Below are 57671 nucleotides of genomic sequence, written 5' to 3' on the forward strand. Positions count from 1 at the left end.
GCTGGCTTCCCGAACATTAAGTATCAGCCACTACAAACCGCTGGCTTCCCGAACATTAAGTATCAGCCACTACAAACCGCTGGCTTCCCGAACATTAAGTATCAGCCACTACAAACTGCTGGTTTCCCGAATATTAAGTATGAGCCTCTGCAAACCGCTGGCTTCCCTAATATTAAATATATCAACCAAGCAACGGCTTAATAGAGGATATGACTATGTTTGACTCAATTAAGAAAGTCCTAGGTTTTGAAAAGCCTGCTCGTAAAAAAGTTAAGCTTCCAGAAGGCTTGAATCATTTACAAGTTATCCCAGCTAAAGTCTGGTGGAATTAAGAACACCAAAGATTGAGGAGTATGATTATGTTTAATTCATTAATGATAGTACTTGGATTAGCTAAACCTGCTCGTAAGAAGGTTCAGTTGCCAGATGGCCTAAATCATCTAGAAGTTATCCCAGCCAAAGGTTGGTGGAACTAAGCTAAAGCTTAAGTTCAAATAACAAAAAAGGAGCCTATGCTCCTTTTTTGTTATCTCCATAAAAATCATTGTTGCACGACTTATAGAATGATGGAGATCCCCTGCTTTCCCATTGCCCTACGGTAAGCAAGCTGTTTATGGGAGTTAAACAAAGGATATGCAGCGGGGCCTACTAGCGTGCCCGCAATAACCCAGCGCTTTACAGGCAAGCCCGCTTTAAACGCTGAATGACCTAAAGAGTAACCTGAATACATTAATATCAACGCGATAGCGAATAACACTTATCTACACCCCACTTCAAATAAGTTAGCCTTTGTAGGCAGCAGCTAAATCAGCTGGGCATTATATAGCCAAAAACCAACAAAAGAGAGTGTTTTTTAGGCAAAAAGTCCCCCGCCAGCAAAAGAAAAGCGGCATTATGCTGCCGCTTTGTTAAGTCCAGTTAGATTCGGTTGAGTTAACTCAATTTATTCTCCACCATCAACATAGAGAATAAACTATTGCCTTCTTGGCTTAGCTAAAGAAACGAGTACCATCGCTAGCCATCTGCTTGAGTGTATCTGCTGGCTCAAATCGACTACCATAACGAGCTTGATAACCCTCTAACATTTTCACCAAGTTATCGGCTCCTAGCGTGTCAATATAATGGAAAGGACCACCGAGGAACGGCGGGAAACCAATACCAAAAATTGCACCAATATCTCCATCTCTAGGACATGCAATTATCTTCTCTTCAAGACAGCGCACCGCTTCGTTTAGCATCTGTATTACACAGCGCTGAGCCACTTCTGATGCTTCAGTATCGACACCTGGCTTAAGTCCTAGCACGTTATAGACAGTTTGATCGACCTCTTTGGTCTTTTTCTTACCGCCATACAAATAAAACCCTTTGCCATTCTTACGGCCCTTTCTATCATCGGCTAAAAGCTTATCGAAAGCAGCAGGAGCCTTAAAACGATCCCCTAATTCAGACTCTAAGATAGGTGAAATCTTGGCGCCGACATCAATACCCACTTCATCGAGTAACGTCATTGGCCCGACAGGGAAACCAAACTTAACTAAAGCCTTATCAAGATGTTCAACGCTCTGGCCTTCAAGCAGTAGCTGTGCCGCCTCATTCATATACAGAGCTAAGATTCGGTTAACATAAAACCCAGCGCCATCTTGCACAACGATAGGCGTTTTGCCCTGCTTCTTAGCGAATGCCACTGTAGTTGCAATGGTTTCAGCCGATGTTTTAGCATGAGCAATCACTTCGACTAGCGGCATCTTCTCTACTGGAGAGAAATAGTGCAGACCAATGACATTTTCTGGTCGACTTGCCGCCTCGGCGATCTGCCCAATGGGTAAAGAAGAAGTGTTTGAAGCAAAAATAGTATGCTCTCCGCACTCACGCTCTACATCTTTGACCATCTGATGTTTTAGAGCCAAATCTTCAAATACAGCCTCGACCACCATATCGGCATCTTTAATGCCTTTATACTCTGTGGTTGTGGTCATCAGTGACATTAAGTTGTCACGCACTGCAGGGGTCATATGACGGCGTTTAACACCTTTATCTAGAAGCTTATAAGCATAAGACAAGGCATTGCTTAAACCTGTTTCGCTAATATCTTTAACCCGCGCAGGAATCTTAGCCTTAGTCGTGGTAACTGAAGCGATGCCGCCCCCCATTAAGCCGCCACCTAATACCATAACCTTATTCACTTTACGCGGCTTCACATCACCGGCGCCGGTTTCTTTCTTCATCTCAGTGGTGGCAAAGAAGATACTGCGCAATGACTCAGACTCTTTAGACATTACCAGATCGGCAAAATGGCTCGCTTCCACCTCAAGCCCTTTTACCATGCCTTTGGTCATGCCTTGACGCACACAATCGATGATCTTAGTGGGGGCGGGATAGTTGCCTTGGGTCTTTTTCGCAACTTGCTTGCCTGCCTGATCGAAAATAATGTTACGGCCTGCACTCGTGCCTTCAAGCATTTTGTTGATAAAAGACTGTTTCTTTTTCTTCGCTGGTCGCTTACCTGCTAATGCCATCTCAACCGCTGTGCGCAGTAGAATTGACTCAGGCACCGCATCATCGACTAAGCCCATCTTTAACGCCTGCTTAGGACGAAGCTGTTTACCAGTAAGCATCATGTCTAGCGCAGTGGTCACACCCACTAAGCGAGGTAGACGTTGAGTACCACCGCCACCCGGCAATAAACCAAGCTGCACCTCAGGTACACCCATCATGGTTTTTGGATTAAGTGAGCATACTCGCTGATGACAGGCCAGAGCCAGCTCCAGCCCGCCACCTAAACAAGCACCGTTAATCGCGGCAACCACTGGAATGGATAAACTTTCCAACTCGTTAAATACCACATGCCCCTGCTGAGATAACAGCTTGGCATCGGCAGCCGTTTCACAGGCATCAAGCATTGAAATATCCGCGCCAGCAACAAAAGAATCTTTTTTCCCAGAAACTAGCACCAAACCTTTAATGCTCGTATCGGCCTTGATTTCGGCTAACACTTCACTGATCTCAGGTCCAAACTCACTGCGGAGCGTATTCATGGTCTCGCCAGGTACGTCCATCGTTAATACGGCAATACCATCATCACGGCGAGATAAATTAAATGTCTTTTCCATAAGAGTTACTCCACTTCCACAATCATTGCTGCACCTAGACCACCCGCAGCACATGCTGTTGCGAGACCAGTACCACCACCGCGACGTTTAAGTTCATGACACACCTGAGTGACTAAACGCGTACCCGTTGCGGCAAATGGGTGACCATAGGCCAAAGAGCCACCAAGCACATTAAACTTACTCATGTCGATTTCACCGATAGCGCGATTACGGCCAAGTTTCTCTTCGGCAAACTTTTTCGAACCAAACATCTGCATGTTTGCCAACGTTTGTGCGGCAAAGGCTTCATGCATCTCAATCAAGGTCAAGTCTTCCAACTCCATTCCTGCACGCTTAAGTGCCAAAGGTGTCGCATAAGATGGCCCCATCAACATATCTTCCCAGACATCGATGGCGGTGAAGGCGTAACTCTTAATGTAACCAATAGGCGTGTAACCTAGGGCTTTAGCACGCCCTTCACTCATCAAGAGTACAGCCGATGCACCATCGGTTAATGGCGTGCTGTTTGCAGCAGTGACCGAGCCATGCTTACGATCGAAAGCCGGACGCAGTTTTGCGTAAGACTCAAGTTTAGAGTTCTCACGAATGTTGTTGTCACGGTCAATAAAGGCTTTATAAGGCGGAACATGAGCAACCATCACCTCTTCGGCCAGCTTGCCCGCATTCCAAGTTTCTGTGGCTAACGTGTGTGAACGGTGCGCTAAGGCATCTTGATCGGCGCGGCTAATGTTGTAGGTCTTAGCCATCTGCTCGGCTGTTTGCCCCATAGATAAACCGGTTGAGTACTCGGCGACAGCGGGTGGAACAGGTAATAAGTCTTTCAGGCCTAAGCGACGGAAAATAGAAAGCCTTTGCCCAAGGCTTCGGGCTTTATTAAGATCAACTAAGGCGTGAGCTAATTTCTTAGAAACACCGATAGGTAAAACTGACGAAGAGTCTGCGCCGCCCGCGATACCGATATCGAGGTTCCCCGTCATGATAGACTCAGCAACATTCACCGTAGACTGAAAGCTTGTCGCACAAGCGCGGGTCACACTGTAAGCGTCAGTGCTGACATTCATGCCAGTACCCAATACAATTTCCCGTGCGATGTTAGGTGCAGCAGGCATCTGTACCACTTGCCCATAAACAAGCTGTTCAATCTCTTTAGGATCCAACTCTGAGCGAGAAAGCAGTTCATTTACAACCATCTTACCCATATCTAATGCCGACACCCCGTGAAAAGCAGTGGCTTGCTTGGCAAATGGTGTACGTAATCCCGAAACAATAGCGATCCGCTCGCCCCTCGCATTCATCACCTGTTGTCTATCACTCATTTTTCGCCCTCTTATTCTGCACGCCTGAAGTTGCACGCTTTCTTATATCCTTGGGAAACCAATTTTTCTTTAATTAGACAGGTCTGACCATTAAAGTGTGATCTGATTCTAACTTCTTAGTGAAAAGTTTTAAACACTTGTTTGTTTTTTTGTCGTTAATATATAAAAAAAACCTTCATTAACAAATGTTAATGAAGCATATTTCTATTTCCGTTGTCTATGAACTTACTCACTAATCAATGTCATTAACCACAAGGTTAATCTTGAGCTGCACTTTCATCCCTTCTTTAGGCTGATTTATCTGCATAAAGAATAATTGGCACTAGCCAAACCCTAAGGGAATTTTTTACTATGTCGCAGGTCTATATCTAACTAACTTTAAATAAACCGAGTAGCATCATGCCTTTGAGTCGATTTCACGCGTTACGCGAATACTTAAATACTGTCATTTTAGGGCAGCCTATTCTCACCGAGAATCTACTAATCGCATTAATTGCCGACGGGCATTTATTGGTAGAAGGCCCTCCAGGTCTTGCTAAGACTCGCGCTGTAAAAGCTTTGTGTGATGGAGTAGAGGGAGATTTTCATCGTATTCAATTTACGCCAGATCTACTACCTGCCGACTTAACCGGTACCGATATTTATCGCGCGCAAACAGCGACCTTCGAATTTGAGGCAGGTCCTATTTTCCATAATCTTATCTTGGCCGATGAGATTAACCGCGCCCCCGCCAAGGTCCAGTCGGCTTTATTAGAAGCGATGGCCGAAGGACAGGTCACGGTTGGTAAACATAGCTATCAGTTACCTGAACTGTTTTTGGTCATGGCGACACAAAACCCATTAGAGAATGAAGGGACCTACCCGTTACCAGAGGCGCAGTTAGATAGATTCTTGATGCACCTTAACCTTGACTATCCAAGCGCTGAAACTGAGTTTGAGATCATGAGAATGTCTCGAAATGAAGCACTTAAGCAAGAGCTCCCCCATGTTGAACCTATTATTCAAGGGGATATTTTTGCCGCCAGAGAGCACGCGCTGCAAATTTACCTTGCAGAACCATTAGAGAAATACATCGTGGATATCATCATGGCGACCCGTAAGCCACAGGCTTATAGCCAAGAGTTAGCGAGTTGGCTTGAATACGGCGTCAGTCCACGTGCCACCCTGTCGCTTGAACGCTGTGCTCGTGCGCGCGCCTACTTATATGAGCGTGATTTTGTCTCTCCAGAAGATATTCAAGCTGTTGCGCCCAACGTGCTGCGTCACCGTTTACTGTTGAGCTATCAGGCACAGGCCGACGGTGTCAGTGCAGATGACGTGATCAACCATATTCTTTCTCAAGTTGCGGTACCTTAATGGTCAACTCTGAACTGCCGTTGTTTAGCGATGGCATTAATATTACCGAAAAAGAGTTACTGGCCTGTCAGAGTCTCGCAAAAGCCTTGCCTGAAAAACGGGCCAAGGCCAAAGCGAGCCTTGCGGGCCATAGAGCGAGCTTAATCAAAGGTCGAGGCATGGAGTTTGCTGAGGTGCGTCATTATCAAAGTGGTGACGACGTACGTACTATCGACTGGCGAGTTACGGCTAGAACAGGTAAGGCCCATACTAAGCTGTTTGTCGAAGAGCGTGAACGTCCTGTGTTACTGCTACTGGATCTCAGTCATAGCCTCTACTTTGGCTCAAGCTTGATGTTACAGTCAGTGCAAGCGGCTCATCTTGCAACTACCCTTGGCTGGAGCGCTATTTTGCATGGTGACCGTCTAGGAGCGTTAATCGCTACCGAGCAAGAACATATTGAGCTTAAGCCGAGAAGTCGCCAACAAGGGATTTTGCAGGTGATCTCTGCGATTAAAAACTTGCATGCCAGACAACTACAAAATATCGCCAACCAGACTCCTGAGCCAGAGCATATGCTAAAGGCCTGTCAACGCCTGCGCCGACTGGCTAAGCCCGGTTCACTCATCTGGATTGTCTCCGATGGTAGTAACTTCACTCCTAGTTGCTTGGCGGCACTGTCAGACTTGAAGCGTCACTGCGACTTGGGCGCCTTTTTGATCACCGACCCCCTTCGTCAAGGGCTGCTAGATCTGCCCAAGCATTTTCAGCTTCCTGTAAGAGAAGGCAGCAAAGAGTTGCTCCTCGACAGAAACAGTTACGAGCAGTGGCTTGCTAATCAGCAACATCAACAAGATAAATTTATTGAAATGATGCAAAAACTTAACGTTGAAACCCGCGTTCTCGATGCAGGGCTCCGACTCAATCAACAGTTAGGGACACTGCGATAGATGAACAATCCGGTCAATCCTGCGCTTGCAAGCATGCAAGACATTCAAACACCTGCCGAAATCGGTTTGTGGCCGCTAGCTTACGGCTATTGGTTTAGTCTCGTTATCATCATAGTCGTTAGCAGTTTACTCATCATCTGGATTAGAAAGCGTCGGCAAGTCGGTGCAGCACAGCGCGTAGCACTGACGGAGCTTGCGGCACTAGATCAAAACAGTCCGCAATTTGCCGTTGAAGTGAGTAGCCTACTTAAGCGCGCGGCCATGAGTTACACCAGCCGCGAACAAGTCGCCCAGCTCAGTGGCGATAATTGGTACAAATGGTTAAATGCACAGGTTAATAACCCGCAAGATGAGCTATGTCAGCTGCTAGCCCTGCGCTTTCAAAAAGCTCAGCTTAGCGAAGATGAAAAAGTGGCACTGAGGCAACATGCTCAAAGCTGGCTTAAAACAGCGCTGCCGTTGACTAATACACAGGCGAGTGCAAAAGCTAATGCCAAAACTAATGCCATCAGTAATACAGCTAGTGAGGCCAAACAATGCTAACCCTCGCCTGGCCATTTCTATTACTGCTACTGCCTTTGCCACTGATATTTAGAAAGAGACAGCAGAAACAACCTCAAGGCGGACATTTACTGTTACCCGGGGCCAGCTTACCCGGTCAAGTCACTGTCACCGAGAAAAGCTTACAGAGCAGAAAACGCTACTGGTTAGTTTGGTGCTTACTGGTTGTGGCCTGCGCTCGCCCACTATGGGTCGGTGAAGCGATTGAACTGCCCAGTAAAGGTCGTGACCTTATGCTATCGGTCGATCTCTCAGGCAGTATGCAAATTGAGGACATGGTGATAAATGGTAAGGTGGTAGACCGCTTTACCTTGATCCAACATGTCATTAGCGACTTTATTGAGCGCAGAAAAGGCGATCGTATCGGTCTAATTCTGTTTGCCGATCACGCCTATCTACAATCTCCATTGACCCAAGATCGCCGCTCTGTAGCGCAATATCTAAAAGAAGCTCAAATCGGTCTGGTTGGTAAACAAACTGCCATTGGCGAAGCTATTGCCCTTAGTGTTAAACGTTTCGATAAAGTCGAACAGAGTAATCGTGTGTTAATTCTACTCACCGACGGTTCTAACAATGCAGGCTTGATATCACCAGAGCAAGCTAGCCAGATTGCCGCTCAAAGAGGGATCACCATCTATACCGTTGGCGTTGGCGCCGATGTCATGGAACGCAGAACCCTATTTGGCAAAGAAAGGGTGAACCCATCCATGGATCTCGACGAATCCCAACTGCAAGAGATTGCCAAAGCCACTGGTGGCCAATATTTCAGAGCTCGCAATACCGAGGAGCTAGAACAGATCTATCAGGTAATCGATACTTTAGAACCTGTCAGCCGTGATCAACTCAGTTACCGTCCTCAGTCAGAGCTATTTTACTGGCCACTAGCCTTAGCCCTACTGTCATCGATGATGAGTGCCTTAACCCAAGTGACATTCTTTAAAGCTAGATTTAAATCCAATTTAAAAGAGAAAGCCAAATTAGCAAAAGGAGGACGTTAACTATGCATTTTCTACGTCCCGAATGGTTCTTAGCCCTTATTCCATTAGCTATACTGCTATTGTTTTTATTTAAGAGCAAAGCCGCAAGCTCAAACTGGAACCGCTATATCGCCCCCCACTTAGCCAAGGTGCTTGTAGGTGGCTCAATGAAAAAGAAACATAACAACATCGCCTACCTAGCCTTAGCTTGGTTTATCGCTGTATTTGCCCTATCTGGTCCTGCATTTGAGAAAAGAGCACTACCTGTCTACGAGTCGGCTCAAGGACGTGTCATCGTCATGGATATGTCTTTGTCTATGTATGCCAATGATTTAGTGCCGAATCGTTTAACTCAGGCAAAATTTAGAGCCAAAGATCTTATCGATGGCCTCTCGGAAGGTGAAACAGGACTGATAGCCTATGCAGGCGATGCGTTTACTATTAGCCCGCTCACTCGAGATAAAGCAACGCTGTTAAACCTACTGCCAACTCTAACACCGAGCATTATGCCGGTTAAAGGCTCGAATCTTGAGGCGGCAATCATCCAAGCAAAGTCTCTACTTAGCCAAGGTGGTCATGTTCGCGGGGACATCATTTTGTTCACCGACGGCATATCCTCGACTCAATTTAAACGCGCTCAATCTGTGCTAAGCGACAGTCAATATCGACTGGCAATTATTGCCTTCGGTAGTCAACAAGGTTCGCCAATTAAGCTACCCGATGGTCAGCTATTACGTGATAACGCCAATCAAGTTGTCATCGCTAAAACCGATTACAGCTTACTAGGGGAACTCGCTACTGAGGCCAATGGTATTTTAGTGCCAACTCGTGCTGACGGTGGAGGTATCACTCAAATTAAGCATTGGCTAGCCAATACTCAAGATACTAAGGCAAGCGATCTAGAAGGAGAAACTTGGCAAGATATAGGCCCCTACTTTGCGCTACTTCTACTGCTACCTGCTCTGTTGAGCTTTAGGAACGGCATGATGGCAGGACTTGCACTTTTAGTCTTGTTTCAGCCTAGCGGCCAAGTCTACGCAAATACTTGGGACAACCTATGGCAGACCCAAGAGCAACAAGCTATGCAGGCTTATCAAGCGCAAGACTATCAAGGTGCAGCGAATCAATTCGAGAGTCCACAGTGGCAAGCAAGTGCACTTTACAAAGCTGGTAGTTATGAAGAGGCGCTTAGTGCCTTTGAAAAAGATGACTCGGCAAACGGACTATACAACCAAGGCAATACTTTAATGCAACTTGGTCAATATGCTGAGGCGCAAAAGCGTTATCAATCTGCCGTTGCAAAGGATCCGCAATTTAATGCAGCTAAGAGTAATCTTGAGCTGGCTAAAAAATTGCTAGAACAAGAGCAGCAGAGTTCTGACCAAAATTCAGATAAGAACTCTGATAACAATTCAGATCAAGACTCAGATAAAAACCAGAACGATGATCAATCAAAAGGTTCTGACTCAAAAGACTCTCAATCACAGAACTCTGAATCCGATGGATCTCAATCCCCAAGCCCCGAGTCTGATGACTCTCAACCGAAAGACAGTCAGCAAAACAGTGATCAACAAGACCCTGCTCAGCAGGAAAAGCAAGATGATGGTCAATCTAACGACAGCCAATCTGAACAGCAGCAGGCCAATAATGAAGCTGAAATGCAAGCTAACCCTGATAACAAAAAGGCTGAAGAAAACAAGGCTGAAGGAGCTCTAGCCAACACTCAGCCTGCTCAAGAGGCTCAGGAAGAGCTAAACAATCAGCAAGCGCAATCAGCAGCAAACGCTGAGGCTGATAAGCAGAATCAAGCAGCAGAACAAAGAGAGCAAGTCGCCGCCAGTGCCATCCCAACGGATGAGCCACTACCACCAGAAATGGAGCGGGCACTAAGAGCCGTTGCAGATGATCCACAGGTGTTACTGCGAAATAAAATGCAACTTGAGTATCAGAAACGTCGCCAACAAGGCATCAATTCTAAGGAAAACGAACAGTGGTAGTACGGCATATTTTTATACTCGCGATTATCGCCCTCACAGCCGCCTTTCCAGCTAGCGCGCTAACGATGCTTCAGGCTTCTGTAGACCGTAACCCTGTTATGGAAGGTGAGTCTTTAATCCTTACGGTCACTGCCGATGACGATCTAAACAGCGGTAAACTAGATACTTCCTCGCTGTTGAAAGACTTTATCGTTGGCCGAACCAGTATCAGCCGAAGCAAGCAGATAATGAATTTTGACGCCAGTAACGAGACCCGCTGGCAAGTACTGTTATCGCCTAGAAATATCGGCACAATCACGATTCCAGCTTTTACTATCGATGGCGTCAGCTCTAAGCCGATCCCTTTATCTGTTTTAAAAACTGGTTCACAGCCTCAACAGATGCAAGATATCTTTATGCGCGCCAACCTATCGAGTGAGCAGGCCTATGTAGGTCAAATGCTCACATACAAGGTGAAGCTCTATTTAGCGCTAGAGTTACAGCGCGGTGTATTGAATGCACCAAACTTGGAAGGCGCCCAGATAAAGCAGCTTGGAGAGGACAAGGACAGTACTGATGTCGTCAATGGCCGTCGATATCGCGTCATTGAACGTAACTATGCAATTATCGCTGATCAACCAGGAGAACTCACCATTGACGGCGCTAGCTTCGCCGGCGATGTTGTGGTGCAGTCAAGACGCAACGGAGCCATGTTCTCTTTCAATGAAAGTAGACCTACACAGACTCAAGCGCCAAAAATGACGGTATCAATCAAGCCTATTCCAGCGGACTACCAAGGACAGTGGCTAGTCGCCGACTTGGTCGTGTTAAAAGAGGATTGGCCTGAAACGCAAAACGAATTTAAAGTGGGCGACCCTATTACTCGTACGATTAATTTGCTGGCATCCAACGCGGATGAAACGAGTCTGCCAGAAATTGTGATTAAGGCACCAAGTGCACTTAAAGTCTACCCAGAAAAACCACAACGTAACACTTTTCTACGCGACAACCAGATGGTGTCTCAACTGACTCAGACAACGGCCATTGTCGCGACCCAAGCTGGCACGTATACCTTACCTGAAATCAAGGTCCCTTGGTGGAATCCACATCTTAACAAGCAGCAATTTGCGACTTTACCTGCGCGTACAATTACAGTAACAGCTGGCGCTGCCATTGAGCCTTTACAGCCGCAAGTCACGACACACTCAAGCAATAGCGACTCAGGTTTTTGGCCTTGGTTATCTTTGGTACTTGGCTGTTTATGGGTTATCACTTTGCTGCTTTGGCAAAAAGAGCGTAGAAACAAGCAAGCAGCGCCCAATATTGAATCGAGTGCAAAGGCAACTAAGCCGCATTCAGGGCTCACTAATCTGCAAACTGCTTGTCATGCAAAAGATCCCACAGGGGTGCTAAACGCGTTGACTCGTTATTATAGCGAGCTATATCAAGCCCCTATGACCCTGAGTCAAATTGCGGCAACAGATAGCCGTTTAAGCGATTGTATAGGTCAGCTACAGCAAAGCGCGTACGGCTCAAACCAGCAAGCTAGCAATGTTGATTTTGCAACGATCCTATCGATTGCCAAAATGGCTAATACTGATATAAAGCAAGCTAAGGCTTCTGTACTGACAAAGCTTAATCCTAGCTAACAAAGCTAGATAGCTAGTTTAGATAGCAGTTATCGTCAATTCATGACGATAACTGCTTTTAGTTTTTAAAACAGGGTATCAATTAATAAATAACCAGATTCAATCACTCATTTTAATCGCCTGCTCACGCCTTACAACCTCAGTCGGATACATTCCCCTGCACTAAATCCAACAATTGGAATTAACCGTTCAACCAGAGTAAGCTGTGGTTTATTGATCCCATTAGAAAAATTAAAAATGTTTGATAGTTGGCGCAATAAAAAGTCAAAGTCCACGGTCTCTTCAGACATGGTTAGCAAACAACGACGATACGATAGCCTTGTCAGGGCGCTTCACGCTGATATTTACCGTTTCGCCTATTGGCTTTGCGGTGACAAACACGTCGCTGAAGACATCACTCAAGAAACATTTTTACGTGCTTGGCGCTCGCTTGACTCATTAAAAGATGAGAAAGCCGCAAAAGCTTGGTTAATCACTATTTTGCGCCGCGAAAATGCCAGACGCTTTGAGCGTAAACAATTTAACTACTCAGATGTTGAACAAGAATATATTGAAGATACGCTTTCTGGCAGTACCGAAGAGCTCGCTGAGCAACACTTAATACGCAGACAGATTTACAACTTGGAGCTAGAGTATCGAGAGCCGCTACTACTGCAAGTCATTGGAGGCTTTAGCGGTGATGAGATAGCAAAAATTCTCGATTTAAATCGCAATACCGTTATGACACGTTTATTTAGAGCAAGAAACCAACTGAAAGATCAACTCGAGCAACCACAGATCAGGGGGCAGTCCAATGGATGAACTTAAGTTTCGCCGTCAGGCCTACAGCGAACCCAACAGTCAAGAACCTGATTTTCTCGATGCTGCTATGGAGTCTGCTGAAAGAGAGGCTTTCTTAAACGATCTTAAAAGCTTAGATACTAAGATAGAAAGAGCACTCAAAATCGACGTACCAGACGATCTTGCAGCCAAATTGTTACTTCGCCAACAGTTGCAGCACCATCATTCACAGCGCCGTAAAACAGGGTTTGCTTTTGCCTTGGTTGCGTCAGTGGCATTTCTAGCTGGAATAGCACTGACTCTGCTAAGAATGGGACCTGTCGACTTGGGCCAGCATGCTCTAGCCCATGTCTATCATGAAGATAAAGCGCTACATATCGACCAGAATGTAGCTTATCAAAATGTGAACTTTCAACTTGCTTCCCTCGATAGCCATATGAAGTTTACCGAGCAGCCCGGTAAGGTGTTTTATAGCACCTATTGTGATTTTCAAGGTGTACAAAGCCTACACTTAGTGATGCAAGGCGAGCAAGATAAGGTCACATTGTTTATCGTACCACTCGAAGATCGTATGGTACTTGAAGAAGCTTTTGCCGATAACAAATACCAAGGCATGGGCTTTGAAACCGATAACGCCTACATGTTACTCGTTGGTGAAAAAAGACAAGATCTCAATTACGTTAGGAACGAAATTGAGCATACATTCATCTAATCCCTTCACAACCAATGGTGTTTAACGAGCACCATTGGTTAGATCTTCATCGCATTTCACTCCTTTATTGGGCTCAAGCTCATAGATCTGCTAGCATAGCGCCCCACATAAATAGAAAAGATAAAGAAGCGTGAATCACACATGACAATTGAATTACCAGTTTTAATTACTTTTATCGCCTATCTCTCTTTAATGATGGGGATTGGCCTATGGGCTTATAAAGCCACAGACTCAGTAGACGATTATATTCTTGGTGGCCGGGGAATGGGACCTGCGGTGACAGCATTAAGTGTTGGCGCATCAGACATGTCTGGTTGGCTACTTTTAGGCTTGCCTGGAGCTGTTTATCTAGGCGGACTAGGCGAAGCATGGATTGGCATAGGTCTAGTGTTCGGCGCTTGGCTAAACTGGCTATTTGTCGCTAAACGTTTACGTGTTTACACCCAGTTTACCGATAACGCTCTCACGCTACCTGACTTCTTCGAAAAACGTTTTGAAGATAATAAAGGCATACTAAAGCTAGTTTCAGCTGTGACTATCTTAGTATTCTTCACCTTCTACGCATCCTCTGGCATGGTAGGTGGGGCAATTTTATTTGAAAAAGTGTTCGGGCTAGATTACACCTTGGCCTTGATCATTGGCTCTACCATTATCGTAGCCTATACCTTCGTTGGCGGTTTCTTTGCCGTGAGTTGGACCGACTTTTTCCAAGGCTGCCTGATGCTTGTTGCACTGCTAATTGTTCCTGTGGCTATTTTTAGTCAGCCAGAGACACAAGCAGGCTTGGAAAACATCGACCCCGCAATGCTGTCTATGTTCAATGAAAACACCACCTTTATTGGCTTCATATCGCTATTAGCATGGGGACTGGGCTATTTTGGTCAGCCGCATATTCTATCCCGTTTTATGGCTATCGCCTCACCAGACGATATTCCGGTTTCACGCCGTATCGCCATGAGTTGGATGCTACTAGCTCTTGCTGGAGCGCTGGCTACAGGTATTGCGGGTAGCTTGTACTTTGCAGCAGAGCCCTTAACAAACCCTGAAACCGTGTTTATCCACCTAGCCCACGCAGCATTTAATCCTTGGATTGGCGGTTTACTTATCGCAGCTATCTTGTCAGCAATTATGAGTACCATCGATTCACAACTTTTAGTGTGTTCGAGTGTCATCACCGAAGATTTCTATAAGAAGTGGTTACGTCCACAGGCGACAAGTAAAGAATTGATGCTTGTCGGCCGTATTGGCGTACTGGCAATTGCCATCATTGCGGGTATTGTTGCCCTAAACCCGGAAAGCAGCGTACTAGGTCTAGTCAGCTATGCTTGGGCAGGCTTTGGCGCGGCTTTCGGTCCTGTGGTGTTGTTGTCTCTATTTTGGCGCGGTTACAGCCGCAACGGTGCAGTGGCGACTATTATTGTTGGTGCACTAACGGTTGTGATTTGGAAGCAACTTTCTGGTCATATTTTTGATATCTATGAAATCCTTCCAGGCTTTATTCTAGCCACCCTAACTGGTGTCATTGTTAGTAAATTGCAAAGCCCGTCAGAAACGATTAAACAGCAATTCGATAGCTTCGAAGCTAAGCTATAGCTGCAATAGAGAGCAGAACAGGTAAAAAGCGTACACTTGTACGCTTTTTTTATGTTTATCAATTGCCTCCTCAATCTTCCGTTATTTACATCCCATTAACCCACAATCAAACCCGCTTCAGGCTCCAAGCCTGTGCTGGCTATACTTTCTATTGCCCAATTTAATTGCTCACTCGATTACCAGAAAAAAAAACACGCTACAATTAACTAATAATTAACAAAAAACCGTTTCTGGTCGGAGTTGTTAGCTTGCTCACATCTCCCTACTATGCACTGGTCTAATAAGTGGATCTTGCCGCTAATCATGAAATTAGCCCTAACATAAGCAAGACCAAAAATATAATAGAGATGATAATAATGAAGATTTTCAACAAGACTCTTATTGCTGTATCAGTAGCTCTAGTAAGCACACAAACAATGGCTGCAGGCTTCCAAATCAACGCCCAATCGGCAACCGGTATTGGCCGTGCATTTGCAGGTGACGCCGTTATCGCTGACAACGCATCAGTTCTTTCACGTAACCCAGCAGCAATGGCATTGTTTGACGAAAAACAACTTTCAATGGGCTTAACCTATGCAGACGTACAAGTTGAAGTACAAGATGTTGCCCTAGGTCAAGTACATTACGGTAGCGTTGATGATGCAGCTGAAGCAAAAGTTATCCCTAACTTTTACTATGTTAGTCCAGTAAACGAAAAGTTCGCCTACGGTGTAGCTATGTTCAGTAACTTCGGTACTGGCACAGATACAACCGATCTATCCAGCAATATTGTAGGTGGTATCCTCCCTCCTCCAATCGACTTACTAGGTAAAACCGAAGTTACCACAATTAACTTCAACCTAAGCGCTTCATACCGTTTTAATGACCACTTCAGTGTTGGTGCTGGTGTTGATGTTATCTATGGTTCTGGCACGCTAACACGCGGTGGTTCAATGCCTTCGATGGAAGGCCCTGTGCATACAGAGCTTGCTGATGTCGATGCTGATGGTATTGCTTTTGGTGGTATTGTGGGTGCGGTTTATGAAATTAATGCTGATCACCGCTTTGGTGTAAGCTACCGTTTCAGCCCAGAGTTCACCGCTGACGGTACAGTGAATTACCTAGGCACTGACTTTGAAGAGATCAACATTCCTCTTCCGGATATCTTCCAAGTTGCTGGCTTCCACCAGCTAACAGATACCTTTGCTCTACACTACACGGCGCAAATGACAACTTGGGGTGATTTCCACGAAATTACAGTAACAGATCCTGCTGAAGCACAGTTAAAGAAATACGCGTGGGATGATTCATGGTTATTCAGCGTAGGTGGTACTTACACCTTAAATGATAGCTGGACACTACGTGCAGGCTATATGTTTGACCAAGGTGTTGTAGGCGAAGTAAGCTCTATTTCAATCCCAGATTCAGATCGTCAATGGTACACAATGGGCGCAACTTACAACCTGTCTAAGCACACTAGCCTAGACTTCGGTCTTGCGTTTGTTCGCGGCGAAGAGACTCACCTAACTGAACAAAGTGTAATTGGTTTAATTGACGCAACGACAACGTCAAATGCAACTTACTACTCGATCCAATACAACTACAAGTTCTAAGCTAAACGCCTAAACAAAAGTTGTATTTCGATAAAAAGCCGCATCTCTATGCGGCTTTTTGTTGCTCATTATTGTCATCTCAAAGCTATTCTTGCTAACGTTAATCTAACATTAATTGGACTGAGCATGACATGTCGAAAAACAACGCCCTTCCCGCCCTTATTCTTGGTGCCTTCCTTTGCTTTGGCCTGGTAATGTCAGCCAGTACTGTTGGCGATAAGCTTATTAAGATGAAATTCATGGAGCGGACAGTCACGGTCAAAGGTTTAGCTGAAAAAGAGGTTCGAGCTAATATTGCCATTTGGCCTATTCGATTCAGCGAAGTCGATAACGACCTTAATACCCTTTACCAAACCGTACAGACTAAAACCGATAGAGTAGTCGATTTTTTAAAGCAGCAAGGCTTTGGCGAAGATGAAATTACCGTGGCACTACCCGCTATTGAAGATAGGCAAGCACAGGGTTATGTCGACCCTAATGTGAAGTATCGCTATGCTGCTAAAATTTCCATTTCACTGTATACGCACAAAGTTGAACTACTGCTTACGACTCGCGCTAATATGCTCAGCCTCGCTAAAGATGGCATTGCAATTTCAGATCAAGACTACAATAGTAAAGCCCAATTTTTATTTACCGAGTTAAACAAGGTCAAGCCTGAGATGATTCAATCTGCGACGCAAAATGCCCGTCAAGTTGCAGATAAATTTGCTAAAGACTCTGACTCTAAGTTAGGGAAAATTAAGCAAGCATCCCAAGGGCAATTTAGTATCAATGACAGAGACAGCAATACACCTTATATAAAGAAAGTGCGTATTGTTTCAACGTTGACTTACTACCTTAATGACTAACCCCTCACCGCTTCATCCACTAAAGAAAAAGGCTTAACCTAGATTAAGCCTTTTTTTAATTTTAAACATGCCCCACTTTAAATACCACATTACCTATACAAATAAATATCAATATAAACAGCAAGATAAATTACAGCCCCACATCCATCGCATTTTACTAATAAATAATTATTGCAGATAAAAAGCACTTCCATTAGAATTGTTGCATGGAATGATTTTGATAAAACAATTATATGACAAATACCTTGAAAAACACTGCTCTACTTGGCTACCTATTAATAAGCTCTCTGTCTTTTTTGAGTCTATCTGCATCGGCTGAATCTAGATCTTCTACTGAACATGAGCATTTAGAATCAATAAAGGTAAGCTCAAAGCCCTACCCTAACTGGATACAGCTAGACGCAGTCGTTGAGCCAACAAAATCCGCTACCGTATCGGCTCAAACCTCGGGGCGCATTATCAAGCTCAATTACGATATCAACGATATAGTTACGGCTGGTGCTGCGTTACTTGAGATCACCAGTAAGGAGCAAGGCGCCCAACTCGCCGCCGCAGAAGCCGATTACGCCAAGGCGCGCGCCGTCAATGTAGAGGCGCAGCAACAGCTTAAACGCTATCAAACGCTATTTCCTAAGGGGGCAATTTCCAAAGGCTCAATGGATGAAGCCGAAGCTAACGCCAAATCAACACAACAAGCGGTTAGCGCTGCTAAGGCTAGAATTACACAGGCAAACGAGTCATTAAAATATACCCTTGTCAGTGCGCCATTTGCAGGTGTTGTCACCCAAAGACATGTTGAAGAGGGCGAAACAGTGAGTCCAGGGCAAGCCTTATACTCAGGTTACTCCCTAAGCCAGATGCGCGCGGTCACTCAGATCCCGCAGCGCTATATCGAAGCCTTAAAACAGCAACCTAATTTCAAGTTAACCCTTGCTAACGGAAAGCAAATTAACAGTGATGAATTAAACCTCTTCACCTTTGTTGATCCTAAGAGCCACAGCTATAAAGTACGCATCAACCTGCCTGAGAACGTCGAGGGAGTGATCCCTGGCAGTCTGATAAAAGCGCAGTTTATCAGTGGTAGTCGCCGCGCCATATTTGTCCCCGAATCGTCATTACTCTCCATGAATGAACTCAGCGCTGTCTATATTCAACAAAATGATACATGGGTATTAAATCAAGTCAGAACCGGACTTAGTGATAACGGAAAAGTCGAGATCCTAGCTGGGCTGTCAGAAGGAGATGTGGTGGCCAAAGATGCCTATCATGCCCTGTTAATGCTTAAGCAAAGCAATAAACCATAAAACCTAATCGAATCTAGCTTTAAGGAAGACCTGTCATGCAAACTCAAAATAAATTAGGTATTTCTGGACGTATTGCTAGCGCTTTTCAATCCAGTGCTATCACCCCCTTATTGGCACTCTTGGGCTTACTCTTCGGCTTATTTGCGATAATCGTGACGCCTAAAGAGGAAGAGCCGCAAATCGACGTCACCTTTGCCGATGTGTTTGTCCCCTTCCCTGGCGCGACCCCGCGCGAAGTTGAAAGCTTGGTGACCTTACCAACTGAGCAGATTATCTCGGAAATTAAAGGCATCGACACCCTCTACTCATTCTCACAGCCAGATGGGGCACTGTTTATCGTAGTGTTTGAGGTGGGAATAGCGCGCAACGAGGCCATAGTTAAACTCTACAATCAGCTCTACTCTAACCAGTATAAACTGCCGCTCGAAGCGGGTGTGGGAGAGCCGCAAATTAAACCTCGCGGCATAGATGACGTTCCCATTGTGAGCCTAACCCTATGGTCAAAAGACCCGTCAGTTTCCCCAGAGATGCTCACTCACGTGGCTAACGGCTTAGAGACTGAGATAAAAAGGATCCCGGGCACTAGAGAGATCAGCTCCGTAGGCGATCAACAACTTAGCCTCAATGTTAGAATCGATCCGATTAAAATGAATTATTTCGGCGTCTCCTTCGATGAAATAAATCAAAGCCTAATGAGCAACAATCATATCTCAATGCCAAGCTCTCTGGTTCAAGGCAATCAAGAGATAAAAGTACAAGCGGGTCAATTCCTGAAAAATATTGAAGATGTGAAGCAACTTGTCGTCACGGTAAAACAAGACAGCGACGGCCATGCAGCCCCCATTTATCTCGCAGACTTTGCCGACATCACGCTTAAAGCTGACTTACCGACTCAAAGTGCATGGCATGGCGACAAGCAAGATATCTATCCGGCTGTCACTATCGCCATTGGCAAGCAACCAGGTAAGAATGCCGTCGATGTCGCGAACGCTATCATGGATAGAGTCGCTAAAGTCCAAAATGTACTGATCCCTGACGGCATCGAAGTCAGCATCTCTAGAAACTATGGTGAGACCGCAGGAGACAAGGCAAATACTCTGATTTTAAAGTTAGCATTCGCCTCTGCTGCTGTGGTTATCTTAGTTTTAATTACAATGGGATTCAGAGAGGCTGTGGTAGTCGGCATTGCCATCGTCATCACCTTAGCCTTCACCCTGTTTGCCTCTTGGGCTTGGGGCTTCACCCTCAACCGAATATCCCTATTCGCACTGATTTTCTCCATCGGGATCTTGGTTGATGACGCCATCGTGGTGGTTGAAAACATTCACCGACATATGGCAATGGGCAAACGCTCGTTCTCAGAGTTAATTCCTATCGCCGTTGATGAAGTGGGCGGACCCACTATTTTAGCAACCTTTACGGTTATCGCGGCCTTGTTACCTATGGCATTTGTATCAGGTCTCATGGGCCCCTATATGAGTCCCATTCCAATCAATGCCAGCATGGGAATGCTAATCTCACTTGCAGTGGCATTTATGATCACCCCTTGGCTAAGTCGAAAATTTCTTAAGCATCCATCACCGCATAATCATGTGAGTCATGATGATGAAAAGGCTCAGGATAATAGAGAGTGTCATGGAAAAGACCAAGGTATGATGTTTACTTTATTCAATCGCCTAATTGGCCCCTTCGTGCAGGGAAGAAATGCCAGAAAAGCTAGGCTAGGTTTGGCCGCAGGTATTTTCATCCTAATTGCTGGGGCTGTAGCACTGCCTATGGCAAAATTGGTCGTACTGAAAATGCTGCCCTTCGATAATAAGTCTGAGTTTCAAGTGATGGTCGACCTCCCCGAAGGCACACCTGTAGAACAGACTCAAAAAGCGTTGAAGGAATTAGGCCGCTACCTTAATCAAGTAGAGGAAGTCCAAAGTTACCAACTCTATGCTGGCACCAGTGCTCCCATCAACTTTAATGGTCTAGTACGCCACTACTTCCTGCGTCAAACACAGGAGCTTGGCGATATCCAAGTTAACTTAGTCGATAAAAAGCATCGAGATCGCGACAGTCACAGCATCGCACTATCGGTTAGAGCACCACTACAGGCCATTGGTCAAAAATATAATGCCAATGTTAAAGTCGTAGAGGTACCGCCTGGCCCACCCGTTTGGTCGCCAATCCTTGCTGAAGTTTATGGCCCTAGCGAAGCCATTCGTGAGCAGGCTGCTAATCAGCTACTAGGGTTATTTAAAGAGACCAAAGATGTGGTCGATATCGACATCTATTTGCCCGAGTCGGCAGCAAAATGGCAGGTTATCATAGACCGAAGTAAAGCGAGCTTACTAGGCGTGCCTTATAGCCAGATAGTCGATTTAGTTGCAACTTCAGTCGGCGGCAAGAACATCAGCTATCTACATAAAGATAATCAAAAACATGCCGTGCCAATCAAAATCCAACTGCAAGAAGGCGCGAAAGTCGATTTAGAGCAAGTGCTAAACCTGACGCTGCGTGGCAGTAATGGCCAAGCGGTTGCAGTCTCTGAATTAGTCAGAATTGATAAAGGTAATATCGATGCCCCTATCATTCATAAAAACATGATCCCGATGATCATGGTAGTTGCCGATATGGCAGGTCCCCTAGACAGCCCGCTCTATGGCATGTTCGATATGGTCGGCAAGATAAATGATATGCACGGCTCTGATGCAAGCCTAGATTTTGAACAGCACTACGTCAGCCAACCTAATGGCCTAGATAGCGTTGCAGTGCTCTGGGACGGTGAGTGGAAAGTGACCTATGAGACCTTCAGAGACATGGGGATTGCCTATGCCGTCGGTATGATCGCCATTTATCTATTGGTTGTAGCACAGTTTAGATCCTATTTGGTTCCACTGATTATTATGGCCCCTATTCCTTTGACTATTATCGGTGTGATGCCAGGCCATGCGCTACTCGGTGCGCAGTTTACCGCCACCTCCATGATAGGCATGATTGCACTGGCGGGGATCATAGTGCGTAACTCGATTCTATTAGTCGACTTCATTCATCAAGAAACGGCAGCAGGCGTGCCATTTCAACAGGCAGTTATTCATTCTGGAGCCGTTCGGGCCAAGCCGATTATGCTAACCGCATTAGCTGCCATGATAGGTGCGCTGTTTATCATAGATGATCCGATTTTTAATGGACTTGCCATCAGTCTAATCTTCGGCATCTTGATCTCAACATTGCTAACCCTAGTGGTCATTCCCGTGCTTTATTACGCGGCGATGAAAAAGCGATACCAGTAATCAATCTCTATTTATGGCGGTAACTGCCGCCATAATCACTTTCCATTAAAAGGAGTTCCCATGTCAATTGAACGCGCCATCATGGCATTTGCAGGCTTTATGGTTTTATTATCAATAATCCTAACTGTCTGGATTAACGATAATTTTATCTGGCTCACTGTTTTTGTGGGAGCTAATTTATTACAAAGCGCCTATACTGGATTTTGTCCGGCAGCCATAATTTTGCGTAAGCTAGGCTTTAAGTCAGAAGCACAGCTCGCGACTGCCAATCAAAAATAAATAACGACAAATAAAGGTATATTGATGAGTAACGTTTTTAATTTACAGCATAAACTACCAAAAAATATAATTTGGTTGCTAGGGCTGAGTGTTTTACTAATGATGGTTAGCACATTGGCTACTGCCGCCGATCAAGACGCTAAAGTTGCTTGGCAAAAGATTGAAGCAGGCGCATTAGTCGTAGACGTACGCACAGCAGAAGAATTTGCTCAGGGCCACCTACCAAACGCTATCAATATTCCTTATGAGCAAATTAATAACGTATTTAGCAAGAAGCAGATAGCAAAAGATCGCTCTGTGGTTGTCTACTGTCGTAGCGGCAACCGTAGCGGTATCGCTAATAAAATGTTGGTCAGTGAAGGTTACACCAACGTCTATAATGGCGGCGGCTATCAAATGTTGATGAGTCAACAGCACTAATACCAATCAGTATCAGTACTAGAACAATTAGAGTGAAAGGCCGCTGATTGCGGCCTTTCTATTAGCCAAAATTAATGACCAAGATCTGTCACAAATAAGCTGATATAATGCTTACATACAAGTCAGTACCAACAAGACGATTGCAACAACATTATGACTCAAGCAAACAACCCATTGCACGGCATTAAGCTCGAAGATTTATTAACCGATCTAGTCGACCATTACGGCTGGGAAGAGCTAGGTAGCCGCATTGATATCCGCTGCTTTAACCATGATCCTAGTATTAAATCTAGCCTAAAGTTTTTGCGTAAAACACCATGGGCAAGAGATAAGGTAGAATACCTTTATTTAAAAATGAACAAGCTACCTTTGCCAGCGCCTAAAGCATACAGCGATGAGCACACTACAGCTAAGCCAGTGAAGCCAAGAAAACAGCTGCCGGCTGCGAACGCAAAGATCTGGGGCAATAGATAATCGCCACTAAAGATTAACGCGAATAGGTTGGTTTATCAGTCAAACCAACCTATTACTAATTCACATCATTAGCTCAAGCCAGATTGCGCTAAATAGGGAACTCAAATATTAAGCGCCATACCTCTACGCCATCTCCCTTTCGATAACTTAAGCCAAATCGTTCAATATTAACTAAGTCCCAGCCAACTGGCTTTGAAAAAGCGAAAGTCATACCCACTTCATAGCTGTTTGATACCAACACATCTTCTTCAAATGGTGTGGTAAACTTTAGCCTGTCAAAGTACCAATAACCAGCAACAAAAAACCTCGGCTCAATCTCTACCCCTTTCACTTGAAAGTAAAAATTGGTACCAATATCAACACCAGACTGTACCGCAGAATAAGTTTCGCTGCTGTTATCATTTAGTGTGGTATAACCGGCAAAGAAGACTCGATTAACCCAAATAGGTGAAGTCTCACCAAGCTCAAAATCAAGCAGACTCGACATTCCCGCCGAGTAAATAGCGACGTCATTGCCATTAGTAAAATTGGTGCCAAAACCGAGATCGGCGTAAGTTTGAAACTCATGGTTCTCGGAGGTTTTTACTCGGTATTCCAGTCCTGGCGTCACCGTCAAAGTGCCGACACTGGAAGGAAACTCCCCTTCAGGTAGATCGCTCCAAGTAAAATTAAAAAATCCCATAGAGACAGGTGTATTTAAGACCAAAGACTCGTCTTCGGAGCGCTTGAGATCGAAGCTAATGGGAATATTTGCAACCGTCGCGTTTTGGCCTGATGTACGATAAATACCGCTACCTAGGTAATTAGCAAATGCATAGTGGCTGTAGTCGACTTCAGTCTCAGCCATAGCGGATAGAGAAAATAAGGGTAGCAATAAGGCGAGGTAACGCAAACGATTCATAAATCGACTTTAAACTTAATTAAACTCTAATAGATAGCCCGAATATAGCGTTATAGCACGGGAAAAGCCAAAGAAATTAAGGCTTTTCCCGTAGGAGATTAGTCTTTATCAGCCTCGGTGAAGTGATGCTCAGACATCATATGTCCAAGCTGGGTCGACTTAGTCTTAAGGTAACCTTCGTTATAGCGATTTTTACCCACTTGCAGTGGTACACGCTCGACAACTTCTAATCCAAAGCTTTGCATCGCTTTCACCTTACGGGGATTATTCGTCATTAAACGCACTTTATCGACACCAATCTTCTCCATCATAGGGATGATCATATCGTATTTGCGCATATCGGCTTCAAAACCTAAGCGTTCGTTAGCTTCTACCGTATTCGCACCTTGGTCTTGTAGCTCGTAAGCTCGGATCTTGTTAAGCAGTCCTATACCACGGCCCTCTTGGCGCAAATAAAGAATAAAGCCTTGACCCTCTTCAGCAATATTCTGCATCGCTGTTTGCAGTTGAAAACCACAGTCACAGCGCAAACTAAACAGAGCATCACCGGTTAAACATTCTGAATGGATACGCCCAAGGATTGGCGTATCAGGGGGAAATGTGCCAAAGGTAAGCGCTACATGCTCTTTACCCGTCTCACTATCTTCAAAACCATGCATTTCGAAAACACCCCAAGGGGTTGGTAATTTTGAAGACGCGATGTATTTAATCGACATGAAAAAACCTTAACGACAACTCTCACTCCTTGAGACTGCAAACATCCTGATAAAGAAAATAAATTGCTTGAGACGATACTCTTGCTAGCTTATGACTCAATGTGCTATGCCTTAAAGAAATCTTTAAAGGCCATAAACGGTCATTGAGTCAGCATAAGCTTAGTATCTAGCGATAACCTTGAAGCGGCTCACTAAATGAATAACTAAAAGTGCTTAAAACTCTTTTGGAGCGAAGCCTGTGACTTGCTTAATACCCATTTCACGGCCTAATGCCGTCATTGGGTGCACAACAACCAAGCCTTTAACAGACTTTTTCAATTTCCCCATGTCAGCCTGCTCGGCTTTAGTCAATACACGGCTAAACTTAAGGCCTGCAACTGTGCCACCTTGCTTGCTTAATTCGCGTGTTTGTTGACCTTTAACACTGCTGATCCGCTTTGTTATTGCAGCAATTTCCTGCTTAAACTGGATGACTACAGTTGGATCGCTGCGCTTTTCAGCTGCTGCTAGCTTACGACGAAATTTGTCTAACTTATCGTTGAGCGTTTGCAGCTCCTGCTTTAAATTCATTTACAGACCTTAAATTCAAATCTAATTAACACGTTTAGAAACAAAAACAGCATCAGTGAACTGACGCTGTTTTGTCATTATTGCCATATTATAACAGTATACAAGATCATTTTGCCTAGGTTTATAGCTAAACAAACTACAAGTTACTGCAGTTATACGCTTACCTTATCTCAAGTAGTGGATTTCTTGGTTGCTACTGCCTCTAAATACCAAACTTGGATCGGCCAGAGACTGCTCAAACTTTCCATCAACGACTACATTGACTAAATCGACTATCTCTTGCTGCGCCGCACTCAAATTGCCTAAGGTATAGCCCGTCCACAACCAAATATCTTTACCAGGGCACTGCTCTTTGACTTGCTTAACTAAAGATAAAATAGCCTCTAGATTGGCTGGAAATAACGGGTCGCCACCAGACAGTGATAAGCCGCGACGCTTAATACGTTTATCGTTCAAATCATCAATAATTCTTTGCTGCATCTGCTCATCAAATTCATGACCCGAACATGGATTCCAGGTTGATTGGTTGTAACAACCACGGCACTGATGCTCACATCCCGACACAAATAGAGTGGCTCGAGTACCAGGGCCATTAATCACATCAGTTTGATAGTATTGATGATAATTCATAATAAACTCATTTCAGTTAGAATTTTGCTTTAACTAGAAAACAAAAAGGTGCTGAACACAGCACCTTTTATGTATACAAACCCAATATCTACAGGCTTAACCATTTGCATGCTAAGCCCCTAGTATTTTTATTACAGATGCTTAACGCGGCGCTTCACTTCTTCCTGCTTGCCATAGTTAAATGGTCTCGCATCAGGGCTACCTAAGTAACCACATACGCGACGAGTTACCGACACACGGCTTGGCTCATGGTTACCACACTTTGGACAAGTAAAGCCTTTGCTCGTACAGCTAAACTCACCGGTATAACCACAGTCATAACACTCATCGATTGGAGTGTTAGTGCCATAGTAAGGCACTCGGCTATAACTGTAATCCCACACATCTTCTAACGCTTCCACGTTATTTTGCATGTTAGGGAATTCGCCGTAACAGATGAAACCGCCGTTAGCTAACTCTGGGTATGGTTGTTCAAAATCAATCTTATCGTACGGGTTAACTTGCTTCTCTACATCCAAGTGGAAGCTGTTTGTGTAGTAACCTTTAGCCGTTACACCATTTACAACACCGAATACTTTCGTGTCTAGGGCGCAGAAACGGCTACACAAGTTTTCACTTGGCGTGCTGTACAAGCTAAATGCGTAACCAGATTCACTCTTCCAAGTTTCAGTCGCTTGCTTCATGTACTTAATGACTTCAATCGCTTTTTCACGCAGCATTTCACTGTCGTAAACATGCTCTTCCGTGCCATAAAGTGCATTGATAGTTTCATGAAGGCCAATATAACCTAGCGAAATTGACGCACGGCCATTCTTAAAGATCTCCGAAATGTCATCATCGGCACGCAGACGCACACCACAAGCCCCTTCCATATAAAGGATTGGCGCCACGCGAGCTTTAACACCTTCTAGGCGAGCGATACGTGTATCTAATCCCTTACGAGCGATAAGCAGACGTTGATCTAAGATGCGGTAGAATTCAGCTTCATCACCTTTCGCTTCTAATGCGATACGTGGCAAGTTAAGACTCACAACACCTAAGTTGTTACGGCCTTCATGTATTAGCTCACCGTCCTGCTCGAAAGTACCTAAGAAACTACGGCAACCCATAGGGGTCTTAAATGAGCCAGTGACTCTTTCTACCTGCTCGTAGTTAAGAATGTCTGGATACATACGAGTCGTCGCGCACTTAAGTGCCAACTGCTTAATATCGTAATTGCAATCACCAGTCTTATGGTTGATACCATCACGGATAGCAAATACTAATTTAGGGAATACCGCGGTTTTACGATTTTTACCAAGACCAGCGATACGCACCTTCATCATTGACTGTTGAATTAAGCGCGACTCCCAAGAGGTGCCTAAACCAAAACCAAATGTCACAAATGGTGTTTGACCGTTCGCAGTATGTAGCGTGTTCACTTCATACTCTAGTGACTGGAATGCATCGTGACACTCTTTCTCTGTTTGTGCTGTCGCGAAGGCTTTCGCATCGGTAATGCCCCAAGTCAGTGCGACTTGGTAATGCTTGTCGTAACTCTTAGCCACAAATGGCGCTAAGACTTCATCGATACGGTTGATTGTGGTGCCGCCATAGATGTGGCTCGCCACTTGAGCAATAATCTGCGCTGTCACTGCCGTCGCTGTAGAGATTGACTTAGGTGTTTCAATCTCGGCATTACCCATCTTAAAACCTTGGGTCAACATGCCGCTCAAGTCGATAAGCATACAGTTAAACATTGGGAAGAATGGCGCATAATCCAAGTCATGGTAATGGATTTCACCAGACTCGTGAGCAGCAACGACATCTTTTGGTAAGATGTGACACTTAGCGTAATGCTTAGCCACGATGCCCGCTAACAGATCTCGCTGAGTCGGAATCACTTTAGAGTCCTTGTTGGCGTTCTCGTTCAACAAAGCCGCGTTGCTTTGCTCAACCAGCCCACGGATCTCTTGGTTTAAACGGCTGCTGACTTCACGCTTAATATCACGGTCATGGCGATATTCAATATAAACACGCGCCAACGATTTATGTGGACCTTCCATCAGAAGATTTTCAACTGAATCTTGTAGATCGTGAATGTTCACTTCATCTAATTGCGATACAGTTTGCTTTACTTCTTCTGCAACCTGTAATGCATATTCAGCGCACTCAATACCGACCGAGTTAGCGGCTGCTATCACGGCATCTTTAATCCTTGTTTCGTCAAAAGGCGTACGGTAACCATCCCGTTTAATAACCACTGGCATTGTTTAATTCCTCTTCAGCTCGCTCATCAAAGTAACACTATATATAGTGCTACTTTTTCAATAAATCACAATATGTGGCGCATTAAGCTATAAAATAAGAATGATAACATTGATCCAGATCATGATTTTAAAAGAGGAAGACAATAAGAAAACAGTTCTGTCTACAAAGCCACTGATCTCAAATTATGCCCTTGACGGAGACATAGAAGCGGGCTAGTGAAAGGATAATAGAGGTATAAATTGTGGATAAAAATGGGGAACGAATAAGCTTGTGGAATTGCTTGTGCCGCAACTTATTGCCGGCTTTGAAAAAGGGGCAGCGAAATGCTCCAACTAAGCAAGCTTTTACAGAGCATTTTAACCAAAAATTGATTTATTAAAGCTAAAAGAACAAATGCTAAAAGACAAAAATTGCTAATGCCTTTTCGCCAGAGCGAGGTAACTATTAAGCTGACCATTTTCCTGTTGATGTTCACCCGTCATAGAGGTCAGTTGCATCAAAGCTTTAATCCCTTTGTACTGATCCACTTGCGCTTCGCTCAGCGGTTTATCCGAGTTTAGCAGCTCAGTTATCTGGCTAGATACGCGGTTAGCTTTCTGCGCAACTAATGGTGACTGAGAAAAGTCCATTGCCCCCATCACCCACTTCGCCTCATCTAGCATCTCTGCTAACTTCTTATCTTCCTCACTATCACCAAGACCTGTGCGTTGCTCGTCAATAAAGTCAGCTAAAGATTGTTCGTCGGCTGGAGGGATTTCAAATCCACTATTTGATAAGCGATTGAGTTGCCCTTCGGAAAGAATGCCATCTTGATATAGTCTTTGAATAAGTGAAGGCAGCTTGGCAGAGGTAAACTGGCCGCCCTTGAAGAAGTCATTTGCCATCGCTTCGATTTTCTGAGCCCTCTCCGCGCGGCCTGATAACACTAAGGTATTGTCACTCTTAGTCAGCTCAGTCGCAGCTAGCGTCTGTTTTCCGCTGTTTGCTGCAATATTTTCGCCATTGGCAACATTCGACTGTTCCCTATTAACCCCATAGGCGTCAGATAGCGTATTATTATTGACTGCATTGTTGATACTGCTAAGTAGGTTCATCGTCAAAAAGCCGGCGTTAACTGAATATAACCTCGTTAAAGCATTTAGCGTGCCGACTTATCAAGTTGAAATTCAACTGCTTATTTTTTCTTCAACTCTTGAGTTAACTCAGAAGTTAAAGACAGACACAAAGTTCGCAGAGACTCCACTTGCTCGTCAGACATATTGACCTTATCCAGCAAAGTTTGCTTCAACGCCAAGGCTTCTAACTTAAGCTTGTAACCAGCTTCAGTTAGTACAATGACCTTCTTACGCTCATCACTTTCATCGGCTAGACGCTGCAAAAAACCTTTTGCTTCGAGCCGTTTAACAATAGGCGTTAAAGTGCCCATATCGAGTCGTGTGGATTTAGATATTTGCGTCAGACTCACCCTGTCTTGTAACCATAAAGACTGCATAACTAAGTATTGCGGGTACGTTAACTCATACCGTTCTAATAACGGCCTGTAGGCTCGCATCAAGGCGTTTGCCGCTGTATAAAGTGCAAAACAGACATTATCAGCAAGGCAAGGATCGGCAGTATTGTTTGGGTCGTTATTGGTCACAGCTACTAAGCTTAGGCAAGTCGAGAATGCCGATAATATTAACTTACATCCAAATTTAAAACTAGCTTGAACACAAGTGGTTTGTACACAGCTATTTTGCGCGCAAAGTATTTGCAAATTCAATTTTACCTGCCTATGATACTGACAATTACTTTGCGCACAAAACAAATTAAGGAATGACATGAATATCCAAGAAATTCAATTGAAGTCTCGTCCAGAAGGCATGCCTAGCGCCGATAACTTTGCCCTAGCAGAAGGGTCACTCTCCCCGATTAAACAAGGCGAGTTCTTGGTCAAAAATCTGTGGATGTCTGTCGACCCTTATATGAGGGGCCGTATGATTGACAGAAAAAGTTACATTGCACCTTTCGAGATAGGTAAAGTGTTAGAAGGCGGCGCTGTTGGTGAAGTCGTTGAATCACTCAACCCTGACTTTCCAGTTGGCAGTAAAGTCAGCAGTATGCTTGGCTGGCGCAGTCACTTTGTGAGTGACGGCGCAGAGATCACTGTTTTACCTGATGCCCCCATTTCTGAATCGCATTTCCTTGGGGTCCTCGGTATGCCTGGCATGACGGCTTGGACCGGACTTAACCGTATTGCACAATTAAAATCCGGTGAAACCCTGTTTGTCTCTGCTGCATCTGGTGCTGTTGGCAGCGTAGTAGCACAGATAGGTAAGCTGATGGGCGCGCGGGTTGTAGCCTCAGTCGGCTCAGATCAAAAAGCTCAATACCTGACCTCACTGGGTGTCGATGCCGTAATTAACTACAAGACTTGTGGCGATTTAGATGCCGCGCTGGGTCTCGCCGCCCCTGAAGGAATTGACGTCTACTTTGAAAACGTCGGCGGTGAGCATCTCGCCGCTGCGCTTAACCATATGAAAGATCACGGCCGAATTGCCGTTTGCGGCATGATAGCCCAGTACAACGACACAGCCCCGACTCCAGGACCGAGTAATCTTGCCCAGATCATTATCAAAAAACTAAAAATTGAGGGTTTTATCGTATTTGAACATTGGGATCACTATCCCCAATTTGCGGCGCAGATGGGACAATGGCTGGCTGAAGGTAAGGTGCAAGCAGAGCAAACTATCTATGAGGGTTTAGAAAACGCTCCCGATGCCTTTATTGGGCTATTTGAGGGCAAGAACCGCGGCAAGATGGTGGTTAAACTTGCTTAAAATAATCTAGAGATCTATAGACATAGAAAAGGCGCAAAAAGCGCCTTTTCATGTCAAAATTTAGCTCTAACTGTATATGCTTTTACACACATTGGACTCGCTCTGGCTTACTGAAAACTAACTAAGAAAGCAGAGATTATACTGATTACGATTAAGCTCTCTCAGCCGAATGCTGCGCCAGAGCCGCCTCAATCAGATGCGCGACTTGTTCAACCGCGGCTTCACCTGCAGCAATCGCTTCTTCTGCCCGATGAAACTCCATGGTTCCGATATCGCCCAGATCAGGCACAATACAGATATCCGGTGGATCTCCCATCAAACGCGCTCTCTTATGGCGCTGCTCTAAAATATCCATCGACTGTGACATCACCGCCAGCATGCCAGGATTTGGGTTTTGCGGCGTGCCTGTTTTATGCCCCAAAGAAAATTTATCCGTTAAGCCTGTAATATAATCTCGTCCCCTCGCCAACAAGTCGGTAAAGCCTTTATCTTGGTGCTGCTCCGCTTCTTGAACCTCTTGCATCGTTGGCTTATGACTCTTCATACTAACGGGCAGTACTTGCATGCGACCACGACGTAGTCCATGTAAATCAACTGCTATGACTAAATCTACTCCCATAGCACGGCTAACAGAGACGGGAACAGGGTTCACTACCGCACCGTCGACCAACCAACGCTCTCCCACTTTCACCGGCGGCAAAATACCCGGCATGGAGCAAGACGCGCGCACAGCATGACGTAAATCCCCTTCCCTGAACCAAATTTCCTGGCCCGAATAAAGGTCGGTAGCAACGGCAGCAAACGGCTTTTTCAATTCTTCTATCTGCAGATCGCCAATGCGCTTCTGTAGGACATCGAACACTCGCTCACCGCCAATTAACCCGCCGCGTCCCCAGCTTAAATCCATCAGCCCCAGTACATCCCAACTACTAAAACTGCGAACCCAACTCTCTAATTCTTCTAAGTGATCATTAGCGTAAGCTGCGCCAACTAATGCGCCAATAGAGCAGCCTGCAATTTTATCGGGATAGATCCCCATTTTGGCAAGACCATTTAATACACCAATATGCGCCCAACCTTTTGCAGCTCCGCTACCTAACGCTAGGCCTATTCGCACTGAATGTTTATTTGTGGACACGCTAAAATAACTCCATAGGTCGGCTTTAAAATAGACTCTTTATCATTTACAACCAAAAAGCCTTATATCAATTCTTAAAAAAATCCATTCGTATTAGTAAGGTAAGTGGATCTTTAAAGACACTAGACGAAGGCTCTCTTAAGAAAGTGGTGCATTTTAGCAGATATATCGCCGTTTGAAGAACAAAGTTGATGGGTATTCGTAGCGCATTACTAAATCTGTAGGTTATAATACGCGGTCGTATCATTTATGGAGTACACCTTTGCAATTTACCGATTTCGCACTGGATCAACGTCTGTTACAGAGCCTTAAGCACATGGGCATTGACACCCCAACAGAGATCCAGGAGCAAGCCATTCCTGTTGCCTTAGCAGGCAAAGACCTAATGGCGTCTTCTAAAACAGGCTCAGGTAAAACATTAGCCTTTTTATTGCCTGCGATGCAAAGACTGATTTCGTGTAAAGCATTGAGTAAACGCGATCCGCGCGTGGTCATTCTATTACCGACCCGCGAATTAGCGACTCAAGTGTACAGCCAACTTCGACTTTTAGTTGCCAACACTCAATTCAAGGCAACCAAAATTCTCGGTGGTGAGAACTTTAATGATCAAGCCAAAGCCTTAGCTCGGGACCCACATTTTGTTGTGGCGACACCTGGCCGCTTAGCTGACCACCTAAAACAGCATCATCTGCACCTTAATGGCCTTGAACTGCTGATCTTAGATGAAGCAGACCGCATGCTAGATCTTGGCTTTGCCGAGCAGCTGAAGATGATTAACGCAGCTGCGGATCATAAGCGCCGTCAAACTTTGATGTTCTCAGCGACCTTAGATCATGGTGATGTAAACGATATCGCTAACGAACTACTAAAATTTCCTGAACATGTGGCTATTGGTGCGGGTAACTTAGAGCATAAAGACATTACTCAGCGTATCTTCTTATGTGATCATTTAGACCATAAAGAAGCGCTACTAACCCGTATTCTTAAAGAAGAGCAGCAAAAGCAGATCATCATCTTTACCGCTACGAGACAAGATACCGATCGCTTAGCCAAGAAACTGGCTGATGAAGGCTTTAAAACCGCCTCCTTAAGTGGCGAGCTAAAACAAAACGCTCGTAACCAGATCATGGATGAATTTAGCCGTGGTTTGCAGCAAATCCTCGTGACTACAGACGTTGCCTCTCGCGGACTCGATCTGTTAAATGTGTCATTGGTTATTAACTTTGATATGCCTAAATTTGCTGAAGAATATGTACACCGTATTGGCCGTACAGGCCGTGCTGGTGCAAAAGGCGATGCTATTTCACTAGTTGGTCCTAAAGACTGGATTAACTTTACCCAAGTACAGACCTTCTTGAATAAGACGTTTAGTTTCAGTGAGCTTGAAGGCCTTAAAGCCAAGTTCAAAGGCTTAAAGCCTAAAGCGCCGACTAAGAATAAAGCCAAACCAGCTGCAACTGCGAAAAAGAAAGCCGCAACCGCTAAGAAGAAGTCAGCGGCAAAAGCTGCAGCGAATCGCGATAAGCGTTTTGCTACCGGCGTCGATGTAGGTGATGCGCCAATGCTTAGAAAGCCTAAGTCTAAGCTGCAAGATACACCAGAAGATTAAGTGCTAAACGCTCGTTAATCTAATAGTCCCAAATATTAAAAGCCGCTATGAGTAACCTCATAGCGGTTTTTTTGTGGTGATGAGAAACGAAAGGCTAATAATACCAATCAGTATAAGAAGTTGATCTACTCAGAACGTTTTTTGGCAACTAATTCAAGGCAAATAACTGAAAGAATGGTTATTCCCTTGTGAAGCTATTTAACGCAGAAGTAGGCAGCCAAAAACGCTCCAGGATGGCGAGTTTTAGCGGCTCAGCTGCTGTGTTAACGAGCTAAACCGTAGAACAACTATGCTCTTCACTCGTTGCCTTGCATCAGAACCGCTAAACTCTCGCTGAGCGACCAAATCTTTATACTGATTGGTATAAGGCCCCCACTTTTAGCAGGCTAAATACACTCAATTCGATAGTCGCGCTATCAACACAGAAAAAAGTTATTTGAATAGCACCAGAAAGCACATTAAAACGCTGACCGTTTCAGGAAATAACGCTACAATACACGCAATATTGATTTTTTTAAGGTTTATCATGAGAGTTTGTGGCGTAGAGTTAAAAGGTGGCGAAGCCATCATCAGTTTATTAAGTTATGAAGGCGAAACCTATAACGTGCCGGATTGCCGTCAAAAGTCGTTCGCGATTTCAAACTCTGAAAGCACTGAAACCATGCGTGATTTTCACTTTGCATTTGGCAAGTTGATTGAAGACTACAGAGTCGATGAAATCGTGATTATCGAGCGTGAGCAAAAAGGTAAAGGCGCAGGTAGTGTTACCAGCTTTAAACTAGAAGCGTTGATTCAAATACTTCCAGTCAACGTGACATTGGTATCACCGGTTGCTATCAAAGAGCAATTAAAGCGTAATCCACCTCAGGTTGATTTTGAAGGTCTAGAGCTTAAGCGTTTCCAAAAGAGTGCATTTGAAGCGGCTTTTGCCTTCCATAACATGACTATCTACAAGACTGACGAAGCCTAGGCTTATCAGCTAACAAAGTAGAGACTAATGGGCGCAATCTGAGCGCCCTTTTTATATCCTCAAAAAGCGATTTGAAGCTATAGCTAAAAGCCAATAACTAACACAATACCTTAAAGCCGATAGCTTAAAACGAATTCCTGAAAACAAGTACAGCATGCAAACACTCAAATACCTCGCTGGCTACTCAGCCGACATCCAAGACCAAGTACAAAGTCTAATAGATCAAGACAAGCTCGGGCAATTTCTGCTGAAGCGTCATCCACAGATCCATGCCGTACGCACCGACAAAGCGCTTTACGACTACACCATAGAGATTAAGAATCAATATTTACGCAAATCTCAGCCGCTGTCGAAAGTGATTTTTGATGACAAGATCTCATTGAGCCATCAAGCATTAGGCCTACACTCGTATGTTGCCCGTAAACAAGGGGCGAAAATAAAAGCTAAGAATGAAATCCGCATCTCGTCACGGCTTAAAAAAGTACCAGAAGGCTTACTGCGAATGGTGGTCGTGCACGAACTCGCCCATTTAAAAGAGAAAGATCATAACAAAGCCTTTTATCAGCTCTGCTGCCATATGGACGGTGATTACCACCAGCTGGAATTTGAATTAAGGTTACTACTGACCCTAATCGACGCGGGTAAGAATCCCTATAGTTAATTTGAATAGCCAAAATAGATAATCAGCTAACGCTGCCCGCACTTAAAATCTAAACACCCCACAAAATGCTAACGATAATGATTTTCATTAACCTTAATTTAGATTACACTCTAAGCCATTGAACAAATAGGCACTAGCGTAACTTTCGAGTATTCGATGATGAGTGAAGACTAATGAGCGAAGAGTTAACTAAGAAGCAGCAAAAATGTCGCCGTAAGCTGGCCAAATATCAGCAAAAGCTTAATCATTACACTCAGCTAGAAGAGTGCGAGATATCTCTGAAAAAACGTGCAGCTAAGCTTTATAAATACCGTTTAAAGATCATCAAGCGTCAATTAAAGCTCAAGCGCATTAAAGCGCAAATTACTCTATTCGGTGCCTACACTAAACTTATACCTGCAAATGATGCCGTCGCAAATGCGTCTATCTTTACCCAGCACAGCGTCACCCCTCTTGCTCAAGCAAACTTGTATCGCCCCCATAAGAGTAAGCCCTGTAGAAGCTGCCCAGCACTGCGTGGGAAGGCTTGTTTATGTGCGATGAAAAACGAGCAGCGTAAACAGGGTTAGCCTTCGAATGAAGGCTTTTTACATTTTTGTTTTAGTTTAGTGTTACCAAGTAGCCTGTTCTGGATTGTCGCTTCATCGTTATCAATCGCCTCCAGCGGGTGCTGAACAGGATGTCAGAATGTAGTGATCACATGGTCAATGATGTTCCCAACATCATACTGACATTTCCCATATCGCTATGGGTCAGATGTGAAGGAACGACCTTATGTGCAGACACTGCTGAAGCTCGCCGCTAGTACGTCTGACCTCCAAGGATGGTAGAAATGCCAAATTCAGTATGGAACTGAATTGGCCTTGTAGGCTCAACGAAAACATCCTTGTTTTCGACGACTTCAGCCGTATCTGCACTGGATAATGTTCTTCTTCTATTTAGGCTGAAGAGTTAGATTTCTAACTTGGAAATGCCCCAATGCTGGTTAGCCTTGGAATGAAGGCTGATTACATTTTTTGGGGGCTAGCGCTATCTGATAGCGAATTATGAGTTGCACCTTCATTGCTATCAATCGCCTCCAGCGGGGTATGTGCAGACACTGCTGAAGCACGCCTCAAGTACGTCCGTGTAGGCTCAACGAAAACAAACAACATCCTTGTCAAAATGCCAGTTCGGTCTCCATACCTCTCGTTCAAGAGCATGATAACTTCGTTATCTTTCACCCAGTTTTCGACGGCTTCAGCCGTATCTACACAGGGTAGTTGGTGCTTACGTTTAGGCTGTAATTGTTCGATTTCTAACTTGGAAATGTCCAGATACGTGTCAGAGGAATGCAAAAGAGATTGGTCTGCCATTTCTTTTGTGGCTTAGCCCTCCCACCTTTACACAAAGAAAATCCCACTGTTTACGATGCAAAGTGTGCTCATAAAACTCTAGACATAATATGTCTCAACGCTATTGACATAATATGTCTCAAACCTCTAGTATAAAATACAATCAACTAGGGATAGAGAGGCATCATGGAACTTTGGGCTAATTTCACAGACTTGCTAGTACAGGCAATTGGTTTTCTAACAACGGAGGTAGGTGTAAGCCAAGGCGTTGCTATCATTCTGCTTACCCTTATAGTGCGTTTACTATTAAGTCCGCTCAGTAGCTCGGCAATAATTAACAGCTATAAAAACAGAAAGGCGATAGCGGCGATAAAACCTGAGTTAGATAAGCTAAAGTCTGTCTATAAAAACAAACCAAACGAAATGGCTAAACAAACAATGGCGCTGTATCAAAAGCACGATATAAAATTTGTTAGCAAAACCCTTGTAGCTAACATTTCCAGCCAAGCTATATTCGGGTTTGGAATGTATCAGGTACTTCAAAAGGTTATTTTTAGCAGTAAATTCGCATGGATTTCCAATATCGCTAAGCCAGATATCTTATTAGCAATGCTTGTAGGTGCGCTGACCTATGTATCTATGATCATGATGCCTGGCAGTGCGGAGCAAGCCAGTGCTATGTTTTTGCTGATCCCGACAATGGTCAGTGTGGCTGTTTTGATTAGCGCTCCTTCTGCCTTAGGTTTATATTGGGCGACTTCGAGTGCATTTACTGCTCTGCAATCGGTGGTTATGCAAAAGTATTTTGAAAAACAGCAATGCAATTTGACCCAGACTCAGGGTTAAATGGCTGCGATGAAAATAGTCTTCTAAGCGCCACCAAAAACACAAAGGTTAAGCTAGCCGCTTTCCCCAAAAACGGCTTAGACTCCAAAATAAAAAAGCCATCATTCGATGGCTTTTTCTATTTCAGGACTAATCATAGAACCAGTCACAGGATGTGATGCCCTTTGCTGGACTTAACTTACCCAAAATTGCGATTAAGCAATGCCCATCATCATCTTTCTGACTTTGACTATCTGGCTAAACTCGCTCATCTCTTTAGAAGAAAGTTTACTCGCCATTGGGATTTTGGCTTTCATTGAGTCCACTGGGCGGCCATTAATATGGAATTCGTAATGCAGGTGCGGGCCTGTAACACGCCCCGTATTACCCGATAGCGCAATCACTTGGCCACGAGACACTCGCTGGCCTTTATGCACTAACGCTTTTGATAGGTGCAAATAACGAGTGCGGTACTTGTTACCGTGATCGATGACGATGTACTTACCTGCAAAACGGTGATCGGTAACCAAAGACACGATACCGTCTCCTGGTGCGACGATTTTAGTGCCTATTGGTAAGGCAAAATCAGTACCGTTGTGAGGAGAGTTTCTGCCCGTAACAGGGTGATGACGATTAGGGTTGAATCGAGAACTAATACGGTAATTCTTGGATAGCGGAATGCGCTGAAACGCCCTAGCTAAACTCAGCCCTTTCTCATCATAGAAGTTACCATCGCTATGTTGATAAGCATTTATGCTACTCGCGCCCCTATCGATAGTGACCCCAAGCACATGACTGTTACCTGTGGCTTCCCCGTCGATAAACTGATCGTTGATCAATACCGAGAACTTGTCACCGGCGCGAAGATCGCGAGCAAAATTAAGTTTCTCTTTTAATAATGACTCTACCCGCTGGATCTCGCCCGCATTGAGGCCCATTTTCTTTGCCGAAACATAGAAAGAGCCATGAATTTGGCCTGAGATTGCGCGATCTCGCCAAATACCGTCGATATTAATTTCATCAACGTTAAATGAACCATCATCGAAGCGCGTAAAAATAACCTGTCTTGCGGCGTTAAAGTAGAGGGTTAACTTTTGCAGTTCACCTGCATCATTAAGCCAAAACTGGATTTTATTGCCAGGCCTCAGAGTATCTAATGCTAATACATTTAAGTCAGCTTCGAGTACGCGGTACATGGTCTGCTGATCGACGCCGCCTTGCTCGAATAAGCCACTCAAGGTATCGCCTTTGACGATCTGTTTTTGAAATGCGGGTTTTGGCTCTAACAATTCTGTACTGGGAATCGACACGTTTTGAGCAAGAATTGAATCGATATCAAGCTGAACCGAGATCCGCTGTGGTAATAGCTCATGTCGGCTTGGCATCAATACAGCCGCGCCAATGATCAATACTGAACCTAAAAGGACTTTGCGATGAAAAGAAGATAGCCCCGCTAAGCGCTTTTTAGACACATTTGAAAAAGAAAATTTACTTGCGTGCAACCTATGCCTCGACTTTCATTATTATGATTATCTATTTGACGATAAAACCCCTTTAAAATGAGGTTTGATGCCAAGTTATATCAAAAATAATTCAATTTACAAACCGATCTGCTGCACAAATTCCCAAGCAAACCTAGATAACTTGTAAAATAAAAAAATTATCCCATTGTATTTGTTCGATAAGCAAACAGACACAATGGGATTAATTCATTTTAGAGCAAAATTTAATTAAGGCAGTACTATGCTGACTTCACTACCGACTGCGGTCTTATTGATATCGATACGAGTGCCTATCTGCTCCTTCATCTCGGAAACATGGGAGATCACTCCGATCATACGACCGGAGGATTGCAGATCCATCAAGGTTCTTACCGCTAAATCCAGTGAGTCTTGATCTAGGCTACCAAAGCCCTCATCGATAAACAGGGTGTCGAGCTTTATGCCACCAGCATAGGCCTGCACCACATCGGATAGACCTAACGCCATCGATAAGGCCGCCATAAAGCTCTCTCCTCCACTGAGCGTTGCAACAGGACGCACCTTAGAGGTATAAGCATCTTCGACTTCGAGTTCAAGCCCCGATGCCTTATTGCCCTTAGCGCGTTCCTCTTTACGTAGCAAACGATAGCGGCCCTTACTCATTAGCTGCAGACGATGACTCGCCTCAAGCAGCACGTCATCAAGCAACACGCTAAGCACAAAGCGCTGTAAGCTGATTTTATTACCGGTTTGACCATTAGCGACTTCTGACAAGGTACCAATTACAGCGTACTCATCTTCAAGCTGCTTAGCTTTGGCATCGGCCTCTTTTAGCTGCTTTTGGGTTTGTGTCAGCTGAGTCACTCGGCTCTGCAGAGTTTGCCAGCTATTTTCTGCTGCTTGTTGCTCAACTTGAATACTCGCCAAATGCGCTTCGAGTTCAGTAAGCTGTGGCTTTACCTGCTCAGATAGCTTTTCATTTAACTGAGTTAATGTCGTCTGGTTAGCGATACACTCCTGCTGATAGCGGCTTATCTCATCGGCTATGGCTTTAAGTGCTTCAGGTGACATTAAGGCTTGAGTTAATGCCTGTTTGTCGCTAAAACCTGAGCTTGATAGTTGCTCGGCTAGCTCACAAATCGACTTTTCACTCTGCAGCTTGGCCTGTGTCAAGCTAGACAGAGCGCTCGCTAACGCGGCGGTTTGTGAGGCATCTTGCGCCAGTGCTTGGGTATGAGATTCACGTATGCTGTTTATGCCTTGCAGCAACACAGCGACATGTGCCGTAGCTTGCTCAATTGCCTCATTGAGCACACTCAAGCTGAGATATTGCTCAGGGATAGCATGGGATGCTTGCTCCAATTGCCCTTGAAGACTCGAAGCCTTACTTTGTAGTTCTACAAAAGCTTCTCGTTCGGCATCTAGATTTGTTTGCAGCTGATTTTCTTTAGTTTGCCAAGCTTGTATTTGGCTTCTAAGTTGAGCTAATTGCTGAGCTGCACTATTGGCTTGGTTAAGCTGCTGTTGTAGCTGCTGTTGTTGTAACTGTAGGTTCTCAATAGATTGAGCACTGCTGTCACCAATGCGCTGTAGCAGCTCATCGACGCGCTTTAATTGCTCTTGATGCTTAGTCTTTAATCCTGAATATTCTGATTTCGCTTGGTTAAGCGTTTCATTTGCCGACTCTTCATTGCGTTGAGCTTGTTGTAGCTCCTCTTCCGTTGGCAGTTGCTCTGCACTTTGAGCTGGATTTGGATGCTCACCGCTGCCACATACCGGACATGGCTGCCCAGGATTAAGCTGTAAAGCTAAATTCACGGCCTGGCCGTGATGCCAAATGAGCTGGAGTTGTTTGTGGTTAGTTTGCGCCTCAATAAAACGAGCGCGCAGTTGCTGTCCTTTTTCCATTACTCGTAATAACGCTTGCTCGGTTTGACTGGCATCAACACTTGCCTGTTGCCACAGCTGATATCGCTCTATCAAGTCATTTTGGGCAGTGACAGCTTGCTGGGCATTGATTTGCTCACCGGCAAGCTTTTCTAACTGAGGAATACGCTGCTCTGCTGTAAGCTTTTCTGCCAATATTGCCTCTAAGGCCTGCTTCTCGTTAATCCCCTTGTTTTTGGCTTGGTCGCGTTCATTCGTTGCCTGAGTTAATGCTTTTTGTAGCCCCTCTAATCCTTGCAGCTGAGGCACTAATTGAGTGAGATTTTGCTCTGCATGTTGAGCTTTTTGGAGCTGAGCGTCTTGCTCTGGCAAGGTGTCAAATTGGGTCTGACTGCTAGCCAATGCCTGCTCACTGCCCTGCTTTGCTGCTTGCACCAGAGCAAAATGAGTTTGCGCTTGAGCGACCTCGGCATCACGGGCAAGCGATACATCTAATACTGGTTTTAATTGCAGCGCCTTTTGGCCGCTTTCAAGCCTTGCTTGCTGCTGGGTGATGGCTTTCTTTTTATCATCAAGTAATACAGAGGTTTGCTTAAGCTTATCTAACACCTCAAAGTCACTGGTTAATGACTTAGCCGACTCAAACTGCTTATTGGCTTCAATCAGCGCCTGCTGACTTTGCAACTTTAATGCTTGTGCGCTGCTCAGCTGCGGCTCAAGCTCAGTAATCTCTTGAGTAAGCTCATCATCTGATTCAAGACTAATATTGGCTAACATGCCATCACGTTTGTTACGGTGATCGCGCACTTCAGCCTTAATCGCCGCAGCTTGAAACTTTAATTTATCTTCAATTTTTCGGTAAATTTGCGTCTGAAAAAGCTGACTAAAAATCTTCTCTCTGTCTTTAGAGTCAGCCATCAAGAGTTCGCGGAATTTGCCCTGAGGCAGTACCATCACCTGACGAAACTGATCCGCATCTAGGCCCGTTAAGCTCTCTATTTCAGCAGTGGCCTCAGAGACCTTACTCGCCACCAGCAGATGTTCGCTGCCATCGCTATCGATACGATAAAGCTGCGCTTCTGGCTTTTGCACCGTATAACCATCGCCACTTTTCTTAGCTCGCTGCTGCTCAGGCACTCGGCGAATACGGTATTGCTTATCGCCTAAGGCAAAACTAAAGGTGACTTCGGTCAAAAGACTATCTGGGGCTAAGTCGCAGCGCATCTGGCTGCCTTCACGCTCGTCCCCCGTGGTCTTGCCATACAGGGCAAAACAGATGGCGTCTAACAGCGTAGTCTTACCCGCACCAGTTGGGCCGTTGATCAAAAATAGAGGATTAGAGCCTAATGCCGAAAAGTCGGTCATTTGAGTCGAGGCAAATGGGCCGAACGCAGCCATTTCTAGAATAAGCGGTCTCATGATGTGCGCTCCACCTTATGTAACTCATCGATTGCGGTGATCATGGCTTGTTGTTGCGCCTCTGTCATTGGCTCGCCGGATACCTGGGCAAAGAAGTCGGTAAACATATCTAACTCGCCCTTCTTGATATGCTCTCGGCTTAGCTCTACCTTACTGTTGTCACTCATCAAGCCTGTACGCTCTAAATGGAGCACATTCGGGTACACACTTCTTAGCTTACCCATGGCGTCTAAGATGGCAGTTTTATCACTGAGCTTCACCATCAAGTAATCTTCACGATTTACATCGGTTTTGCCTTGCTCTAATAAATCATGCAACAAGCCTTCGATAATACGCACATCTCGCATGGCAGTTAGCGGCAATAACTCAAAGCTTGCTTTGCCATCACTGTCTAATTCAACCAAGGTGACGGACTTGTTTTGATGCTGTTCACTGAAGGAATACTTAAGCATTGAGCCCGAATATCTCACATGCTCAGCGCCTTTATATTGCGGTCCGTGTAGGTGCCCTAACGCCGTATAGCTAAAAGGAGTGAACAATTTAGGCGAGATCTTATCGGCGCCGCCAATACTTAACGGGCGCTCAGACTCAGACTCACTGCCACCATCGAGAAAACAGTGGCTGACAACAACTTTTGGCAAGCCTTGGCTGTCGTGCGCATGAACCTGTTCAAGCAGTTTCACCATCGCCTCTTCATGAGTGCTTACCTCACAATCAAACACCTGACGCACAGTAGCCGGATCGGCATACGGCAGACCATAAAATATGGCACTGCCTTGCTTACCTTTAAGCTCGATAGCTCTCACTTCTTGCGTTAACGGTCCTATGATATGCAGGCCACTGTCATTCATCTGTCTAGAGGCAAAACCTAAACGCTCATGACCGTCATGGTTTCCTGCAATCATGATCAGCGGGATCTTCAGCTCATTCACCAAACGGTTAACCACATCATCTAATAAGGCGACCGCATTCGCTGGCGGAACCGATCTGTCATAGATATCGCCAGCGACGACCACCGCATCAACGCTATGCTTAGTCGCGAGTTCGATTATTTGATTTAAAACGAAGCACTGATCATCGAGCAGGCTCTGGTTATGAAGCTGTCTGCCGATATGCCAGTCAGAGGTATGGATAAATTTCATGCATTCTCGTTTAAAAATGAAGGAGATGTGGAAGTGTCGCCGCTTAGGCTTTCCATTTTAATGAATAGTAAGAAAACTCAGCCCATTTCACAATAGCCCTTAATTGCACAGCTATATGAACTCAAGATTAGCCCAGCTTCAATAAACAAACTGGCAATCTTGTTTTGGCAAAAAATAGAATAATCGAACAAATAATTTACGATTTCCGCAGTAAAACATGATGAATGCCAAATTAGTCACTAAAAGTTAAAAAAATAAGTGCGTTTTATTCTGAGTATTGTTACTACAGGCATACTTAAGTCATTGTGGTACTAGATAGCATGCAGTTTTCAAAGTTTGGTGAAAAATTTAATCGTTACTCCGGCATTACTCAGTTAATGGATGATCTTAATGAGGGCTTAAGTACACCAGGAGCGATTATGCTCGGTGGTGGCAACCCCGCTTCGATCCCGGCCATGCAAGATTACTTTCATCAAGCGACAGCCGATATGCTGGCTAATGGCGAGTTAGTTGCGGCGCTAGGAAACTATGACGGCCCTCAAGGAAAAGATGCTTTCTTAAGCGCTTTATCAACTTTGCTACGTGAAACTTATGGCTGGGAGATCAGCGAGAAAAACATTAGCCTAAGCAATGGCAGCCAGAGTGCTTTCTTCAACTTGTTCAATATACTCGCGGGTGAACAAGTCGATGGCAGCAAAAAGAAGATCTTACTTCCCCTTGCTCCTGAATACATTGGCTATAACGATGCTGGCCTGGATGATAACCTTTTTGTCTCTTATCGTCCCGATATTGAGATGCTAGATAATCGTATGTTTAAGTACCATGTGGATTTTGAGCAATTGGACATCGATGATTCGATTGCCGCGATATGTGTATCTCGCCCAACAAACCCAACTGGCAACGTGCTCTCCGATGCAGAGGTGTGCAAACTCGATGAGTTAGCACGGGCAAAGGGTGTCCCTCTAATCATAGATAACGCCTACGGCACACCATTTCCAAATATCATTTTTGAACAAGTGACGCCATTTTGGAACAACAACACCATATTGTGCATGAGCCTTTCTAAACTTGGCCTACCAGGTGTGCGCTGCGGCATAGTGATCGCCAGCGAAGAGATTACGGCAGCACTGTCGAACCTCAACGCTATCATCAGCCTAGCGCCAGGCGGATTCGGCCCTGCCATCGCCAAGCATATGATTGATTCGGGTGACTTGCTGAATTTAAGCGAAAACGTTATCAAGCCTTTCTATCAGCAAAAATCTGAGTTTGCGGTGTCGTTACTGCAGCAATCGATTAGCGATAGCCGGTTTAGGATCCACAAACCCGAAGGCGCGATGTTCCTCTGGCTTTGGTTCGATAAATTACCTATCACCACCATGGAGCTTTATAACAGACTGAAAGCCCGTGGCGTGTTGATTGTACCAGGCGAGTATTTCTTCTTTGGATTAGAGGAAGATTGGAATCATGCGCATCAGTGTCTGCGAATGAATTACGTTCAGGATGAAGCCAAAATGCGCGCAGGTATCGCGATTATCAGCGAAGAAGTCGCTAAGGCCTATTCAGAGCTTTAAAACGATTAGAGTCACTTTTGTAACCTGCCTCAAACCTTAAGTATCGATAAGCTATTGCTCGAATTTCTACTCAGAACGAGTCCAGAGCAATAGCTTATCCCACTAAAAAACAACACTCACGAAAACACAACTTATCTCATTTAATTAGTGACTTAACTCAATTAAAATTATGATTTTTACTTTTTTATTGAGATAATAGACGGTCTATTTCATATAGATTTCAGTGAAATTCTTAACTCTTTAACTTTCCTGTCGCCTTTATCTTTAATCAATGACTCTATTCTTTAACGCTAAAAACCTACTGTTAACGCTCACGCAAATCGTAAACCATCTTCTCTAAAATCTAATTAAGGATAGATTTTAGAGAAAGCAACTTTGCTTTTTGTCATGAGATCATAAAATGAAAAAACTAATACTTGCTATAGTCATAAGCAATATATTGACAGCTTGTAGCGATTACACCCAAGCACCGTCGATACCTGTGGAACCTAGCATACCGCCAACAGACCTTATCCCTGCAAAGCAAACATATCAGGGCAGTTTATTGCTAAGTGGCAAAAAGTTATCAGGCCAAATTACATGTAACGGTCAAGAGTTAGCCAACACGGGAATTTTTACCTTTAAAGATGGTGAAAACATTAGTTGTTTCTATGGTTCATTAGAACTACTAAACAAAGACATTCCACTACCAGATGGTTGGGCACGCGATACCCATAACGCCATGGCCTTAGACATGATAAATGACTGGTCACATGCGATTAGCGTTGAAGATGGCGCAAAAGTCATGGCAAAGGTCAGCACTTGTCCAGCGCTTATCAATGAAATCTGTTTAGATGAAATAGACAGTTTTGATGTATCGCCCTTATTTTCAAATGCTAACCCAGCTGACATCGGTGCTTTTTTGAATCCGTCAGCGGAAGAAGAAACTGACGAAATTGATAAAGCCCCGAGTTCTCATGTCGATAGCTCATTAATACCTGAAGTCTCTGAAGGAGCTAAGCCTGATCTCAACGCAGACTTTGTCTCTGCTGCTGCCGAAGATGCATACACTTACAAACCTAGTGAAGAGTCGCGATTACTAACCGAAAGTGTATTAATTGATATTAACGGCACCCCTATTGCTGGTATCAACTATTACACCAAGTCTTCACGAGGCATAACCGATGCAACGGGCTTAATCTCCTACATTTGGGGCGAAACCATCACACTTGGCTTAGATACCTTTACCTTCGGCTCGATTAAAGGCAACCAAATTGAATATAGGTTATCTGATGTATCCGATAACGAAATCGTCAAACAAAATATTGATGCGCTAACTGCGCGTTATGCTTCTACTTCAGCTGATACGGTTACCTTCAGTGAACAGGTGCATCAAGTATTTGCTCAGTACCCTAACGTAATCAACGAAATCATCAATATCAACCTACCAAACGGTGCTGAAATTGAAGATAGCGGCTACCGTGTGCCTAACGAATTTAATGCACAGTTTTCTACTGGATTAGCCCAAATCATTGATGCTGAGCTAAATCAGGCGCGAGTACAAAACCATCAGACAGTGCCGCTTTTACGCAGCAGTCAGTATGTGACTAATACATTAAATCAGCTATATACAGATGTGGACCAATTCCATATTTTCCATGATAACGCCGCTTTTTATGGCGAAGTTGGCTTCGCGCGTTTTATGCGTTCAATCAACACATCAAACACGGCCTTCCCAGTATTGATGCCCCGCAATGATGTTAACTATTGGCTACCATTTGGCTCTGAGCAAGCTTATCGACGTGATGACGGTTTCCCTTATGTAACTGACGCTAAAACTATTGATGCCGATTCAGATGTCACTCTTAAACGCCCTGAGCGAGTGGGCACTGACACTGCGACTTATAACTTACCCGTGATTACAGCGGGCGAGATTGGTAAAGGCCGCGTGGTATTTATGGGTAACAGCATGTACCCCAACATCTTAAGTACGCCAACAAGCTATTGGGCCGGTGGTGAAGACGCAGGTCAAGACAATGGCAGTATGCCACGCTTCTTTATGAACATGTTTACCTGGTTTGCGCCTGAATATGCTAATGGCCAAAAAGCCATTAATGTCGGTTCCAATATCGGCAAAGTTTGGCAGTCTAACGTCAACTCCAATAAGCAGTATGACTTCTATATCGACAGTTCATATAAAGCCAACCTCGAGATGCTTGCGTCCGGTAGTTATGACAACCTAGATCCGCAGACAACCCCCATCTTGCTGTTACAAGCTTACGAAACCAGTCTGTTTGGTGATGGCATGAGCGTAAAAGTGCTTGCCGATATTGGTAAGCCATTACTTTCAGAGAAAGATATCACCGCCTTGATTAAGTATATCAACGCTGGCGGTAATGTTTTATTCATGGATGCTATCGAGCAGTTAAACCCCGAACCCATCGCGCGTTTAGCCGATACTGCAGGTATTTCATTAGGCGGCGCCAATCTTGCCCGCACCCGTCAAGCATACTGTGGTGAAAGCTATTATTGCCAAGAGCCTTACCCTAATGCGCGTGCCAGCTTTACCGACACACTTGTGACTTATGAAAAGTTCGATGATATGTCCAAGTTTGTGGTTAACCAAGATGGTACAGTGACTTTCCCATCACCTATCGACAAACCAGAGTTTGGTGTTGCCCAGTTTAAAACCACTGCTGAAGATGGTAGCGAGCAAGACAATTTTGCGTTTTACAGCGTTAAAACAGACGCTGAGCACCTTGAAGCTGTCGCTAAAATCAAAGCCGCTTTCCCAAAAGTTAAAGAGTGTACTGACGCAAACTATGACTACGAGATTGGCTGTATTGAAACGCGCCAAGGCCATGGCTTTGCAACGGGACACAGATACTATCGCCCACGCTTTACCCGCTATGAGATGAGCCCTGAAGTGGTTGATACTATGGTCAAAGCCGCCAACCTTGGTGCTAACGTTGAAAAGCTGTATCAGCATGAGATTTACTACCGTAGTAAAGGCGCTGAGGGCAACCGCTTATCGCTCAATGAGCTAAACCAAACCTACGATAACTTATCTATCTGGCTGTGGAATGATGAGCAATATAGCTATAACGCTAACGTACAAGATGAGCTGGGCTTTAAAAAAGCCACTGAGTTCTTAAACTGCTATACCTCTGATTTGCACCAACCCGATAATGCTTGTCACCCTGAGACCCGAGCCAAACTGCACAGCTACAAGATGCTGACAGAAAATGAAGAGTTGAACCCAAGCTACCCGTTAAACTATCAAGAAAAGCCGCTAACCCGCATTATGCTTGGCCGCTCTTACTGGGATAACGACATCAGTGTCGACACAAGTATTTACCCTGGTAATACCGCGGTCACTGGCACAAATGCCAGCGTGCAAGTTGAAACATTCAACAATGCTGTAGTCGGTACGGCAAACAACATGCAGTCAACGGGATTATGGGCAGTAAAGCGCAGCACAGTGACAGTGACTGGTAATCATGATGCCACTATTACCATTGCACTGGTTGATGATGTGACAGGTAAACACCAACATGAATTGGCGTTAAAGCGTCCTTCTCGTGTACAAAAGTCTTGGACCCACAAAGCGGGATCGTCTACTGACATTATCGCACCATATGGCGGCCTAATTTATATCAAGCCGACGAGTACTGCTGAACTCAATACGGTTGAATTTAGCTTTACAGGCGTGTTGGAAGCATCACTTTGGAGAAACGGCAAATGGCTAAACCCGGTTAACCTCGATGTGCCATTAGCCGAAATAAATACAGGTCATTTTGTTTATACAACCCCGGTCAATAATGTTGCTAATACTGATATCCAGCAGTTTGCCGATGGCATGAATGACTTTGCTGAAAAAGCCAGTGATTTCCACGCAAGAGATAATAGCGAAGACAATATGCGCTTTACGGGCAAGTTGTTGCCAGAGCATAGCCATCGCTTTGTTAACGACGTACAAATTTCAATTGGCGCCGCTCACTCTGGTTATCCAGTAATGAGCACAACCTATAACCGTGACGCCAATACCATCCCGACAATTCCTGATAATGATTGGTTATTATGGCATGAAGTCGGTCATAACCTTGCAGCTGCCCCCTTTAACGTAAAAGGGGCTACCGAAGTCGCAAATAACCTGTTAGCACTTTATATGCAGGAACAGCGCGACAACGGCAAAGGTAAAATGGAACGTATCAAAACTGATATTCAAAAGGCACCTATGATGATCAGTCGTGATGAGGGCCATGTTTGGAGTCATGGTGACGCAGGCTCACGCTTGGTTATGTTCGCTCAACTGAAAGTTTGGGCAGAAGATCACTTCAAAATTGCTGACCACTTTAAAGGCGAAACTATCCCCTCTTACTATGGTGCAGATGAAGGTTGGAACATGTTTAAACTGATGCATCATCAAGCACGAAATAACCAGAATCCATCTTGTTCAGCTCAAAATATTAACGGGCTTAGCGAGGGCGATCTGCTTATGGCCTGTGCTTCAGCTGTTGCAAAATATGACCTAACTAGTTTCTTTGAAGCATGGAATCCAAGTGAAGTATCAGTAGTCACTGCTGATGGCAGCCGTGACTATCAAGGCGGGATCACAGCTAATGGTACTGGCTATGTGAAGTCTTTAGATCTTCCAGTACCTGAGAATAAACCTGAAAGTATCGATTACATTAATTAAGCTATGAACTATTAATGTTCGATAATTGAAGCTATAGGCTTAACAATAATAGCCGCTTGAATTTGCCATAGAAACTAAAAAGCCCCTGCACATATGTGAAGGGGCTTTTTGTTTTAAGGGGGTTAACTATTAACGCTAACAAAGAGGCCGATTACCGCTATTAAATCTCTTGGTTAGCGCTCCTTTGGCAGCGCACCTATGAATTGTAGAATGTCTCGAACGATTGCCTCACGTTTATAGAGATCTTGCATACGATTCGGTGTGTCCATATTGAGGGCAAAAAGTACTGGCCCTGTCGGCCATTCAACCCAGCCGACCCACCAGCCGTACTGGCCTTGCCAGCCTGTTTTAGCCCTTAACACCCAGTCTCTGCCCGCTTCGACAATCATAATATCTTTAATTAAGCGTTGATCCGCCAAATCAAAAGGTAACTGGTTAAGATATAAATTTTGTAAGAATTTAACTTGCTCAACGGCTGAAATAGCGAGCTTACCGTCAATCCAATAACTGACACTGTCTTGGTTTTTATTGTCAAACGTGGGATCCGCATTACCGTAATCAATTAGCGATAAATAATGCTGCGCTTTTTTCTCACCCAACTTCTTGGCAAAATTATCATAGACCCACACCGCTGAGTTACGCATAGCTGAGCGTAAGTTCTGATCTTGATTATGAGGTGAGTAACTTCGCTCTATTCCGTCCCACTCAAACACTTGAAATTCGTCTTTAACTAAATTTGAGTCTAGGGCAAATAGACTATGGGGAATTTTAAATGTAGACGCGGGGGAATAGCGTTTATTTGCTCTCAGGCTATCGAGCACCATAGCTTTAGGTACTGCATCACGCTTATCAAGCACTACTATCGTCCCCTTGGCGTCATACTTATCAAAGTATATCTGCCAACCAGGCTGCTCTTCATAAGCTGCAAATGCCTTTATGGGCATAACGGCTACAGCCGAAAATAGAAGATAGAGCAATAAACAAATACTCGAATGCGTTTTTAAAATAGTCATCCTTGAAATTCTCTATTATAGCCAAGCAAACAGATCGTATTGAGCCGACAACAGCTTAACGCTCATGGCAATAGACATAACTACCACTAACGGCCTGATAATTTTAGTGCCTTTGGTTAACACTAATCTCGATCCTAACGTAGCGCCTATCGCTTGGCCTATCAACATCACCCCACCTAGCATCCAAAAGACTTTACCACCAATGGCAAAGAAAATAAGCGACGCGATATTGGTTGAAAAGTTTAATATTTTGGCATGGGCGGTTGCTTTAGCAAGCCCATAACCCGCCAATGAAACAAAGGCTAAGGCAAAGAAGCTACCAGTGCCGGGGCCAAAAAAACCATCATAAAAGCCCACGGCTAATGCTGCAGTAAAGGCAAATACACTTGGGGTGAGCACTTGCAGCTTATCGTCTTCACTGATCTTTTTGGAAAACAGAAAGTAGCCTCCTATTGCGAGCATCAAGAAGGGTAAAAAGACTTCTAAGAAAGCCGTGTCTATCATCTGAACCGCAATCGTCCCCAATGCCGCGCCTACAAAGGCACAAGCAATACTGAGCTTCATATCGCTGAGTTTCACCATGCCTTTACGCACAAAATAAAAACTCGCAAAAAAGCTACCACCGCAGGCTTGCAGCTTATTGGTTGCTAACGCCACCGTTGGCGGCAGGCCTGCCCACATTAGCGCTGGTATGGTAAGTAAACCGCCCCCACCTGCAATCGCGTCGATAAAACCTGCCAACATGGCGACAAAAAAAAGCAGAGCAATAAGCTCAAAAGTCAGATCTAGAGTCATGATTCAATAACAAATAATTTAAGTGCCGCTATTAGACGTTGTTTGCAGTTAAAACTCAAAGGAGTTATTGTTCGTCATGAGTGAGATTTTCTCACGCAAAAAGAAGGTTATGGTTAAACTAATGTACTCACACCTCCCTCCACTAAATGCCCTTAGAGCCTTCGAGGCATCGGCGAGACTGATGAGCTTTACCCTTGCAGGTAAAGAGTTATTTGTCACCCATGGCGCTATCAGTAAGCAAGTAAAGTTATTGGAAGAGTTCGTGGGGATGCCACTATTTATTAGGCAACATCGTAGCCTTAAACTCACCGATGAGGGCGAGCGTTACTTCATTAATGTACAAGTGGCACTGCAAAACATTAACAATGCGACTAGCGACTTGATCACTCAACCTCTGAGAACCCAGACTTTAGCCATCAACGTCCTGCCGAGCTTAACAATTAGCTGGCTTATACCAAGAATGGAAGAGTTCAAGTCCCGCTATCCTCATCTCTATGTCGACTTATCTATTGGCGATTTTGAAGTTGACTTTAATAGTGTCAATTACGATATCGCCATTCGAAGCAGTACATCCGTTCCTAAAGCAGCCAATGTGATGACCTTAATGGATGAAGATCTCTGTCTGGTTTGTTCACCAGAGATTGCTTGTGAGCTTAATCAGCTTGAAGACATTAACACAATGACATTATTGCAACACACCACAAGACCTGGGCTCTGGCAATTATGGGCTGAGAGTGTTGGACTTGATCTAACGACGGAGAAAAAGTTTGGTGTAGAGCATTTTTACATGCTGAGTCAGGCGGCAGTGAGTGGAATGGGCGTGGCGCTGATCCCACGCTTCTTTATTGAAGATGAACTGAAAGCAGGTAGATTAGTTATCCCGTTTGATGCAGATTTGGACGTACAGTTTACTAGCCCCTATCGCTATTACTTATTAACACCAAAATCGAGTAACCTGCCGTTAAAAGTACAATCTTTTATCGACTGGCTACTCGAACTATTTAGCCCATATCGGCAGCAATAGCGTTAGTGACGACTAACTCATTGCTTGAGACACATTAGATAACATCATTTTCAGCTAAGTCGAACATCTCTAAGTAGTTCATTCCAGAATGGACACTTAAATCAAAGTTAAGCACTTTATGGCAAACGTCATAAAGTGCTTCACCAAACCATTGTCGATCAAACGCTTCCAACGCATTGATAATCCCCGCTTGGCACAAATTCCCTTTTAAGCTCTCTGGTGCCATAGCATCAATAAAGCTGGCAACTAACCCATATAGGTCCCTTTCAGCTTCGCCTTCAACTTCCCAAAGCGTAGGATCGGCATATTGACAAGCATAGTGACTAGCAGCAATATCAAGGCCTATTCCAAAGTTGACTAAAATTGCTTTATTGGGATTACAGATAATATTTTTAGGGCAAATAGCACCATGATAAATATCCATCTGATGCATGTACTGTAAGCCTGTTAGCAGCTGAGTGAACCACATCAAAGGTTGGCCAGGTTTGATATCTTTGACTTCATCAATCGACTCTCCGTACTCCCAGGCACGGGCAATAAACAGATTGTCACTTTGAGGTAGCTGGCCAAAGGCTAATACTTTTTCAATATGGGGGTGATAAACTTTTGCAAGTGTACGATAGATACTGCTTAGCATCGGCCAGTTAGCTTCGACTTTACAGTATACTGACACACCGCATTGATATTGGCCCTGTAGGTGAGTCGCTCGCCAGAACTGGCTGGTTTCTTTAGCGGCAATAAATTGTTCAAGCTTAAAATGGTGGTCAATAATTGCGCCTGCGGTGATTTCAATCTTTTCCGGTACGGTATCACATACACCATGATCGATTAACGCTGATAAATCGCTGCGAAGAGCGTCTAAATCCGTCGTACTACCCGCAACGGCTTCTCGATACCACTGATAAATACGAGGTTGCTGAGTTTGCTCAGCAATCGCGAGGAAACCTTCCGCGTAAGCCCTGATATCTTCGCTGCTACTGACATTATCTTTAATATCGATGAACTCGACATCCCCCATATCAGACACAAAGATACAGTTGCTGGTCCAGCCTCCTACGGTAAAACCACGCCGATGAATTTGCTGTAACCCCGTCACACTTCGACGCAGCACTTCAAGTAACTGGTAAGTTGTCATCTGCTTCGAGTCGAGCACATTAAGCGGTACACCTCGGGGCATACGGATAGGCAGGACTAACTGCTCACCGTCTTGAATAAGCGGTGCACAGTAAGGTACACCACAACAGCCTGATAGAGACTGCAGACGCAAGAACTCACTTCTCAGCTGTGTCTCATGGGCCTCTGATTGGTCGCTATCGGTAAATTGAGTCGGAATAAGCACTTTCAGTAACCAAGGCGCAGTCCATTCGCCCGGGTTATATTCAGCTTGCCAAACCTCAAGCCCACTTTGAATAAACAGACATTTGAGCTTAGTGAAGTCTTGGATCTTATTATTTCGTTTCTCGACAATGGCAACTTGGCCAATGGTCTCTAGTACCAGCTCTTTTTGAGTATCGGTTACTTGATGTTTTCTAGGCGCAGTCAGTCCCCACTCAGTGGTTAACGCCTCGACTATTTGTTTTGGCGTGTAGATACTTAATGAGCCTTGCTGTTTTTCGAGTTCAATCTCCTCGCCTTTACGTCCGGTAACAAACACCATACCTTGACACCAAGGTGCATAAACCCCAACCGGAATTTTATGCTTGACGTTACCTGCCAAAACACGAGCGACATAGTTCGCCTTAGCTAGACTGTTATCAACTTCACGGCCATCGAGGGACCAAGCATGCATGCCTGCATCTAGACGACCTATATAGCCTTTCACATCGACAACATAGACCCCCCACTCGCCTATAACGAGCGCATCGACCTCCATAGCTTGCCCCGACTTTGTCGGGATTTCAACATTTGTCAGTAGGATATAATCTTCTGGTAGTTCATCAGCTAACAGGGAGAATGCCCAACGTTCAGCATCGTTAACCGGTGTACCGAAACTTATCATTCTTGCCATTCTTTTCTCCTTCAGTGGCAATTATTTCTAGATAAACTAAATAACATTCTCATCTGATGGACACAAAAAAGCCACTAATATAAGTGGCTTATTTTAAAAAAGATTTTTAGCGTTATTTAGTGCTTACAGTCGTCGCCACACTCATGTGCGTCGTCAGCGAAATCATCGTCGCCTTCTTGATGCTGCATTACACCCCAGCCATCGGTGACACCACCAAACTCCTGGGCAAACTCATGTAAACTGATCTCTTGTTCAACGATAGTGTCATATTCAGGCACCATGTTTAAACAAACGATTAATTCCCACTTACCAGACTCATCATTTAGAAGAAGTTCGATTTCGCCTTCAAGATCTGATTGACCTAGCTCTTCAAGTGCAGACTCTGCGTCGCGTTGGTCTTCGAAAACTAAGAAAAAATCGACATCAAGTGCTTTTGATAGGTCAATGCCTGCATCAGCCATTGCTTCAAGCATTTTGCCATTGTCATCATCTGGAAATTGCATGTTAATCCTCTCTAAATCACTTATTCAGCGATAATTTTAACGCTTTCGCCGTTAAAACTAACAACTTCACCCGCTATCACTTTCTTGCGCTTGCGGGTTTCAACTTCACCATTCACTGTTACTTGTCCTTCAGAAATAACGTGCTTGGCTTCGCCGCCAGCACTCATCATTCCTTGGACCTTCAATACTTTATATAACTCGATGTATTCTTCGCCTGACTTTAATGTCAGAGTTGGAGTATCTGAACTCACGGTATTTCGCCTTAAATAACTAAAACTGTCGGCATTATAGCACTCAATTGAGCTACCTATGCATGCTTTCGAGTGTCGCTAGACTCTTTCTGCTGCTAAGAGTCCATAAACGCAATCATCAAACCATTGCTCGCCAATCTTACAATTCTCTCGTAATAGGCCTTCACGCTTGAAACCACACTTTTCCAGTACTTTGGTTGAAGCAATATTTTGCTCAATGCAGTAGGCGATAAATTTATGTGGCTTATAAGATAAACAAGCCCAATCGATGATGGCTTGCAGGCTTTCACTGGCGTAACCTCGCCCATGAGCGCTTGGGTGGATCATATAGCCAACTTGCATTTGCCCCATTTCGGCATCGCTATTTTGTAAGCCGATAAAACCGAAAAAATCCTGTGTATGGGCATCCTCAATAATAGTGAGTAACCACTCGCCTTCACAAAATTGTCGATTTTCTAAAACACGCTCGAACTTTTGTCGTATCTCTGACTCTGCTTGGGGTTTACGCACAAACTCATTCAGTTTTTCATCTGAATGAGTAAATAAAAAGTTATCCCAATCACTTGGAGTAACTGTTCTTAACCTCAGCCTTTCGGTATACAGTTCGAGCATGTTTATTACCTCTTACGCTAGAAATAAAAACAGATTAGCCTCTGCTTGTTACTTCTAGAAGGTGGTAACCGAATTGCGTCTTAACTGGACCTTGAACTTCGTTCAATGGTGCACTGAAAACCACTTCATCAAACTCTTTTACCATCATGCCAGGACCAAAAGAACCAAGGTCACCACCTTGAGCCGAAGATGGGCAAGAAGAGTTTGCTTTTGCTACATCACCAAAATCAGCACCATCGATGATCTGTTGCTTAAGTTCTAGACACTGTGCTTCAGTATCTACTAGTAGGTGTCTTGCAGTTGCTTGTACCATGGTTTAACTCCATAAATTAAATGATATTGCCAATTTTAGGCAAAATAAAACCCAGCCAGTATATACCAAAATTTAAGGTACATCCCAGCTGGGTTATTACAGATTGGTTAACTTACTTTTGCGAAGCAATCCAATCGTTCACTTTTAGTTCCATCACTTCCATCGGCAGCGAACCTGAAGTAAGGATTTGGTCATGATAAGCTTTTAAGTCAAACTTATCGCCAAGCTCCTGCTCCGCCTTTGCTCGCAGTGCCAAGATCTGCAATTGGCCGACTTTATAGCTTAACGCCTGACCAGGAATTGCCATATAACGCTCAACTTCTGCAATAATGTCAGACTCAGCCATTGGCGAGTTATCTTTCATATATTGAATCGCCTGCTCACGAGTCCAGCCTTTAGCATGAAGGCCTGTATCCACGACTAAGCGCATGGCGCGTAACATTTCATCTGAAAGCTTACCAAAGTATTGATATGGGTCGTTAAAGAGTCCCATCTCAATTCCTAAGTATTCAGCGTACAGCGCCCAACCTTCTTCAAAAGCTGTATAGCCACCAAAACGCTGGAACTCAGGTACCCCGGTGAGTTCTTGCTTAATAGCAATCTGGAAATGATGCCCTGGTGCGGCTTCATGCAATGATAAGGTGGTCATGCCCCATTTAGGCTGTGCCTTGAGGTTATAGGTGTTGATATAGAACACACCAGGACGCGAGCCATCCACAGCTGGAGCGTCATAAGATGCCCCCGCTGCCGATTGCTCTCTAAAGCTTTCAACAGGCTTTACCACATAATCCGCTTTAGGCATGACGTTGAAGTACTCAGGCATCAGAAGATTGATTTGATCTTTTAGCTCCATATAACCATCTATCAAGCCTTGACGTTCAGTAAAGAAGTACTGCGGCTCAGAAGATAACGATGCAAAAAATGCGTTCAAATCACCTTCAAAACCAACTTGTACTCGCACTTTATCCATTTCAGATAAAATTCGCGCGACCTCGTCTAAACCAATCTTATGGATTTCATCTACAGGCATAGTCGTTGTCGTATGCGAGTTAGCCAAGTGCTGGTACCAAACTTTACCGTTTGGTAGTCCCCACCAACCGTCTGTCGCACGAGATGACTTAATATAAGTCTTCTGAAAGTAATCACGTAATGAAGTCAGCTCAGGTAGTAGCTGCTCACCAATTAACTTGGTGTACTCTGCTGTGATGGCCTGCTTGTCAGCATCTGAAAATGACTCTGGCATTAAGGTGATCGGGGTATAGAATAAGCTATCGTTGACGTTATCAACAAGCTGAGCACTCAGTTGAGGAATGATCCGCTCAACAAGGACACGCGGCAACACGACCTTGTTCTCGATGCCTTCGTTCATTCGGACTTGAGCGAGCTTAAGCCAC

General features: G+C 44.5%; 47 protein-coding genes and 1 pseudogene (1 of these 48 running past the window's edge). 26 read left to right on the forward strand and 22 right to left on the reverse strand.

The window, feature by feature from the left end; translation table 11 throughout:
- A pseudogene (locus Q1A86_RS10990) lies at positions 1–201 on the forward strand (hypothetical protein); the annotation flags it as partial.
- A 355-nt stretch (positions 202–556) separates the two neighbouring features.
- On the opposite strand, the gene Q1A86_RS10995 reads toward Q1A86_RS10990, so the two are convergent.
- The 3 genes from Q1A86_RS10995 to fadI all read right to left on the reverse strand — a co-directional run bounded on the left by Q1A86_RS10995 (position 557) and on the right by fadI (position 4426).
- Complete coding sequence (locus Q1A86_RS10995) at positions 557–757, reverse strand: hypothetical protein (protein ID WP_299806450.1); 201 nt, start codon at positions 755–757, stop codon at positions 557–559.
- 232 nt (positions 758–989) lie between these two features.
- The gene (fadJ, locus tag Q1A86_RS11000; RefSeq protein ID WP_299806452.1) at positions 990–3110 is read right to left on the reverse strand and encodes a fatty acid oxidation complex subunit alpha FadJ; all 2121 of its coding nucleotides are present in this window, start codon (positions 3108–3110) and stop codon (positions 990–992) included.
- 5 nt (positions 3111–3115) lie between these two features.
- Entirely contained in the window at positions 3116–4426 is a 1311-nt protein-coding gene (gene fadI, locus Q1A86_RS11005; protein WP_299806454.1) for an acetyl-CoA C-acyltransferase FadI, read from the reverse strand.
- A gap of 399 nt (positions 4427–4825) precedes the next feature.
- On the opposite strand from fadI, the gene Q1A86_RS11010 reads away from it, so the two are divergent.
- The 16 genes from Q1A86_RS11010 (at position 4826) to Q1A86_RS11085 (ending at position 23157) form a co-directional block, all read left to right on the forward strand.
- Positions 4826–5782 (forward strand): MoxR family ATPase, encoded by a 957-nt coding sequence (locus Q1A86_RS11010; protein WP_299806456.1) that lies wholly within the window; start codon positions 4826–4828, stop codon positions 5780–5782.
- A complete protein-coding gene (locus tag Q1A86_RS11015; RefSeq protein ID WP_299806458.1) occupies positions 5782–6711 on the forward strand; it encodes a DUF58 domain-containing protein in 930 nt (309 codons plus the stop codon). Before Q1A86_RS11010 ends, Q1A86_RS11015 begins: the two co-directional genes overlap by 1 nt.
- Positions 6712–7254, forward strand: coding sequence for a DUF4381 domain-containing protein (locus tag Q1A86_RS11020; RefSeq protein WP_299806460.1), 543 nt, complete (start codon positions 6712–6714; stop codon positions 7252–7254). It abuts the gene before it with no gap.
- On the forward strand, positions 7248–8270 hold the full coding sequence (locus Q1A86_RS11025) for a VWA domain-containing protein (protein WP_299806462.1): 1023 nt from the start codon (positions 7248–7250) through the stop codon (positions 8268–8270). The genes Q1A86_RS11020 and Q1A86_RS11025 overlap by 7 nt, the downstream gene beginning before the upstream one ends.
- A gap of 2 nt (positions 8271–8272) precedes the next feature.
- Entirely contained in the window at positions 8273–10246 is a 1974-nt protein-coding gene (locus tag Q1A86_RS11030) for a VWA domain-containing protein (protein WP_299806464.1), read from the forward strand.
- A complete protein-coding gene (locus tag Q1A86_RS11035) occupies positions 10240–11874 on the forward strand; it encodes a BatD family protein (protein ID WP_299806466.1) in 1635 nt (544 codons plus the stop codon). The genes Q1A86_RS11030 and Q1A86_RS11035 overlap by 7 nt, the downstream gene beginning before the upstream one ends.
- A 237-nt stretch (positions 11875–12111) precedes the next feature.
- The gene (locus Q1A86_RS11040) at positions 12112–12675 is read left to right on the forward strand and encodes a sigma-70 family RNA polymerase sigma factor (protein ID WP_299806468.1); all 564 of its coding nucleotides are present in this window, start codon (positions 12112–12114) and stop codon (positions 12673–12675) included.
- A complete protein-coding gene (locus tag Q1A86_RS11045; RefSeq protein ID WP_299806470.1) occupies positions 12668–13366 on the forward strand; it encodes a DUF3379 domain-containing protein in 699 nt (232 codons plus the stop codon). Before Q1A86_RS11040 ends, Q1A86_RS11045 begins: the two co-directional genes overlap by 8 nt.
- Positions 13367–13507: 141 nt before the next feature.
- On the forward strand, positions 13508–14959 hold the full coding sequence (gene putP / locus Q1A86_RS11050) for a sodium/proline symporter PutP (protein WP_299806472.1): 1452 nt from the start codon (positions 13508–13510) through the stop codon (positions 14957–14959).
- 356 nt (positions 14960–15315) lie between these two features.
- Positions 15316–16551, forward strand: coding sequence for an OmpP1/FadL family transporter (locus tag Q1A86_RS11055; protein ID WP_299806474.1), 1236 nt, complete (start codon positions 15316–15318; stop codon positions 16549–16551).
- 131 nt (positions 16552–16682) lie between these two features.
- Positions 16683–17399 carry an SIMPL domain-containing protein gene (locus tag Q1A86_RS11060; RefSeq protein ID WP_299806476.1) on the forward strand — a complete coding sequence of 239 codons (717 nt, stop codon included), beginning with the start codon at positions 16683–16685 and terminating at the stop codon, positions 17397–17399.
- A 233-nt stretch (positions 17400–17632) separates the two neighbouring features.
- Positions 17633–18703 (forward strand): efflux RND transporter periplasmic adaptor subunit, encoded by a 1071-nt coding sequence (locus Q1A86_RS11065; RefSeq protein WP_299806478.1) that lies wholly within the window; start codon positions 17633–17635, stop codon positions 18701–18703.
- Positions 18704–18738: 35 nt separating this feature from the next.
- The gene (locus Q1A86_RS11070; RefSeq protein ID WP_299806480.1) at positions 18739–21984 is read left to right on the forward strand and encodes an efflux RND transporter permease subunit; all 3246 of its coding nucleotides are present in this window, start codon (positions 18739–18741) and stop codon (positions 21982–21984) included.
- Positions 21985–22044: 60 nt separating this feature from the next.
- Complete coding sequence (locus tag Q1A86_RS11075; protein WP_299806481.1) at positions 22045–22263, forward strand: DUF2892 domain-containing protein; 219 nt, start codon at positions 22045–22047, stop codon at positions 22261–22263.
- Between the two features lie 24 nt (positions 22264–22287).
- A complete protein-coding gene (locus Q1A86_RS11080; RefSeq protein WP_299806483.1) occupies positions 22288–22683 on the forward strand; it encodes a rhodanese-like domain-containing protein in 396 nt (131 codons plus the stop codon).
- A gap of 153 nt (positions 22684–22836) precedes the next feature.
- On the forward strand, positions 22837–23157 hold the full coding sequence (locus Q1A86_RS11085; RefSeq protein ID WP_299806485.1) for a VF530 family protein: 321 nt from the start codon (positions 22837–22839) through the stop codon (positions 23155–23157).
- 88 nt (positions 23158–23245) lie between these two features.
- Here the strand turns inward: Q1A86_RS11085 and Q1A86_RS11090 are convergent, their stop codons facing one another.
- The 7 genes from Q1A86_RS11090 to Q1A86_RS11120 form a co-directional block, all read right to left on the reverse strand.
- On the reverse strand, positions 23246–24058 hold the full coding sequence (locus Q1A86_RS11090) for a hypothetical protein (RefSeq protein ID WP_299806487.1): 813 nt from the start codon (positions 24056–24058) through the stop codon (positions 23246–23248).
- 98 nt (positions 24059–24156) lie between these two features.
- Positions 24157–24774, reverse strand: coding sequence for a GTP cyclohydrolase II (gene ribA / locus Q1A86_RS11095; protein ID WP_299806489.1), 618 nt, complete (start codon positions 24772–24774; stop codon positions 24157–24159).
- 213 nt (positions 24775–24987) lie between these two features.
- Complete coding sequence (locus tag Q1A86_RS11100; RefSeq protein ID WP_220780593.1) at positions 24988–25344, reverse strand: YibL family ribosome-associated protein; 357 nt, start codon at positions 25342–25344, stop codon at positions 24988–24990.
- A gap of 165 nt (positions 25345–25509) precedes the next feature.
- Entirely contained in the window at positions 25510–25974 is a 465-nt protein-coding gene (nrdG, locus tag Q1A86_RS11105) for an anaerobic ribonucleoside-triphosphate reductase-activating protein (protein ID WP_299806492.1), read from the reverse strand.
- Between the two features lie 131 nt (positions 25975–26105).
- Positions 26106–28223 (reverse strand): anaerobic ribonucleoside-triphosphate reductase, encoded by a 2118-nt coding sequence (gene nrdD / locus Q1A86_RS11110; protein WP_299806494.1) that lies wholly within the window; start codon positions 28221–28223, stop codon positions 26106–26108.
- A gap of 414 nt (positions 28224–28637) precedes the next feature.
- Positions 28638–29318, reverse strand: coding sequence for a hypothetical protein (locus tag Q1A86_RS11115; RefSeq protein ID WP_299806496.1), 681 nt, complete (start codon positions 29316–29318; stop codon positions 28638–28640).
- A gap of 80 nt (positions 29319–29398) precedes the next feature.
- Positions 29399–29863: a MarR family winged helix-turn-helix transcriptional regulator gene (locus tag Q1A86_RS11120; protein WP_299806497.1), complete on the reverse strand. Its 465-nt coding sequence runs from the start codon at positions 29861–29863 to the stop codon at positions 29399–29401.
- A 181-nt stretch (positions 29864–30044) separates the two neighbouring features.
- Here Q1A86_RS11120 and Q1A86_RS11125 point away from each other — a divergent pair, with 181 nt between their 5' ends.
- Positions 30045–31043 (forward strand): NADP-dependent oxidoreductase, encoded by a 999-nt coding sequence (locus Q1A86_RS11125; protein ID WP_299806499.1) that lies wholly within the window; start codon positions 30045–30047, stop codon positions 31041–31043.
- Positions 31044–31194: 151 nt separating this feature from the next.
- On the opposite strand, the gene rssA is transcribed toward Q1A86_RS11125, so the two are convergent.
- Complete coding sequence (gene rssA, locus Q1A86_RS11130) at positions 31195–32181, reverse strand: patatin-like phospholipase RssA (RefSeq protein WP_299806501.1); 987 nt, start codon at positions 32179–32181, stop codon at positions 31195–31197.
- Positions 32182–32443: 262 nt separating this feature from the next.
- Between rssA and Q1A86_RS11135 the strand changes: the two genes are divergently transcribed.
- From Q1A86_RS11135 to Q1A86_RS11155, 5 genes are all read left to right on the forward strand, one after another.
- Complete coding sequence (locus Q1A86_RS11135; RefSeq protein ID WP_299806503.1) at positions 32444–33790, forward strand: DEAD/DEAH box helicase; 1347 nt, start codon at positions 32444–32446, stop codon at positions 33788–33790.
- 526 nt (positions 33791–34316) lie between these two features.
- Positions 34317–34760, forward strand: a complete 444-nt coding sequence (locus tag Q1A86_RS11140; RefSeq protein WP_299806505.1) for a DUF3010 family protein — start codon at positions 34317–34319, stop codon at positions 34758–34760.
- Between the two features lie 154 nt (positions 34761–34914).
- Positions 34915–35421 (forward strand): M48 family metallopeptidase, encoded by a 507-nt coding sequence (locus Q1A86_RS11145; protein WP_299806507.1) that lies wholly within the window; start codon positions 34915–34917, stop codon positions 35419–35421.
- A 173-nt stretch (positions 35422–35594) separates the two neighbouring features.
- Positions 35595–35990, forward strand: coding sequence for a hypothetical protein (locus tag Q1A86_RS11150; RefSeq protein ID WP_299806509.1), 396 nt, complete (start codon positions 35595–35597; stop codon positions 35988–35990).
- A 951-nt stretch (positions 35991–36941) separates the two neighbouring features.
- Positions 36942–37601 (forward strand): membrane protein insertase YidC, encoded by a 660-nt coding sequence (locus Q1A86_RS11155; RefSeq protein ID WP_299806513.1) that lies wholly within the window; start codon positions 36942–36944, stop codon positions 37599–37601.
- A 194-nt stretch (positions 37602–37795) separates the two neighbouring features.
- On the opposite strand, the gene Q1A86_RS11160 is transcribed toward Q1A86_RS11155, so the two are convergent.
- From Q1A86_RS11160 to Q1A86_RS11170, 3 genes are all read right to left on the reverse strand, one after another.
- A complete protein-coding gene (locus tag Q1A86_RS11160) occupies positions 37796–39082 on the reverse strand; it encodes a peptidoglycan DD-metalloendopeptidase family protein (protein ID WP_299806515.1) in 1287 nt (428 codons plus the stop codon).
- Positions 39083–39310: 228 nt separating this feature from the next.
- Entirely contained in the window at positions 39311–42367 is a 3057-nt protein-coding gene (locus tag Q1A86_RS11165; RefSeq protein ID WP_299806517.1) for an SMC family ATPase, read from the reverse strand.
- Positions 42364–43509 carry an exonuclease SbcCD subunit D gene (locus tag Q1A86_RS11170; RefSeq protein WP_299806519.1) on the reverse strand — a complete coding sequence of 382 codons (1146 nt, stop codon included), beginning with the start codon at positions 43507–43509 and terminating at the stop codon, positions 42364–42366. Before Q1A86_RS11170 ends, Q1A86_RS11165 begins: the two co-directional genes overlap by 4 nt.
- Before the next feature lie 320 nt (positions 43510–43829).
- Here Q1A86_RS11170 and Q1A86_RS11175 point away from each other — a divergent pair, with 320 nt between their 5' ends.
- Together Q1A86_RS11175 and Q1A86_RS11180 are read left to right on the forward strand one after the other, a co-directional pair.
- On the forward strand, positions 43830–45080 hold the full coding sequence (locus tag Q1A86_RS11175) for a valine--pyruvate transaminase (protein WP_299806521.1): 1251 nt from the start codon (positions 43830–43832) through the stop codon (positions 45078–45080).
- A 400-nt stretch (positions 45081–45480) separates the two neighbouring features.
- A complete protein-coding gene (locus Q1A86_RS11180) occupies positions 45481–49758 on the forward strand; it encodes an SslE/AcfD family lipoprotein zinc metalloprotease (protein ID WP_299806523.1) in 4278 nt (1425 codons plus the stop codon).
- A 173-nt stretch (positions 49759–49931) separates the two neighbouring features.
- Here Q1A86_RS11180 and blaOXA read toward each other — a convergent pair whose 3' ends face one another.
- Entirely contained in the window at positions 49932–50702 is a 771-nt protein-coding gene (gene blaOXA, locus Q1A86_RS11185; protein WP_367277919.1) for a class D beta-lactamase, read from the reverse strand.
- Positions 50703–50786: 84 nt separating this feature from the next.
- A complete protein-coding gene (locus tag Q1A86_RS11190) occupies positions 50787–51566 on the reverse strand; it encodes a TSUP family transporter (protein ID WP_299806525.1) in 780 nt (259 codons plus the stop codon).
- A 121-nt stretch (positions 51567–51687) separates the two neighbouring features.
- On the opposite strand from Q1A86_RS11190, the gene gcvA reads away from it, so the two are divergent.
- Positions 51688–52590, forward strand: coding sequence for a transcriptional regulator GcvA (gene gcvA, locus Q1A86_RS11195; protein ID WP_299806754.1), 903 nt, complete (start codon positions 51688–51690; stop codon positions 52588–52590).
- Positions 52591–52624: 34 nt separating this feature from the next.
- Here gcvA and Q1A86_RS11200 read toward each other — a convergent pair whose 3' ends face one another.
- From Q1A86_RS11200 to Q1A86_RS11225, 6 genes are all read right to left on the reverse strand, one after another.
- Positions 52625–54598: an NERD domain-containing protein kinase family protein gene (locus Q1A86_RS11200; protein ID WP_299806527.1), complete on the reverse strand. Its 1974-nt coding sequence runs from the start codon at positions 54596–54598 to the stop codon at positions 52625–52627.
- Between the two features lie 116 nt (positions 54599–54714).
- Positions 54715–55101, reverse strand: a complete 387-nt coding sequence (locus Q1A86_RS11205; RefSeq protein WP_299806528.1) for a ribonuclease E inhibitor RraB — start codon at positions 55099–55101, stop codon at positions 54715–54717.
- A 20-nt stretch (positions 55102–55121) separates the two neighbouring features.
- Positions 55122–55352, reverse strand: coding sequence for an RNA-binding S4 domain-containing protein (locus Q1A86_RS11210; RefSeq protein WP_220759450.1), 231 nt, complete (start codon positions 55350–55352; stop codon positions 55122–55124).
- Positions 55353–55430: 78 nt separating this feature from the next.
- Positions 55431–55964 (reverse strand): GNAT family N-acetyltransferase, encoded by a 534-nt coding sequence (locus Q1A86_RS11215; RefSeq protein WP_299806531.1) that lies wholly within the window; start codon positions 55962–55964, stop codon positions 55431–55433.
- A 34-nt stretch (positions 55965–55998) separates the two neighbouring features.
- Positions 55999–56277, reverse strand: a complete 279-nt coding sequence (locus tag Q1A86_RS11220) for a peptidylprolyl isomerase (protein WP_299806533.1) — start codon at positions 56275–56277, stop codon at positions 55999–56001.
- A 112-nt stretch (positions 56278–56389) separates the two neighbouring features.
- A protein-coding gene (locus Q1A86_RS11225; protein ID WP_299806534.1) for a DUF885 family protein crosses the window boundary here: on the reverse strand, positions 56390–57671 show its 3' portion. It continues 551 nt past the right edge of the window; 1282 of the gene's 1833 nt are visible here — the last part of the coding sequence; the start codon falls outside the window, past its right edge; the stop codon is at positions 56390–56392.

This window comes from uncultured Shewanella sp., from assembly GCF_947497935.1.
Classification (GTDB): domain Bacteria; phylum Pseudomonadota; class Gammaproteobacteria; order Enterobacterales; family Shewanellaceae; genus Shewanella.

What these genes read in the sequence shown, in the direction of transcription:
- fadJ (WP_299806452.1), bottom strand. Translation starts at nt 3,110, where the DNA reads ATGGAAAAGACATTTAATTTATCTCGCCGTGATGATGGTATTGCCGTA.
- fadI (WP_299806454.1), bottom strand. Translation starts at nt 4,426, where the DNA reads ATGAGTGATAGACAACAGGTGATGAATGCGAGGGGCGAGCGGATCGCT.
- Q1A86_RS11010 (WP_299806456.1), top strand. Translation starts at nt 4,826, where the DNA reads ATGCCTTTGAGTCGATTTCACGCGTTACGCGAATACTTAAATACTGTC.
- Q1A86_RS11015 (WP_299806458.1), top strand. Translation starts at nt 5,782, where the DNA reads ATGGTCAACTCTGAACTGCCGTTGTTTAGCGATGGCATTAATATTACC.
- Q1A86_RS11020 (WP_299806460.1), top strand. Translation starts at nt 6,712, where the DNA reads ATGAACAATCCGGTCAATCCTGCGCTTGCAAGCATGCAAGACATTCAA.
- Q1A86_RS11025 (WP_299806462.1), top strand. Translation starts at nt 7,248, where the DNA reads ATGCTAACCCTCGCCTGGCCATTTCTATTACTGCTACTGCCTTTGCCA.
- Q1A86_RS11030 (WP_299806464.1), top strand. Translation starts at nt 8,273, where the DNA reads ATGCATTTTCTACGTCCCGAATGGTTCTTAGCCCTTATTCCATTAGCT.
- Q1A86_RS11040 (WP_299806468.1), top strand. Translation starts at nt 12,112, where the DNA reads ATGTTTGATAGTTGGCGCAATAAAAAGTCAAAGTCCACGGTCTCTTCA.
- Q1A86_RS11045 (WP_299806470.1), top strand. Translation starts at nt 12,668, where the DNA reads ATGGATGAACTTAAGTTTCGCCGTCAGGCCTACAGCGAACCCAACAGT.
- putP (WP_299806472.1), top strand. Translation starts at nt 13,508, where the DNA reads ATGACAATTGAATTACCAGTTTTAATTACTTTTATCGCCTATCTCTCT.
- Q1A86_RS11055 (WP_299806474.1), top strand. Translation starts at nt 15,316, where the DNA reads ATGAAGATTTTCAACAAGACTCTTATTGCTGTATCAGTAGCTCTAGTA.
- Q1A86_RS11060 (WP_299806476.1), top strand. Translation starts at nt 16,683, where the DNA reads ATGTCGAAAAACAACGCCCTTCCCGCCCTTATTCTTGGTGCCTTCCTT.
- Q1A86_RS11065 (WP_299806478.1), top strand. Translation starts at nt 17,633, where the DNA reads ATGACAAATACCTTGAAAAACACTGCTCTACTTGGCTACCTATTAATA.
- Q1A86_RS11070 (WP_299806480.1), top strand. Translation starts at nt 18,739, where the DNA reads ATGCAAACTCAAAATAAATTAGGTATTTCTGGACGTATTGCTAGCGCT.
- Q1A86_RS11075 (WP_299806481.1), top strand. Translation starts at nt 22,045, where the DNA reads ATGTCAATTGAACGCGCCATCATGGCATTTGCAGGCTTTATGGTTTTA.
- Q1A86_RS11080 (WP_299806483.1), top strand. Translation starts at nt 22,288, where the DNA reads ATGAGTAACGTTTTTAATTTACAGCATAAACTACCAAAAAATATAATT.
- Q1A86_RS11085 (WP_299806485.1), top strand. Translation starts at nt 22,837, where the DNA reads ATGACTCAAGCAAACAACCCATTGCACGGCATTAAGCTCGAAGATTTA.
- Q1A86_RS11090 (WP_299806487.1), bottom strand. Translation starts at nt 24,058, where the DNA reads ATGAATCGTTTGCGTTACCTCGCCTTATTGCTACCCTTATTTTCTCTA.
- ribA (WP_299806489.1), bottom strand. Translation starts at nt 24,774, where the DNA reads ATGTCGATTAAATACATCGCGTCTTCAAAATTACCAACCCCTTGGGGT.
- Q1A86_RS11100 (WP_220780593.1), bottom strand. Translation starts at nt 25,344, where the DNA reads ATGAATTTAAAGCAGGAGCTGCAAACGCTCAACGATAAGTTAGACAAA.
- nrdG (WP_299806492.1), bottom strand. Translation starts at nt 25,974, where the DNA reads ATGAATTATCATCAATACTATCAAACTGATGTGATTAATGGCCCTGGT.
- nrdD (WP_299806494.1), bottom strand. Translation starts at nt 28,223, where the DNA reads ATGCCAGTGGTTATTAAACGGGATGGTTACCGTACGCCTTTTGACGAA.
- Q1A86_RS11115 (WP_299806496.1), bottom strand. Translation starts at nt 29,318, where the DNA reads ATGAACCTACTTAGCAGTATCAACAATGCAGTCAATAATAATACGCTA.
- Q1A86_RS11125 (WP_299806499.1), top strand. Translation starts at nt 30,045, where the DNA reads ATGAATATCCAAGAAATTCAATTGAAGTCTCGTCCAGAAGGCATGCCT.
- Q1A86_RS11140 (WP_299806505.1), top strand. Translation starts at nt 34,317, where the DNA reads ATGAGAGTTTGTGGCGTAGAGTTAAAAGGTGGCGAAGCCATCATCAGT.
- Q1A86_RS11145 (WP_299806507.1), top strand. Translation starts at nt 34,915, where the DNA reads ATGCAAACACTCAAATACCTCGCTGGCTACTCAGCCGACATCCAAGAC.
- Q1A86_RS11150 (WP_299806509.1), top strand. Translation starts at nt 35,595, where the DNA reads ATGAGCGAAGAGTTAACTAAGAAGCAGCAAAAATGTCGCCGTAAGCTG.
- Q1A86_RS11155 (WP_299806513.1), top strand. Translation starts at nt 36,942, where the DNA reads ATGGAACTTTGGGCTAATTTCACAGACTTGCTAGTACAGGCAATTGGT.
- Q1A86_RS11165 (WP_299806517.1), bottom strand. Translation starts at nt 42,367, where the DNA reads ATGAGACCGCTTATTCTAGAAATGGCTGCGTTCGGCCCATTTGCCTCG.
- Q1A86_RS11170 (WP_299806519.1), bottom strand. Translation starts at nt 43,509, where the DNA reads ATGAAATTTATCCATACCTCTGACTGGCATATCGGCAGACAGCTTCAT.
- Q1A86_RS11175 (WP_299806521.1), top strand. Translation starts at nt 43,830, where the DNA reads ATGCAGTTTTCAAAGTTTGGTGAAAAATTTAATCGTTACTCCGGCATT.
- Q1A86_RS11180 (WP_299806523.1), top strand. Translation starts at nt 45,481, where the DNA reads ATGAAAAAACTAATACTTGCTATAGTCATAAGCAATATATTGACAGCT.
- blaOXA (WP_367277919.1), bottom strand. Translation starts at nt 50,702, where the DNA reads ATGCCCATAAAGGCATTTGCAGCTTATGAAGAGCAGCCTGGTTGGCAG.
- Q1A86_RS11190 (WP_299806525.1), bottom strand. Translation starts at nt 51,566, where the DNA reads ATGACTCTAGATCTGACTTTTGAGCTTATTGCTCTGCTTTTTTTTGTC.
- gcvA (WP_299806754.1), top strand. Translation starts at nt 51,688, where the DNA reads ATGTACTCACACCTCCCTCCACTAAATGCCCTTAGAGCCTTCGAGGCA.
- Q1A86_RS11200 (WP_299806527.1), bottom strand. Translation starts at nt 54,598, where the DNA reads ATGGCAAGAATGATAAGTTTCGGTACACCGGTTAACGATGCTGAACGT.
- Q1A86_RS11205 (WP_299806528.1), bottom strand. Translation starts at nt 55,101, where the DNA reads ATGCAATTTCCAGATGATGACAATGGCAAAATGCTTGAAGCAATGGCT.
- Q1A86_RS11215 (WP_299806531.1), bottom strand. Translation starts at nt 55,964, where the DNA reads ATGCTCGAACTGTATACCGAAAGGCTGAGGTTAAGAACAGTTACTCCA.
- Q1A86_RS11220 (WP_299806533.1), bottom strand. Translation starts at nt 56,277, where the DNA reads ATGGTACAAGCAACTGCAAGACACCTACTAGTAGATACTGAAGCACAG.